A 57,671-nucleotide genomic window follows, 5' to 3' on the forward strand; every position below is an offset into this window, starting at 1 on the left:
ATGCCGCAAGAAGATATGGACAAGTTAACAGAGACAGATAAAAAAGATTTTTGGATGCAGTTAAATGAAAAACGCGCAGCAACAAAAGTAACGAAAGAAGATGAGAGTAAATTTAGGAAACAGGAAATAGAAGGGAAAGACTTAGATAAGAAAGTAGAAGAGTTGAGACGAGAAAGAATTACACAAGAAGAATTAAACGAGCTTTCGAAAGAGGATATAGAAGTACTAGCAATTAAAAGCAAAATGAATGCGGGATATAAAATGACGCCACAAATCGTCAAAAAAGATGTAAGTCAAAATGAATATGCAGTAGTGAGTGAAGGATTATCGAGCTTGCCAGGCGTAGATACGACTGTGGATTGGGAGCGCGAATATCCAAATGACAAAATACTACGTTCTGTACTTGGTAGTGTTTCTACTGAGAATGAGGGATTACCAAGGGAGCAATTAGACTATTATTTAGTGCGAGATTATAACCGAAATGATCGTATTGGTAAGAGTTACATCGAAAAACAATACGAAGATGTGTTACATGGAACGAAAGAACAGTCTAAAAATATTACGGATAAAGCTGGAAATATTATTCGGACTGAAAAAGTGACAAAAGGAAAAAGTGGAAATAATTTAATGCTAACAGTTGATATGGATTTGCAGAAAAAAGTGGAGGAAAGTCTTGAAAGGAATTTAAGGGCATTTCATTCTTCTGAACCGATGATGGATCGTGCATTCGTCGTTATGATGAATCCGAAAAATGGTCAAATTCTATCATTAGCAGGAAAGAAAATTGTAAATAAAGATGGCGGGATGCAAATAGAAGACTACGCTTTAGGAACGATGATAAGTTCTTACGAGTTAGGATCAACGGTGAAAGGAGCTACGGTATTAGCGGGATATCAAACAGAAGCGATTAAGCCATATACGCATTTTTTCGATGCACCAATGTACTTTAAAGGAAGTTCGAAGCCGAAGAAATCGTGGAAAGACTTTGGAGATATTGATGATTTAAGAGCATTGCAAGTTTCATCCAATGTCTACATGTTTAATACGGCGTTAAAGATTGCGGGGATTGATTATGTACCAAACAATCCGTTAGATATTAGGCAAGAAACATTCAATAAAATGCGCTATTACTTTAGACAATTTGGTTTAGGTGTACCAACTGGTATTGACCTTCCAAATGAATCGATTGGTCAAATGGGTAGAACCGATAATATACCTGGTTTTTTACTTGATTATGCGATTGGGCAATATGATACATATACGCCGCTGCAACTTGCGCAATATATGTCAACGATTGCAAATGGTGGTTACCGAATGAAACCACAAATTGTACAAGAAATTAGAGAGCAACCGAATAGACCAGAGGAAGTCGGGAAAGTTATGCAATCGATGGAACCAGTCGTGTTAAATCGAGTGGATATGGATCTTTCATATATAAATCATGTGAAAGAAGGGTTTAGAAGAGTTTTCCAAGAGGTAGATGGGACCGGTGCTGGAACTTTTAAAGGATTACCTTATAAACCGGCTGGGAAAACAGGGACAGCAGAAACAGTGTACGGTGGAGAAAGTGATATTGGAAGAGATGAAAACAACTATCGAAAAAAATGTTATAATTTAACTCTCGCCGGGTATGCGCCATATGATGCTGATCCGGAAGTTGCTTTTTCTGTTGTTGTGCCATGGGTAAATAATGATAAATCAGGTATTAATTCTGCAATTGGTAAAGAGGTTTTGGATGCATATTTTGATTTAAAAACGCAGAGATCGGGTGTAAGTCCAGTCCCAGTAACACAATAGCCGAGTAAGGCACAGTAAAAAATTCAAATTGTAGTATATCACTGCGCAAATGAACAGGTGCAGTGATATATTTTTGAGTTAAAAAGTGTTTTGATAAGGTGGGAATGGATATGAAAGAGGAGAATAAGAGAGGTTGGGGAAAGTACATACTATTTATATTTGTCCTAGTAGTAACGTACCAGTCTTTCACTTTATGTAAAGTGGAAGGAAAATCAATGCAGCCAACTTTACATGAAGAAGACTACGTATTTGTAAATAAAGCTGCGGTACATTTTTCTAGCTTACAGCATGGAGAAATCGTCATTATTAAGGAAGAGGATGAGTCGAAATATTATGTGAAACGTGTAATAGGGCTTCCTGGTGACATAATTAACATAACGAATGGAACTGTATACGTAAATGACAAAAAGCAAGATGAACCTTATATAAAAAAAGATTTATATAACAATACACAAGTGTTTTATAATTTTCAAAAGACAAAGATTCCACCAAATAAGTTATTTGTAATGGGAGACAATCGTGAACAAAGTAAGGATAGTCGAAATGGTTTAGGATATATTGAAGAAGATAATATAATAGGAAAAGTGGAATTTGTGTACTATCCTTTTTCGAAAATGAAAATCATAAAATAAGTGGGGATTCACAAAACCCCACTTATTAAAGTTTCACTTTAGCCCGCTATTTGCGGGCAGTAAGACTCCCACTTTAAAATTCAGCTGGGGCAAAGAAGTTAGGTGGGAGATCAACTGCCCGTAAAAGCCCGATTGGTGAAGGCTAATAATAAGTGGGGGATGGACAAAACCCCCACTTATTAAAGTTTCACTTTATCTTCTTTAAAAACCTTTTGGATTAAATGATATGAAAAACTTATGTTTAGATTCATCGATTATGAAATTGCTATTTTTAGTTAAAAACTCTTCCACAGCTTCCATTGGGCCAGGTCCCCAATCAGGAAGGAGAGGATTTCCGTTAATACTTGTATCTTCTACAATAATGTAACTGCCAGTGGTTACAATAGATTTATAAAGTAAGAGTTCTTTCGATACATGTTCTTTACTATGATCAGAATCTAAAATAACTAAAATCACATCATCAGGTTTGCGCATACTTAATATTGATTGGACGGCCTGTACAGAAACAGATGAAGCTGTTAAATACGTAATTCGATTATGGGATGGCCGATTTGGTTGCGGAGTTATATCGATAGTAAGTACGTGACCTTTTCCAATTAAATCTAACATAGAAGCTAAAAACAGTGCACTACCACCGTGAAAAGTTCCGCATTCAATAATTAAATCAGGCTTTAATTCGTATAATATTTCTTGATATAAAAAGAGATCAGAAGGAAGTTTGCAGATTGGAACCCCGAACCAGTGTGTACCATGTAACCAAACGTTGCTGTCGTAATATTGTTTTAGAAATTCGCTACTAATGTTATCGATTTTGAATTCTCCTTTCTAAAAAGGATTCTTTCATACGTAAAGAGTTTACGTATGAAAGTTGTACTATATATTATGTGGTAAGGGGTTATAAGGCGAGTGTTTTCACGTGAAAATAAGCCAAATAACACATGTGGAAAATGAATTGCTTGCAAAAGAAGATGTAAATGAAAGGAAATGATCGTATGTATAAGTACACAATTTGCTTCATTAGAAAAGGAGATAGAATACTTTTACTAAATAGAAACAAGAAGCCGACAATGGGAATGTGGAATGGTGTCGGAGGGAAAATAGAAGAGTATGAAACGCCATATGAAGGAGTCATTAGAGAAACCTTTGAGGAAACAGGAATAGAGCTTCCAAGTGTAACGTATAAAGGGAATGTTATTTTTAAAGTTAAAGACGAACCTTTGGGTAGTGAGGGAATGTATGTATTCCTAGCTGATTTACCAGATGGAGTACATATTGATACGCCAGTAAGCACTCATGAAGGTATATTAGAATGGAAGTCAATTGATTGGATATTAGATGGTGATAATAGAGGTGTAGTTAGCAATTTGCAAAGATATTTACCGACATTATTAAGTGAGGACAACAATTTAGAGCATATATTCATATATGATAATCGGAATATTATTGATTGCAAAACTACACTTTTGATAGAAGATAATACGAAAAAACGATATGAAAAATATCTCGTTTCTCAATAAGAGAAGAAACGTTAAAATACGAAGAGAAAGCCAAATTCTTTATGGGAATTTGGCTTTTTACAAGGAATGCTAATTCAAATTTTACTCTTCATAATTTGCTTTAATAATAAAGCGGTGTTGCTTCACATCGAAATATCCTTTTTGCAAGATAATCTCATGTATGCGATATAATTCCTCGTTATAGCTTTCTACTGTAAAATCAGGAATTTGCCACGGAATTGCTTGCAAGTAATAGACAACAGCACCGACATCATAAAAACGCTGAAGAGGGAATTCTTCTTTCGCTTCTAAAATAGTAAATCCATTTTGTTCTAATTCACTACATGCCGTTTCGAGTGACCAACTTGAAAATTCGCTATTCAGCGGTGTGCCAAACTGCTCATTCAGTTCCGCACAATCAAGACCACCGACTTGTTGTGTAAGAAATGTTCCATTGATGGAAAGACTTCTTTTCACTTCAGAAGCAGAATAGGATTCATGTTGATTCACAATTAAATCAAACTGACCATCTTGAAATGGTAAAGCAGTATCATCAGTCACTTCTACGACTATAACTCCTAAAGGTTCTAATTTCTTTCGTGCAATCGGGACATTCGGAGCATAGCCCTCAGTCGCATAAATAGTTGACGGGAACGGTTGTAACATAGATAAAAACTCTCCGCCACCAGTCCCCATATCTAGCATTGATTTTGCACGTTGCATAAGCTGGAAAGCAGTGCTACCGTATGACCATGATAGGGGCTCGCTATTCATACGGCCAGTTTCTGAAATGAAAGAGAAATCCCAGCCGCTAAAGTTAGTCTTTGCACTTTCTAATAGTGCTGAAAATAATGGATCACGTTTCATATTGTTGTCCTCCTATTTCGTTAATAAATGATATAGTAAGAAAAGAAAAAGGGAGGACCTCTTATTAAAGTGGAACGGTTTTATGTTTCGTGTTCGAATAGATTCATATAAATTAGCTCCTTGCGAGAATGGTTATTTATATATTCGGGAGTATCGAGTGAAAATCCTTTGGAATTATAAGGGAAGGCAGTTGTTTAATGAAAAATTGGATGAAGTTTACAGACAAAGAGAGCGATCAAATATGGGATAGGGTATATAGTGATTTTGAGTTTTCACCAAGTATTTCTATATTCCCATCATTTAAGGTGCCAAGTCCTTTTGTGACATATGATATTTCTCATTGCTTTGGAGAATCGGTAGATTTAAATGTATATGACGACCTGGAAGAAAAAGCATTACTAGTTTTTAAAGAGAATACAGTATCGGATGAATATATAATGGCACTTGATTGGCAACATGAATGTTACTGGGTAAATCCACATTTAAAGTTTGATAGAAATGAATTTGATGAGTGGACAATCCCGATTTTTCCAAATGGAGATTATTATTTCTTTATTCAGAAGGACTTTAAGTGGGGGTATTTAGGCCATCCTTGGGAGAAGAGTATAACGATATTTGGAAAAGAATTAATAGATGCTTTTGATCAACATAAACCGGAAATGTTTCATAAGATTTTAAGGCAGGGTTAATGTTTAAAAAAGAAAAAACGTTTATACTTCCAAATGAAGTATAAACGTTTTTATTATTAGCTGTTTTCATATAGATTGTTGCTTTCTTTACAAATACTTAAAAACAAAAATCTTTTGGTAAAGTGCCATTTTTTATCACCGTTCTTAATCCATGTTTCATAATCCAAGGATTAACATGATGGTTTTTATCGAGTAATTGTTGCAACCATTGAAAAACGAGTTCGTTATCTTCTTTCGTAATATCATTAATGTGATTGGCTACAGATTTTTGAACATACTTAGAAGGGTCATTCATTAATGGCTCAAGAAGCTTTAAATTATTTCTGAAGTCACCTTTCAAAGCTCCTATTTTTTTTGCCCAAGGAAGTCTTGGTCTAGTACCTTCTGAAACTAATCTCCTGATGTGGCTGTTTTCATCACGTAACCATTGCTGCAATATGTCTAAGGTTTCTTCATGGTATTTTTCAAGATAAGGACGAATGGCATATTCAGCAGTATTTCTTTTTGTTATTTCATACATTGCGTTGAATGAGGAGTCAAAATCGTTAAGCCCATATTTTTCAACGTATTTTGCGATAGGCATATACATATAACCCTTTGTAAATGTGCCGACTTCTGTTGTATTTTCTGGTCCCAATGTTTTCAGTAATATATGTATTGCTTCATTAAAATCTTTTTGTAATGCATTGTGTAATTCATCTGCTATTACTTCTATACGTTGCTTTAACTCTAAATTTTCAACTTTATATGTTACGGAATCTACAAAATTTTTTTAGAGAAATTAGGAACGTGTTTAGAAATAGAATCAGCCATTTTTTCTGCTAATTCTTCGTTAAATAAAAATTTTAACGGAACATATTTACCCATTTTTTCACCTCAGTGGTCAGTTAAAAACAATTGTTATTTTTTAATCGACAACCCATACACCAACGTCTCACTTGGAGTCGTAATACTAAAACCAGTTGTTTTATAATCAACTTTTAACGTATCACCAGTGTAGTCTTTCGTGAATGAGTCCATTTGTATAATAAGCTGTTCATCTTCATATACAACATCATCCGCATTATATGTATCCCAAATTAAATCAACATCAACAAAAATGCTGCAAGAGTTTGTCATTGTCCCTCTAATGCGAATAATCTTTTTGTCTTCACGTTCTAGTCTATGTATAGCAACTTTTGCTTCATCAGTAATACGAATGTTCATGTAATCCCAACCTTTATTTATATTTCCTCTATTATTGCAAAAACAGGAGAAATAGGGAAGGGAGAAGCATTGCATTAAAAAAACGAGCAAACAATTTTGTTTGCTCGTTTTGCTATACTCTATTTCAGTTCACATTTATCAAGTGGAATGACTTTCGTTTTCTTAGTAAATTTATAACCTAACCATAGTACTAAGAAGAGTGGTAAACCGATGTAAGAAACGAGTACACCGTTCCAGTCGATAGATGCTCCTGTAAATGCTCCGTAGTTTTGACCTAAAATAACGATAACACAAAGTGTAAATGCAAAGATTGGACCGAACGGGAACCATTTTGCTTGATATGGTAAATCTTTTAAATCTTTCCCTTGTGCAATATAAGCTTTACGGAAACGGTAATGACTAATAGCAATCCCGACCCAAGCAATAAATCCTGACATCCCAGAAGCATTTAATAACCAAATGTATACAACACCGTCACCGAATAAAGAGGCGATGAAAGCGACGCTACCAACTACTGATGTTGCGATTAATGCGTTAACAGGTACACCACGGCTATCTAATTTTCCTAAGAACTTAGGTGCTTTTCCTTGGCGAGCTAAATCCCAAAGCATACGAGTTGATGCATACATTCCAGAGTTACCAGCAGAAAGTACTGCAGTTAAAATAACAGCGTTCATAACAGAAGCAGCGAAGGCAACGCCCGCTTTTTCAAATACTAGTGTAAATGGACTTACTGTAACATCACTTGCTGCAAGGCTATCAGTCGTATAAGGAATTAATAAACCGATAACGAGAATTGCTAAAATATAGAATAATATAATGCGCCAAAAGATAGAACGAATTGCTTTCGGAATATTGCGTTCTGGATCAGCAGTTTCACCAGCAGCTACTCCTAATAATTCAGTTCCTTGGAATGAGAAACCAGCTGCCATAAATACACCGATAATTGCCATGATGCCGCCATTAAATGGTGCATCTGCAACAGTGAAGTTTTTAAAACCGACAGCTTCGCCGCCCATAATTCCAAAAATCATCATAAAACCGACAATTAAAAAGATAATAATAGTAACTACTTTAATAAGTGCGAACCAATATTCAGATTCACCAAAACCTTTAACAGATAAATAGTTTAAGAGAAAAATAATAGCTAAACAAAGACCACTCCAAATAAGAGAAGGGGTATCTGGGAACCAAAATTTCATAATTAATGTTACGGCTGCTAGTTCAGCTGCAATCGTAATCGCCCAGTTATACCAATAGTTCCATCCAAGTGCAAAACCAAGTGATGGATCAACAAATTTTGTTGCATAAGTGCTAAAAGATCCAGTAACAGGCATGTAAGCTGCGAGTTCTGCTAAGCTTGTCATTAAAAAATAAACCATAATTCCAATTGCGGCATATGCGACTAATGCACCGCCAGGACCAGCTGAATGGATAACACCACCACTGGCAAGAAATAATCCGGTACCGATTGTACCACCGAGAGAAATCATCGTAAGGTGACGAGATTTTAATCCGCGTTTTAATTCACCTTGTCCTTGTGTAGTTTGCGTTTTAGAGGTAGATTGATTTGTTGCGCTATTCATGTTCAACACTCCTTTTCTTGTAGGTTAGGAAGGAGCGGGGGAGAAAAATACAAAAAACCGCCAAAGGAATTAGGCGGAACGTTTCACAAATAACCACCCCATCATACCCTTCCGTTAAGATAGCACACCACGTTTACACGGTAATTTTGTAAACGTGACAGTTCTGTTCCTTTCGGAGACAGCCCCAGCTCATATTTCCAGAGAAGAAATATAAACTTCGGCAACTTTTCCTTTCAAACGGAGTCAGTGACATTCGCTGTGTCTCGTCCATTTTACTTTTAAAAGTCGCAACCTCTACCTCATCGGATTGATGAGGATTTATAAATTGCTATGATTTTTAATATATGGCAATTGTAATGATTTTCTGAATATATTGCAAGGGATTTTGTTAGGAAAAGTCAAAAAATATCGGTTATTGTATAGGAAACGCTTGCAAAACTCCACCCGAACCTACTTTTATGTAACAATAAGCAAAGAAAAAATTGTTATACAAATGTTTCGCAAAAAATATTGAAAAACCCTTTAAAATTAAAAGAAAATTCAGAAAATATAATTCGACATAACTATTAAAAGGGGATTATTCCTTAAATTCGTTTCAAAGAAATAAGTATAAATCCGATAAATAGAATGAATATTCTTTTTATTTCTGATAAAATTGAGGTATTGTTTAATTGAAAAGGGGATATCATTATGAAATTAGAAACGGAAAGATTATATATAGTACCGTGTACAGAAGAATGGATTCAAATTGCGAATAATCAAGGATACAATAGTGGCCCACATATTGTAGGGCATATAGAAAATGTGAAACGAGATGTGGCTTCATTACCGTGGGGACCGTGGTATGTTATTCGGAAAGAGGATGATGTTGTTCTAGGTGATATAGGATTTAAAGGGAAACCGAATGAGCAACATACGGTAGAAATTGGTTACGGATTTATTGAGAAATATTGGAATAAAGGGTATGCAACAGAAGCAGTTAGTGAATTAATGAAATGGGCTTTTCAAACAGGGGAAGTGGAAATGATTATAGCGGAGACACTCTTTGATAACTATAGCTCCATTCGTGTATTAGAGAAATTACATATGAAAAGAGTAAATAGTACTGAAACGATGGTCAATTGGAAAATAGAAAAATAAAAAATACCGCTCGAAGTAAATCGGGCGGTATTATTATTAATTATGGTAGCATTTGTTTTTGATCTTTCGGATAGCCGGCTGTCGATACGTTAGAACGATTGGAATGATTACGAACAGCAATAAAAATAGATATAATAACGACAAGACCAACTGCAACGTAAGAAAGTGAAATAATAGTTGGATCTACTTTAAATGTAGTAAGCAGTGTACGTATATTCGTAAAGATAATAAGTCCGCCAACGAGTACGCCAAGTAAATGAGAAGGAACGATGCGTACTAACCATGCGGCGATTGGTGCGGCAACAATACCGCCAAGCATGAGGGCAAATACCCAAACCCAGCTTACTTGTTCCCAGCCAAGTGAAATGAAAAAGCCAATGGTTGCAGCGAGTGAAACAGGAAATTCACTCGTATCTACAGATCCAATAACTTTTCTAGCTTCATTTCCTCTTGCAAGAAGAACAGGTGTCGTAATCGGCCCCCAACCACCGCCGCCAGTTGAATCGACGAATCCAGCGAATAAGCCAAGTGGTACAAGTTGTTTAGCAGACATACGCTTATTTGAAGAAACAATTTGTTTTTGAATGATGAATCGTAATAAAATATAAACCCCTAAAGTAAATAAAAATATGGAAATGTACGGTTTAATTACATCACCAGGTAAATTGCTTAAAAAACATGCCCCAATAAATGCGCCAATTGCTCCTGGTAATGTAAGTCTGGAAACTGTATATTTATCAACGTTTCCAAATTTGATATGAGATGCACCAGAAGCGGCGGTTGTAACGACTTCAGCTAAATGAACTGATGCGGAAGCTACAGCTGGTGCGATACCAAACATTAATAATAGTGAGGTAGATGTTACCCCGTACGCCATACCAAGTGCGCCATCAATCAATTGAGCGAAAAATCCAATAATAGCAAAGACAATTAATTTCTGCATAAATAATCCCCCTGTAATAATAAATGAAAAAGACACTTTTCCCGTATGAGAAAAGTGCCTTTGGTTTTTCCAATCAGCAATAATTAAATTTGTTTTATTATAATACACATTAATCGTATAAATCAACTGGGTTTTAAAGTTTTTTGAATTGAACGAAAGAAAAATAAAATATACAATAAAAGGATGGAGAGAAAGGGGAGAAAGACTATGTTAGCATTTGATCATCTCGTTCACGCAGTGCATTGTACACCGGAGGAAGCGGCAAAACAAATGCAGGAGCATGGATTTCATACTGCATTAGGCGGTGAGCATACGACTTGGGGTACTTGGAATAGTTTATGTTATTTTGATTTATCATATATAGAATTTTTAGCAGTTCAGCATGAAGAAAAAGCGAAAGAAGCAGAAAATCCATTAGTACAAGAAACAGTGGTGAAATTAAAAAATGGAGAAGGGATGCTACAAATCGCAATTCGAACAGATGCAATTGAAGAACTAGCAGTTAAATTTAGTAAGCACGGCTTACATACGATCGGACCATTTGAAGGGAAGCGGATGAGAAAAGATGGCCGGCTTTTAGAATGGAAAATGTTATTTGTAAAGCAAGAAGAGAATGGACCGAAATTACCATTCTTTATACAGTGGAATGAAACGGATGAAGAAAGAAGAAACGATTTACGTAAAATAGGGACGATCACTGAACATAAAAATAAAGTACAAGAAATTGAAACGATTCATTATACGGTGAAAAATGTTCGAGAAACAGTGCGGAAATGGAAAGAAGTAATGGAGCTAACTGCAAATTCAATCATACAAAATGAAGAATGGAATGCTGAGTGTCAAAGTGTATCGTTTGGTGATGTTCATGTGCAGTTTTGTGAACCAGTTGGAGAAGGGCTAGTACTAGAACGTTTGAAGCATCATGGCGAATATCCATTTGCAGTGGAGTTTAAAGGGGAAAATAAACGAGAGTATGAAGTGTTAGGTAGTTTGTTCGTATATTAATAGAGGTGAGTTTTGTGGAAGAAATGTTAAGAGAGATAGAAAGAAAACTAGAGTGGTCACGTATTGTAAAATGTACAGCTATTACAAAAGGTTTTTCACATGAAGAGAAGTATAAAATTGACCTAGAGAATCGAGAAACTTATTTTGTAAAAGTGTGTGATTCTTCTAAGTATGAACGAAAACAAGAAGAATATATGTATATGAAACAATTGGAGTTATTACATATTCCAACGCCGAAGTTAATTCATTTCATAAAACTTGAGGGATTAAATAAATGTGTTCAAGTATTTGAATGGACCCAAGGTGTAAATGGTGAAGAGAGCTTAAGCAAGCTATCGGTGGAAGAACAGTATAATGCAGGAAGAAAAGCAGGGGAAATATTAAAGAGAATTCACTCGATAGAAAGAGAAAGTGCAAGTAATAAATGGGAAATATTTAGGTGGAATAAGTATGAAAGGTACATAGAGGCATTAGCAGATTATGAGGTGAATTTTCTGGATTTGAAGCCAGTATTAACCTTTGTAGAAAATCATAAAGACTTATTGAAAAATCGGCCTATCACATTTTTACACGATGATTACCACCCAGCAAATAGTATGATTCATAATAATGAATTTATCGTTATCGATTTTAGTGGATATGATTTTGGCGATCCAATACACGATTTTTATAACGTAGCGATTTTTACTACAAGAATAAGCAAACCATTTGCGGTTGGACAAGTTCACGGTTATTGCGGAGGCGATCCGTCAATCCACTTTTGGAAACTGTATTCATTATATGCAGCGATGACATTCCCAGCGGATATCGTATGGACAAACCGAACTACACCACATTTAGTAGAGGATATGAAAGAAAGATTGAACCGAATTATAGAAGATCATAATCATTTTTCATCTTATATTCCAAAATGGTATCAATCACAACATGAGGATATAATAAACAATAAATAACGGAGGGATTCATTTGGATAAAATTGCGGTAATTTCAGATATACATGGTAATATTCCGGCATTAGAATCAGTACTGAAAGATATTAAATTAAGAGGAATTGAACGTATTATTTGTCTTGGAGATTTAGTAGGAAAAGGTCCGCATTCTAGCGAAGTAATTGAAATCGTTCGTAAAGAATGTGAAGGAACCGTAATGGGAAACTGGGATGATTTCATTACAAAACCGACTGAATTTGAAGCGTTAAAATGGCATCAAAAACAATTGTCAGAAGAACAAAATGACTATTTAAGAAGCTTACCATTTTCAATCGAGTTTTATATGAGTGGGAAACTGATTCGTATGTTCCACGCTTCACCGAGAAGTTTGTATGAAAGAATTCAACCACATGCAACAAGAGAAGAGCGTATTAGTATGTTCGAAAATAGTGAGCTCACAGAGAATATAGAAGGGGAAAGAAAACCAGATGTCGTTTGTTACGGTGACGTTCATCAGGCGTATGTGCAAAATTTTAGAGGGAAAACGTTATGTAATGCTGGTAGTGTAGGTAATCCACTTGAAATTACACAAGCTTCCTATTTAATTTTTGAAGGAACATACAATGAAAAAGAAGCAGCAAGCTTTTCCATTCAACTCGTACGTGTACCATATGATATTGAACTAGCCATCCGACTAGCTGAGGAGCTGGATATGCCAGAAATTGAAGAATACAAGCAAGAATTACGGACTGCTTTATATCGAGGTTTTAAGGGGAAATAAGGAAAATATAAATCAATAAAAATATATCTATCATAACTTAAAATATATCAACGATTTTTTTAATATATCGATTTACCAACAAATAGCGATAAATTTAAATTTACTGCAATTATATTATGTAAACAACATGCAGGAGGGAATGTCATGCTCCGAAAACAATACATGAAAGAAATTGCTAATCATATTTTAACGTTAAAATTAACCCATCCAATAAGAGTTGGAGTAAATGGTATAACAGCTTCAGGAAAAACAACATTTGCAAACGAACTGGCAGAGGAAATGAAAAATCGGGGAGTGCAAGTAATACGCACCAGCATTGACGATTTTCATAACCTGAGAGTGATTCGTTATGCACAAGGAAAAGAGTCTGCAAGAGGATATTATGAAGATGCACACGATTATACAGCTTTCAAAGAAAGGCTATTAAAACCTTTAGGACCTAACGGGAATTTACAGTATGAAACGATTTCTCATAACTTAATAACGGACATGCCTGTACATAATACGCCGCTAGTGGCGCCGCAAACTATGGTGCTAATAGTAGATGGAACATTTTTATTGAAAAAAGAAATTGAGTATCTATTTGACTATAAAATTTTCGTAGATACAGATTTTGAGATTGCGAGAAACCGTGGTGCAGAGCGCGAGACTGAGGCTTTTGGAAGTTATGAAGAAGCAGAGAAAATGTTTATAAACAGATATCATGCAGCTTGTAAGATGTATATAGATGAGCATAATCCGAAAGAATGTGCAAATGTTATATTTCAGAATAGTAATTTTGATGATCCGGTAGTTGTATTTAAATGAATTTAAAATCGCTTATATAGCAAAAAGTTCGTGAAAGGGGATGCGTCGGGTGGATAAAAAAGATAATCCGAACGATTGGCCTGTATGGGCGAATGAGTCAGTAGAGATAGTTCATGCAAATCCTGATTGGCAAGATAAAGGCCGATATGAAGAACAGCAACTTTATGAACTGCTTACTCCTCTCGGTATTAGCAAAGTAATACATATAGGCAGTACATCCATACCTGGTTTACCTGCAAAACCTATCATTGATCTAATGGCTGAAACAGACTCATTTGATAGAGTGCTCGATATTTCAGCAAAATTGGCTATATATGATTGGCATTATGTAGGCCCGGAATTAGATGAAAGACCTTGGAGAAGGTTCTTTGTGAAAGTGAAGAATAATAGGCGTGTAGCTCATCTGCATTTGATGGTTAAAGGAACTGAACGATGGGAGCAACAACTTTTATTTCGTAACCGCTTACGAGAAAATCCACAATTAGTTTATGATTATTCAAATCTGAAACAAGATTTAGCTAAAAGATATAACCAAGATAGAGAAGCATACACAAAAGCTAAAACAGAGTTTATTAAACAAGTTCTAAAATGATTTAATTTTTGATTGTAAATACGTTTGAATACAAATGAAAAAAACACTTTATTTTATAACTTAAACTTACATGAAATGCATGTAAACAAAGTGAGAAGCTTTGGTGTTCCAATGTATTTCCTTTTATTTCTCGGGAGAAATTTATATAATTGAATCAAGTTCATAGAAAGATAGGGACTAAAACTATATTAAAAGTCGACTTAATTTTATGAGGGAAATTACAGGGGATAAGGCGAAAATAAGTTGAAAAACGTAAAAAGGGGACAGGAAATATAATGACAGAAGTACTAGAACTAAAAGAAGAATTACAACAAATTCAAAATAATAATTATGCTGTGCCAGAAGACGTAGACGCATATCCATACGCACAGTGGATGTTAGATTATATCGGATCACCTGATGCTGAATTACGTGATGATTTGATTTATAGTACGCTTCACAAATGGATTACAAATGATGTATTTAGACAAAAAGAATTACGAGGATTAATGTTACAAGCAATTAGTCCTGATTATTTATTTTATAAAATTGGTGAAAAGGGAACAGATTCTGTATTTAAACGTGCGTTCTCCGTATTAATTCCGCCGCTTATTTTATCTGTTCATGAAAGAGAACCACTGTTATCTGAAGAACAGCTGTATAGTGTGGCAGAACAAGTTCTGGAATATGTCTATTTAGAAGAAGATGTAAGGGGTTACGTAGAAGGAAAAGGCTGGGCACATTCTACTGCACATGCGGCAGATGCACTAGATGCTTTAGCACGTACAATACAAAATCGTGAGTTTTCATATGCAATACTAGCTGCTGTTCGTCAGAAGGTTCGATTGAATGACTACGTATACATACACTTTGAGGATGAGAGATTAGTAACGCCAATTATGTCGTTGCGTAACCAAAATATTTTAACTGAAGAAGAGTGGAGCAATTGGCTACATAGTATAGCAATTGTTGAAGATATCCCACATCCCCAGCATGATATTTTAGTACAAAATATTAGAGCTTTCTTAAGAAGTTTATATTTCAGAGCTTTAGAGAAAGAGGGCGCTACTGCCTTTACAGATGATATATTGGAGACTTTGAAGGATTTGCGTAGGTATTAAAAATAGCGTTTGAATTGGAAATTTTAAAAGAAATCCATACTTAGAAACAAAGAGAAAATATTAATTTTGGAAAATTTATTAGAAATTTATTTTTACATTGTACCCTTTCAGTATAGGCTGAAAGGGGTGTCATATGAAAAAATTATTGAAGATAGTAAAAATTATATTTTTTGTGTGTAGTAGCATTATGTTTCTTGGAACAGGCGCTGTATTTATATATCATAACTATCAATTAAGAATGGAATCGAAATTAATAAATAATGAAGGTGAATTTATTAATTTCAATAATAAAAAAGTGAATGTTTATAATGAGGGGAGCGGGGAGGATACGTTTGTATTTATGGCCGGATCTGGAATTGCCGCTCCTGTTTATGAATTGAAAGGCTTATATAGTAAATTTTCGAAAGAAAACAAGATTTCTGTAATTGAGAGAGCTGGTTATGGATACAGTGATGTTTTTCAAGATGATAGAGATATTGATACGATACTAGAACAAACGAGAGAAGCACTTATTAGAAGTGGAAATAAACCACCATACATTTTAGTACCACACTCTCTATCGGGAATAGAGGCTATTTATTGGGCACAAAAATATCCAAGTGAAGTAAAAGGGATTATTGCGTTAGATATTGGTTTACCTAAACAGTACGTAACTCATAAAATAGGCAGGGTTGATTCATTAAAAATAAAAGGGATGAATATTTTAACGAAAATTGGTTTTCAGAGATTAGTTCCTTCTATTACTTATAATCCCGAAGTAATTCAGCAATCCTTTTTAACCGAACAGGAAAAAACTATTTATAAAGCCCTCTCATATAAACAAGCTTTTAATGATGATATGAAGCAAGAACTTTTACAAAGTTACAATAACAGTAACAAATCTAATTCTTTATCATTCCCAAAAGAAACACCAATTTTATTTATAGATGCGATTGCTAGGGAAAATAAAAACTCGAAATATACAAAGCAAAAAAACAGAGATTATGAGGAGTTTGCTAGCAAGTTATTGATAGCTGATGTGAAAAAAATTGAAGGTACACATAGTATTTATTTATACGCTCCTGATGAAATATACAAACTTGTAATGGATTTTATTAATAATAAAGTAGTGAAGAACTAAGCTATTGTTATTTTAGTGATGGAAGGTCTACATAATGAAAGAATATAACATATTAATTGTTGAAGATGATTTGATGATAGGAGATTTATTACAAAAAATTTTGCAGCGTGAGAAGTATAAAGTGTATTGGGAGAAAGAAGGAAAGAATGTTCTAGATGTAATCCATGAAATAGATTTAGTCATAATGGATGTTATGTTACCAGGTGAAGATGGTTATCAAATTACAAAGAAAATAAAAAATCTAGGATTAAATATTCCAATCATATTTTTATCAGCTCGGAATGATATTGATAGTAAACTAAAAGGTCTTACCATTGGAGAAGAATACATGATAAAACCTTTTGATCCTCGAGAATTATTGTTAAGAATTCAGAAAATGTTAGATAATCAATATGGTACTTTCACGCAAATTAAACATTTATTTATAGATGCAGAATATAAAAGGGTTTTCATTAATGGTTTGCGTGATGAAGTTGTGTTTACAGCGATTGAGCGTAAAATATTTTTCTATTTGTATGAAAATAGGGATAGAATTCTAACAAAAGAACACTTCTTTGATTACTTATGGCAACTCGAAGATAGAAATCAAAATATCATGAACGTACATATAAAGAAAATTAGGACCAAAATCGATGATAAAACAGGTAACATAATTCAGAACATATATGGAGAAGGGTATAGATTAAATACCTTTATGAAGAAATGAAATTAAAGAAGAAATATCAGTTATTACTATTCACTGCTATTATTAGCGTACCATTGTTATTATTGTCGATTAGTATCTTTGTATCAGTTATTTATAATGTTGCCTTTAAAACTAAAAACAAGAACATTCCTTTTCATGAATCCTTTGCATATCCTACTATGTTAATCATATTTTTATTATCACTATTAGTATTAGCTTTTGTATTTTCAAAATCGATTAATTCATTATTAAATAAAATTAATGTATTAAATCAAACGATTCGAGATTTAGCAAGTGATAAAAAAATCCCTAATATAATAGATGTCAAAAGCGATGATGAAATGGGGGAACTGATTAGATCAGTAAACTTGCTAATAGAAAGAACGACTTATCGAGAATTAGAACTACAACAACAGGAACAAATAAAAAAGGAACTATTAAATAAATTACGGCATGATATTAATACACCCTTAACAGCGGTTAGATTACAATTATATTATTTAGAAGGCGAATACGAAGGACAAGCACAAGTACTTGAATCAATGTATGGGCAGATACAATATATAAGTGATTTAACTAACGAATTTAATATTCAATCTACAGAGACCTTAGAAAATACTTATATTGTGAATGATGAAGTGAATATACATAATTTAATAGAAAATATGATTAAAAAATGGAGCTATTTGTATAGCATTCATAAAATTGAATTAGTATATAATCCACAAGATAAAGAGTTGATATGGAATAGTAATGAGTTATGGATTCAAAGGCTATTTGATAATATTTTTCAAAATGTCCTTAAACATTCAAAAGCTAAAAAACTCAAAATCATTATAGATGAAGATGCTGTTTCCTTTAGAGATAACGGGATGGGGTTTGATATAAATAAAAAAGGAACGGGACTTGGTTTGAAAAATATTGAAGATATATCAAAGATGTTCGATATAAAATACACTTTACAATCAAATAGTGAGGGGACTATGTTTTCATTTGAAAATACTAAAGTTTAGAGCAATTTACATAAAACCAACACCTCAGAACCATACTAATAAAATGTGTTGGAGGTGAAATTTATGGACAAAAAAGACTTTGAAAAAGTTTATAATGATTACTTACATCAAGGAGAAGAGCAAGCTCAATTTGAAGTAGACAATGAAGTCAATTCAGGAGCAGAACAAATTGTTGCCGTTCGTAAAAATGATGATGGGGATTTAATTGCTTTTAAGACAAGTAGCGGGAGAGAGTTAGATTATATTACTGCTCTTAGTGAAGCGAAATCAGGGAAGTTAGCTCATGTGGACGTATTTCATAAGTATGGTAGAGATATTATACGTAGTGAACCTGATGGAATAAAGGAAAATAACTTAGATAATTTACCTTCATTTTAAACAGGTAAACCTCAAGAAGAGAATGTTCATTTGGATATTCTCTTCTTTGTTTTGCGAAGTTTTCCTTGCAAATAGACGGTTCATTTTTAAAGTGCGATTATACTTTTAAAGAGCACTCTAAACTTCTCTTTATCTTCTGCTGTAAATGGTTTCGGTCCCTTTGTACGCTTACCGCTTTTTCGAACCATTGCACTTAAATACCGTGTTTGTAACAATTGTTCAATGTTTTCATTCGTATACTTATAGCCTTTATGGTGTAGAACGATACAGCCTTTTGCTAAAGCAAGCGAAGCAAGACCGTAATCTTGCGTTACGATTAAATCTTCTTTTTTTGCTAACTGCATAATCCGGTAATCCGCAGCATCTGCTCCGGAATCAACATAAATTGTTTCCACACCTACAGGCTGTTCCGCATTAGAATAATGAGAAAAGCTAGTAACGAGGGTAACAGGAATTTCAGCATTCGTAGCTTCATAAATAATCACATCTTTTACAGGACAAGCATCTGCATCAACGTAGATCTTCATTTTATCACTCCTAAAACTAGGTTCGAGTTGATGATAATGGTAGATTTTTCTTTTGTCAAACGAGAAAGCTTTATTTAATGTTATTTCCCACAAACCAAAATAGCCTCACGCAAACGAGAAATACCTTTTTCAATTTGATCAATATTCACTTTCCCGTAAGATAAACGAATATAACCGTCTTTAGCACCGAAAATACTACCCGGCATAAAGGCGATTTCTTGTTTTAAGCTTTGCATAATGAGTTGTTTTTCGTTTATCGGTTCGTTTAATTTTCCCCATATGTATATACCACCGATCGGGCTTGAGAAAGAGATTTTATCGTGAAGTTGCTCGTTTAGGGCACGAACGATAATGTCTCTTTTTTCTGCAAGTTGTTTTCGTAACGGTACGATATGCGACTGAAATGGTACAGTTTCGAAAAATTGTTGTATAAGCCACTGCGGGAAGATGCTCATTCCTAATTCCATTTGGTGTCGTGCATCTGATAAACGTTCTACTACTGACTGCGGGGCGACAAGCCAGCCAACTCGTAAACCTGGCGCAATCATTTTTGATAAAGAATGTACATAAATGACTGTTCCGTTTTCATCAATCGATTTTAAAGTAGGGCAAGGTTGTTTATTTTCTAACGTAAGTAAACTGGACGGGTCATCTTCAACGATCGCGATTCGTAAGTCTGCGCAAAGTGATAGCAGTTTCTTTCTACGGTTTGGATGCAGCATCGTTCCCGTAGGGTTTTGGAAATTTGGATTTAAAAAGATCATTTTAATACGATGCTTTCTATACAACTCTTGCACATCATCTGGATTAATACCATGTTCATCGACAGGTAATGGGAAAATACGAATACCTGCTGATTGGAATAGTGGTAATGAGTAACAGTGTGAAGGACTTTCGAAAGCGACTGCATCTCCTGGGTTTAATAAACATTGAACGATAAGGTGGAGTGCTTGTTGGGCACCGGATGTAATCATAATCGATTGTTCGGTCGCTTCAACTTTTAAATATTCCTTCATATATTTTACGACCGCTTGTCTTAGCGGGAGATACCCCTGGGGATGATCGTAACTTAATGACTGCGTTAACGGTTGTTCTCGCAAAATTGTTTGTAGTTGATCGTGAGGATAGAGATTACAACCGAGCTCTCCGTTTGCGAAATCTATAATGTTCTCATTTTGTTGTACTTCTGCCCGAATATGGCGAAGTAACGGTAAGTTTGGTAAAAAAGTACCACCTTCTACGAAACCTCTCCAGTTCGGCGTTAATGTTGGAGAAACGCCCCACATATGTGTACTCACACGTGTACCTTTACCAGTCGTACTTTCTACAATTCCCATAGCACGTAGTTCATTATAAGCGGTCGTTACCGTACTGCGGTTTACGTTTAACTGCGTCGCTAATTTCCGTTCTGAAGGGAGGAAGCTACCTGGAGGAAGTTCTCCGTATGTAATACGTTTTTCAATAAAGTCAACAACTTGCTGATAAATAGGGATTTTACTGTCGTTATCTAGCTTCCATTCCATACAAACGCCTCCGCATCTCTTATATACATCAAGTATAACAAATTGGCTGGGTAAAAAAACAGCCAATTGGACGGTGTTATATCCAGCCAATTTTACTATGCTAAATAGGGAAGGGGAGATTCGGATGAAACGATGGCAAATGGAGTGGCTCCTAGTATCAGTAGCATTAGTATGGGGAGCAAATTATACAATTGGAAAGTATGGCGTGGCATATATGTCATCCATTCAATTTAATAGTTTACGATTTTTAGTAGCATCACCGGTATTATTACTTATTACATTTTTAATGGAACGCTCATTACGTATTGAAAGAAAAGATTGGTTACGATTACTAGCAGTCGGTATCGTTGGAACGACAATGTATCAAACGATGTTTATGCTATCTGTAAAATATACTTCAGCAACGAACGCCTCATTATTAATTGCGATGTCACCTATATTTACAGGGATATTAGCAGTATTGCACAAACAAGAACGTTTTTCGATGAAAGTACAAATTGGTTCAATAGTAGCGTTTATTGGTGCAGCATTCGTTTTATTAACAGGGCATACGGGAGGAGCTACATACGAGTATGCGTGGCTCGGGAATGTAATTGGATTAGTCGCAGCAATTGCGTGGGGATGGTATCCCATTTTAGCGCAACCACTTATCACAAAATACTCCGCAATGAGAGTCACATCATGGTCTACTTTAATTGGAATTGTACCTCTCGTTATATACTGTTTATTCAACGTAAATACATTAACGTGGCCAGTAGATACGCCTAGCTGGGGATCACTAGCATATTCAATCGTCTTTGCGACAATCTTCGGACTTGCAATGTGGTATGTCGGTATTAGTAAAATAGGTTCAACGAAAGTAATGGTTTATATGTATCTAGTACCATTGTTCGCAGTTATCTTTGCAGCTGTAACAATTGGAGAGCAAATCAATATGATGCAACTCGTTGGCGGACTTATTATCTTTATCGGCTTATATGTTGTAAAAAAAGGTGGAATCAAAAAGCCAGCTCTCAATTTGAAAAAAGTAAGCTAACAGTAAAAAGGATCTCTTTCATATAGAAGGAGATCCTTTTTTATTTCGTAATAAAAGCGCTTGTTTAACAGCCCATTTTTGATGATCGTGAAGTAAATGTTCTATAGCAAGTGATGGAGACAGCCATTGTGAAATATGGTCTTCTTCATGAACTTCAACTTCATGTATCTTTTGTGCGATGTAAAAGAACCCGTCGTTTAAATAATATGTATCCTCTTTTTCGGCATAAAAATATCGTGCTGCATTACCGATATAACGATCAATTTCAATCGCCCAACCTAATTCCTCTAGTAATTCTCGCTGTAAACATGCTTCTTTCGTTTCCGTACCTTCCATACCGCCACCAGGTAAAAAGTAATGTTCTCCTTTTTCGATGATAGCTATTTTTGAGCAAGCATTATTAAAAATAACCGCATAGCAACTTGGCCGTAATACATACTGAACAGTAGGTTCTTTATAACCAAAAGTAAGTTTAGTCATCATAAAACACCTCAACTTTATATAAAATACATAAAAGGGATATTAAGGTAAATGCGGAATTATATAAGTATAATCTTATAGGAGTGGAGTGATAACAAAATGATAAATCGAAAATGTTCAAGGTGTAAAGAAATAACGGGTACAATACATGGTGGTAAAAAAATAAATGAAGAATTTCTGTGTGAAAATTGTCTTCAAAAAGGAATTGCGAGTGGGGAAATCGAATTATCACAAGTGGAAGAAAAACAAACTTCGTATCTTTCTATAAAAATATTAAAAATAATGAGTGTTATTTATTTAATAGTATCTATTATAACTGCTTTTTCTGCTGGAGCACTTATACAGGATCCAGGGCTTGGTGGAATATCATTTTCAATAACAGGTGCAGTTGGTGTTATGATAATTGGATCGATATTCCAGTCTGTTCTTGTATTTTCAGGTATTTGGGTATTCATTCTGTTAGTCGAAACGGTTATTAAAATATATGAAAAAATGAAGTGAGTGAGAGGGAGAAATACATGCGAGTAAGAAACATTCAAGGGGAAGATTATGTAAAGATTCATTCTGTATTAAATGATTGGTGGGGCGGAAGAGATATGGCTAGTATGTTGCCGAAGTTGTTTTTCGTTCACTTTCAAGAAACGAGTTTTATCATTGAAGAAGATGGCGAAACGTTAGGTTTCTTATGTGGATTCTTTTCACAAACATATAAAGATGAAGCATATGTTCATTTTATAGGTGTAAATCCGAAGTTTAGAAGAAGAGGAATCGCATCGACATTGTATTCTTATTTCTTTGATGCTGCTCGTGCAAATAACCGTAAAGTTGTAAAAGCAATTACGTCACCAATTAATAAAAAGCCGATACAGTTCCATCAAGAAACTGGCTTTCGAATTGAGGCTGGGGATGATGAGGTAGAGGGTGTATCGGTACATACAAATTATGATGGGAACGGCGGTAGTAGAGTGTTATTTTTAAAAAATGTGTAAAAGGAGGCTAGCTTAACGTTAGCCTTTTTGTTGTGAGGAGATAAAAATATGGAGAGTAAACAAAGTAGAAATGAGTACTTAAGACGCATTTATAAGGTGCAAGATTATATAGAATCAAACATAAATGATTCACTTTCAATTGAAGAGCTAGCGGATGTAGCAGGATTTTCAAAGTTTCATTTTCACCGGATTTTTAAGGGAATAGTAGACGAGCCATTATCACGGTATGTAAATCGCTTGAAGTTAGAAAGATCAACACATCTACTTACATACCGTTTGGATATGACAATTACACATATTGCGTATCACTTCGGATTCACAGATTCAGCAGTTTTCTCCCGGACATTTAAAAGTTATTACGGAGTAAGTCCGTCTCACTATAGAAATAACAATAGCAAGAATTGCAAAGACGTAAGCGGAACTTCTCAATACAATGAATGTAAGAAGGTTCGAGGAAATGTTGAAATTGTAACAGCGGACGATATACACGTCGCATACATAAGACATATCGGCACATATGAAGAGTTAACGCTAGTTTTTTCAAAAATGATAGAGAAATTATTTCATTACGCAGCGGAGGAAAACTATCATGTATTTGAGGATACGAAAGTATTAACCATTTACCACGATCATCATGAATTTACTGAGGACTATCATTTAAGAACAAGTCTATGTATAACAATTCCAGATGAGTCCGCAGTAGAAACGAGCGACATTGGAATAATGGTAATACCTTCAGGCAAGTATGCGGTAGGTCATTTTGAAATATTCCAAGATGAATATAAAGGAGCATGGAATTTCTTGTACGGTGAATGGTTGCCAAATAGCGGATATAAACCGAGAGATTCGTATCCTTTCGAAGTATATAGAAATGATCCAAGGCAGCACCCGGAAAATAAACATATAGTCGATATATATGTACCTATCGAACCTTTTTAATCATAGATTAAGGGGGAAGAACGATGAAAACTGCTGAAAAGTTAGATTGCATTATAAAAGAAGAATACAAAAATATTAATGGTATGTTAGTAGTGCAGAGAGGTAATGTTGTTTTTGAAAATTATTATAATGGTTACGGTCCAGATGATGCATGTCATGTAGCATCAGTAACAAAAACGATAATCTCTGCGTTAATTGGGATATGTATAGATAAAGGATATATCAAAAGTGTTAATCAAAAAGTAATAGAGTTTTTCCTGAATATAATCTTAAGGCATCTGAAGTAACAGTTCGGCATCTACTTACAATGACAGCTCCATATCCTTATGTAGACTGGCAGGAACCGTTAGAAGAACTATGTACACAAATGGACTGGGTGAAGTATACGTTAAGTAGGGCAGGAAAAGGTGGAGAAATTGGATCTTTTAAATATTCATCGGCAGGCGCACATGTACTATCAGCAATTATTACGAGTGTAACAGGGAAAAGTGCTCGTGAGTTTGCGAACGAATATCTATTCCAGCCTATCGGCATAAGAGAAATTCCAAACTACAATATGAAAGCATTTGGATTCGATGACTTATTCGGAAAAGATGTGAAAGGATGGGTTCACGATCCAAATGGTATTTCAACTGGCGGATGGGGACTTACGTTAGCTGCTAGAGATATGGCTAAGTTTGGACAGATGTATTTGAATGAAGGTATTCATAATGGAAAGGAAATTCTTTCAAAATCGTGGGTACAAGAATCAATAGCGATGAATTCAAATCAATACGGTTACTTATGGTGGTTACGAGAAGAAGATGGGGTCTTTTCATACTGTGCTATGGGTGATGGTGGGAATATGATTTGTTGTATTCCGGAGAAGGAATTGGTGGTGGTGATTGCTTCAGAGATTATACCGGAAGCGCAGGATAGATGGAGATTAATCAAAGAGTGTATATTTCCTTATTTAAAAGTTTTACAAAAGTTACAATAGGAGAAATAGTTATACTTGCTATGTTCTACATAATTGAAATAAGTGCTGTGAGAACGGAGTCGTTCAATTAAAATTAGAAAACTTCAACACCTATACGATTATAGAATAATTGAAAGGTGTTGAAGTACTTAATGAGCTAATTAAGGTACATTAAACTGAAACACTTTTTTTAATTGTTAACTATTTTTTAACTTTTCGATGTATAAGATACATAATGCAGAGCGCAATTGCTAAAAAGATAAATTTAATTAACTCCATTAGGCTGGCATCCCACTTTTTTTGCAATCCATCTGTTAAAAAAATACATTAAACATACCATGTAAAATTGCGGGTGGTAGTACAGAACGACCGTACTCTCTCGTGTACGTCAAAATTATAGATAATATAAATAATAACGATAGATAACTTAATATTCCTACAAACCATAACTCATAGTTTTTATAAAAGAGTGCTACTGGTAAATGCCATAAAGACCAAAGTGAAGCTGTAATTATTGCGGTTTGTATTAATGAATATTTTTTTCGTAAATAGTAATGAAGATTCCCGCGCCAAATAATTTCCTCTAAAAATGCAGACAAAGCTGCAATTGTAAGACCAATGAGTAGGAGAAATCCCAATTCATCGCAGTGATTAAATAAGAACTTTATATTATAAATATAAAAATAGAAATGGAGACATAGACCTAGAAGTAGTGGGAATAAAATGGAGAAAATTTGTGATTTTAATGTTGGACGTGAAATGCCAAATGTATGAAAAATTTCTTGTTTCTTATACGCTTTTTGATATAAAATAACGGCTAACAACGGAACAACCATCGTGAAACCAAAATAACTACGACCATTTTCTATGTTTAGCAAAAAGATATAAAAGAACGATGTGAGAGAATAAATGTAAAATGTTGAATGATAAACTATGTTTTTATTAATATTTATCACCTACCTAAGTACGTATAATTTGTTAATCAAATATTGGATATTTTAATTATATATGAAATGGAAATAGACAGAATGAATATTTTCATATTGTTGATTCTAGTAATAGAGAAGGGGATTAAATTATATCTCTTTTTTTTGCTAGTATAGTAAGAGATAGAAAGAGATTTCACTAGATGGAGAAAAGACGTTGTTTGAAAGGTGAGGGTATGATGACAAAGTCTAATGTTGTAGAAATCATTTCAGCTTTAGTAGCTATTATCGGTGTGTATGTACTAATAAATGCACCAGAAATGGGGAGTAAGGCAACAAGTGAATCTGTTGCAGAGCAGGGCGGTCATATGGATACAAGTACGTATTTAGCTTTATTACAAGGATACGAAAATTCTTATACAATTCTAGGCGCGACTTGTTTATTTATGGGGTTGCTCAGTTTAATTTCGATCATTTCAATTCAAGTATATAAAAGTAAATAGAGGTTGAAAAAACAATGCTCCTGCCAAATTGACAGGAGCATTGCTCGTATAAATAAGTATTTTCGTAGATGTGTACTTATCACTATGACTTAGTTGAAATATTTTTTAACCCCTCTTTATCGTCTTCATTACTGTCGAATTCGATAAAAAGTTATGTCACAAGTTGCAAATTTGGATGACGTTATATTAACTATAGAAAAAAATGAAAAATACCCGTAACTTTTTACAAGGGAAAATCGTTAAACAAAAGAAAAGGTTTTTAATCATGCGCTTGATTGAATGGGGGAAAAAGAATGAAGATTCTAATACTGGGCGGTACACGTTTTTTAGGAAGGGCTTTCGTAGAAGAGGCTTTGAATAGAGGGCATGAAGTTACATTATTTAATCGCGGAACAAATAATGAGATTTTTCCTGAAATAGAGCAGTTAATTGGTGATAGAAATGATGATGTTTCAAGTTTAGAAAATCGAAAATGGGATTTGGTCATAGATACATGTGGATTTTCTCCTCATCACATTAGGAATGTAGGAGAAGTACTTAAAGATAATATAAAGCACTATACATTCATCTCAAGCCTTTCCGTATATAAAGATTGGATTCCGTATCACATAAAAGAAGATTATATATTACAACCCGAACCATCAAGTGATCAAATAAAGGCTGTGGAGAATGGTGAAGTATCCCCTTATGAGTATTACGGTGCGCTTAAAGTATTATGTGAAAAAGAAGCAGAGAATTATTGGCCGGGGCGTGTTTTACATGTAAGAGCAGGACTTCTTTCAGGAATGTTTGATTATACAGATCGGCTTCCATACTGGATTCAGCGCGTAGCAAAGGGCAGTAATATGTTAGTTCCTGGTAGGAAAGACCGCCCAGTACAGTTCGTTGATATAAAAGATGTCGCAAGCTTTGGACTAAACATGGCAGAAAACAATAAAGTAGGTACATTTAATGTAACGGGTCCGAAAGATGAATTGACGATGGAAGAGCTATTAAATACGTGTAAAAAGGTTACAAATAGCGATGCTGCATTCGTTTGGGTTGATGAATCGTTTATGCATGAGAATAAAGTACAGCCATGGACGGAAATGCCATTGTGGCTTCCCGAAACTTTTGCATTAGAAGGTGAAACAGATCCGTGGAAAGGTGGATTCTCTATTAATATAGAGAGCGCAGTTAAAGAGGGTCTTACTTTTAGAAGGTTAGAAGATACTGTTACAGACGTGTATGAGTGGATGAGAGAAACGAAAGATAGGGAATTAAAGGCAGGTATTTCAATTGAAAGAGAAAAGGTGCTGTTAGATAAGTGGTATGAAATAAAGAGAGGTTAAATAAGAATCCTATGAAAAAAGGACTCTGTCTATTGGTTAAACAGAGTCCTAATATTAGTCTACCACTCAATCGGATCTTCCCCGTACATTTCCCATAGCTTAGGAAACATCTTTTTCAAACCTTCTTCGTCATCTTCATCCCAGTCTAACTCGATATCAACTTCCTCAAATTCTTCATTTGATAAGACATGGTATAGTGTAAAGTATGTATCATCTTCATCCCCAGTCTTCTCCAAATATACTTCTTGTCCGAAATATAGCGTAAGTTCTTCTATTTCTGGAACATCATACTCGCTCAAATTTTCTAATACAGGAATTAACCGTTCTGGATCTTCAATACACGCTTCGTATGTTTCTTTTCCTTGATATAATAACCACCCGCGGAAGTAATCAAAACTATCATCCGAACAACCGCCCATAATTATATAAGCAGCCGCCCATAAGTGAGACGTATAGGAAGCTTTTAAAATATGGTGCATATGTGTGTCAAAAGCTACAATTTCATGTACTGTACGTTTGGCGATATGAGAAGTGAGCCATTCTATTTGTTCTTCTTGGTCTTCGCCTTTCGATTTTGCACGAGCGATTATCTCCCAAAATTCTTCTTCTGTTATCGTTTTTTCTTTTATGTAATCTTCCCCTAGAATAGGGTCGGTATATCCTTTTTTTCGTTTGGAAGCGATTAGTTTGTTAGCTTCTTTTATGCATTCTTCTTCTGTTTCAAATTCTTTCGCTTTCACACTACCAGCTGTGCCAATTTTTCCGTAAAACACAACGTAGTCTCTATCTTTCACAACGATTTTCCAAAACTTATTTGATTTCTCAGTTTGCTGGATTAATAACGTTTCCATTCGTACCCCCATATTGCTTTTCTAGTATGCATTGTGATTGTAACATATGTATAAATACCTGTAATGACGAAAAGGTAAGTGTAGTTTTCGGAAAGTTCGAAAACCATTGAATGAAATAGAAAAATTTAGTAATCTTATTTGTACAGCACATAAATAATAGTTTTGTAATGATACATTGGAGGGGTTTGTTGTGGATCTTACATTTAAAGTAGAAGAAACATGTTTTAATTACCGAGTCGGAGCAATTTGTAAATATGATAATAAAATACTTATCCTTCAAGATGAAGGTGAAGAGTATTGGTACGTACCAGGCGGAAGAGTGAAAATGCTAGAAAATAGTGAAGATGCGTTAAAACGAGAGCTTGCGGAAGAACTAGGCGTACCTATTGAAGTGAAGAGATTAATATGGTCAGTAGAAAACTTCTTTACACTTTCTGAGCGAAAGTTTCATGAGATTAGTTTTTATTATGAAGTAGAATTGCATGAATTACCTGCAAATGGGGCGGATCAATATATTCTTGAAGAAGAAGGTAGAAAATATTTATTTAAGTGGGTGCCGGTAGAAGAGTTAGATGCATATAACTTACAGCCAGCGTTTATAAAAGATAAAGTAAAGGATGTATCAGTTCATACAGAACATATCGTGTTACAAAAGTAAGCGTGCTTGGAGGGAAAAACGGTGAAGGGGACTAAAAAAGAGATACATATAGATGATAAAGTCATTCGTTACACACATATCGAAAAAGGTTCTAATACAATTTGTTTTATGTTCTCAGGTTCAGGCTACAATTATGACAAGCCGTTATTTTATTATGCAACGATGCTTATGCTTGAAAATAAAATAGATGTAGTACATATTCATTATTCCTACGATGGACAATTAATGGAAAAACCAATGGAAGAAATAACGAAAGTAATGATGGATGATATTAATCCTATCATTAATGAAGTGCTAAGAAATGGACAATACAACGATTCGATGTTTTTAGGAAAATCACTCGGAACAATCCCGATTGCGAATGATTTAATGAAGAGAGAAGAATACTTACAGTCAAAAATGATATTACTTACACCTTTATTGACGTTTGATTCGATTTTTGATTCGATCTTACATAGTCGTCACGACGGGCTTTTAGTAATTGGAGATAAAGATCATCAATACAATGCAGGTCAAATTGAGCAATTAGATCAATCGAATTTAAAAATCGAGGTTGTGAAGAACGCAAATCATTCTGTAAATATTGGGGGATTTGAAACGGAAAATTCAATTGAAGCTATAGCGAAAGTAATAGAAAAACTTAAAGAAGTTGTTAGGACAAATTAATTTAAGTTTCAATACATGCAAAAAGAGGTGCAATTTGCACCTCTTTTTTATTTAATAAGCCTTCAACACATGAAGTAAATAATCTTTCCGATTTAGCGGATTAAAGTCAACACGTTTTCGAGTAGGGAAGGGAGCCGTCAGCTTTGTGAAACCAGTTGGCTTTGTTATAAAGATACCTTCTCCTTCAGTAAATGAATGGAGCATTCGTTTAAAATCCTCTATTTTTGCAACAGGTAATGATCCTGTTAAATGGTAAGAATCATTATGCAACGTAGGCTCTGCAAAAGTTGCTGGAATAGCAGCAAGCTTATACATTGCGGTACTAATTGCGTGCTCCGGTACAGTTAATTCGAACTCGTTTACTGGTTCAAATGCACATGTTTCAGCGTGCTTTAAAGCATCCATTAAAACGAGTGGTGTTAAATTTCTAAAGTCACTTGCTGTTGTAACAGGGCTTGCATAACCAGTATGTGTTAACGTGACGATAATGTCCGTAACTTCCCATCCGTACAAACCTTGTTTTAACGTTTGAAATACAGTATCTTCAATCGCTTTATGAAATGCTAAAGGCAATGATCCAAGCTCAACACCTAACTTATATGTTATGCCAGAATTCAGTTCACCACGTTCAACTTTGAAGCCGATTGTCGCGTAAAATGGATTCGTTTTTTCTCCCATTAATTCAGCAGAATTCCCAATGCCAATTGGTTTCTCAATACATACAACCCGCGTATTTGAGAAAGTAACCTGCAAATTATATTTCTCAAAAAGTGTTGTTTCAATTACTTCTTTTTGTACTTCCCCGAAAAGGCGAATATATAGTTCATTATGAATATCATCTTTCCACACTTTAATGAGCGGATCTTCTTCGCATAGCTCCATAAGTGCAGCGTATAGATCATGAATTCGCTCTTTAGGTACTGCTTCAATAGCAGCTTCCATTTGCGGTTCGGCAAAGTGAATATCTTTTATATAATCGGTCCACTCACCGATAATATCACCAATTTTGATATTCGTAAGTCCCCATACTTTGCAAAACTCTCCACTATGAACAGTAGAGGCTTGAACTGCATTTCCATTATGAAATATGCACATTTTTTTAATCTTTTCCTTATGTAGTAGAGACTCACTACGCTGAATATCAACATATTTTCTAACGTGTAAACAACCAGAAAATAGTCTTACGTAAGCAATCTTTTCGCCAGAAGATTCACGTTCAATTTTAAAAACAACACCGGATAATGTTTCATCTTGTGCCGATTTAGTAGCTGGAATTAAGGCTGAAATATTTTTAAGTAATTCAGTTACTCCTATACCTGTCATTGCTGAACCAAAAAAGATAGGAAACACATTTGCTTGCTGTATTTGCTTTTCGAGTTCTTTTCTTAATAGTGCATCCGGTATTATTTCGTTATTTACATATGACTCAAGCAATGATTCGTTAAATGGTGCTAATCGTTCCATACAATCGTCATAGGATTTATATTCAATAATCCGAGCGTCCTTTGTACCTTCGTTTTCTACAGAGTAGAAGGGGGATGCTTCATTTGAAAGAAGCTCTTTTATTTGTTTCACAACTTTTTCAGTATTTGCGCCACTACGGTCTATTTTATTAACAAATAATATAGTAGGTATGTTTAATTTCTGTAATGTCCGCATTAAAATCTTCGTTTGTGCTTGCACACCTTCAACGGCAGAGATAACTAAAATGGCACCGTCTAAAACACGGAATGATCGCTCCACTTCAGCGATAAAATCAGCATGTCCAGGTGTATCAATAACATTTACTTTTAAATCATCAATAAAGAAAGAAACGACAGATGCTTTAATCGTAATTCCGCGTTGTCTTTCTAATTCCATTGAGTCAGTTTGCGTATTGCCACTATCTACTCGGCCAACTTCTTTAATCACATTCGTTTCATAAAGAATACGCTCAGTCAAACTCGTCTTGCCAGCATCTACGTGCGCGACAATCCCTATATTTATTGTTGTCATATATAAATATCCTCATTTCATTTTCCATTTTCATTTCCTCATTTCTATTTGTGTATTGCCGCATTACAATCACTCTCCAGTCATTTGAATTATTACTATTATAATGTAATTTACATTTTTTGTAACGCGACAAAGCGCCTTAATTTGGAAAAAATAAAAATGAAAACAAAATGCTTGCATTCTAAATCGATATAGATTATATTAATTGACATATCAACTATTGATACATCAAATGTTTTTTGTATTGGATGTAAAGGAGGGGTAATTTGACAAGTTCATGCTCAAAAGAAGCAATAATTTTATATAAATTACACTTTCTAAACAAAGAAGTAAGTTCAAAATTTGAAGGGTGTACGGGTATGAGTCAGTCTAGATTAGAGCTCATACTTCAGTTATATGAAGTAGATGAAATTAGTCAAAAAGCACTTCAGCAAGAAGTGAATATTGATAATGCCGCGATTACGAGGCATTTAAAACAGTTGGAAGCAAACGGAATGATTACAAGACGTAAAAATCCAGATGATAACAGAATTACGTTAGTTTCTCTTACAGAAGAGGGACGAAATAAAATTCAAGTGTATCAAGAGGAAAAGGAGCGTTTCGCTACTTCAGCATTTAAAGGATTAAGTGAAGAAGAACGCGACAATCTTTTAACGATGTTAGACCGCATTCAAGAAAATATAAAAGAACTTTAAAAAAGGGAGAATACAACTATGACTAACTCAGTAAAAACAAATGATTTTAACGAAATTTTAACAGGACGCCGTTCAATCCGTAAGTACGATTCTTCAGTGAAAATTAGCAAAGAAGAAATGACTGAAATTCTTACAGAAGCAACACTTGCACCATCTTCAGTAAACATGCAACCATGGAGATTCCTTGTTATTGAAAGTGACGAAGCAAAAGCAACACTTGCGCCACTAGCGAAATTCAATCAATCTCAAGTAGAAACATCTTCATCGATGATTGCTGTATTTGGTGACTTAAACAACTTTGATAACGCAGAAGAAATTTACGGTACAGCAGTAGAGCGCGGACTTATGCCAGCTGAAGTAAAAGAAGATCAAATGAAAAAACTTTCAGGTTACTTCTCAATGGTTACACCAGAAGTAATGAAAGATACTGTACTAATTGACGGTGGTCTTGTAGCGATGCAATTTATGTTAGCAGCACGTGCTCACGGCTATGATACTTGCCCAATTGGTGGGTTTGAAAAAGACCAAATCGCAGAAGCTTTCGGATTAGACAAAGAGCGTCACGTACCAGTTATGTTAATTTCAATCGGAAAAGCTGCTGACAGTGGTTATCCATCAGTACGTCTTCCAATTGAAAAAGTTGCTGAGTGGAAGTAATTTTATAAAAAAACAGAAATAAGTGAGATATGAGAGGGGAAACACCATGATTATTATTCACGCAATATTTCAAGTAGATCCAGCAAAACAACAATCGTTTTTAGAAGAAATTCAGCCATTACTTCATGGTTCAAGAGAAGAAAGTGGAAATGTATCTTACGATTTATATAAAGATACTGAAAAAGAAAGTGTTTATACGATGGTAGAAGTATGGAAAGATGAAGCAGCAGTTGCGAGTCATAATACGAGTGAACACTTCACATCTTTCGTTAGTAAAGCATCACAGTTTTTAACTGCTCCGCTTGATATAAAGGTTTATAGCGGTGAACTAGTAAAATAATTAGGTAGAAAAAGATGACTTTAGCGTATGGCTGAGGTCATCTTTTTTATTTAGATAGGAATATATTTACTTCTAACGTAATGTGTTATAATTTGGAAAATGAATATTCTTAATTTTAAAAACATTTAAAGGTGGTAGTGAAATATATGAACATATTAAAGAAAATCACTAACAATATTTCAAAGGTCATTATAGGAAAAGATGAATCGATTGAACTAGCAGCTATAGCTCTTATAGCAAGAGGACATATTTTATTAGAAGATGTACCTGGGACAGGGAAAACAACATTAGCGAAAAGTTTGGCTAAAAGTGTGGACGCTAAGTTCCAAAGAATTCAATTTACAGCTGATACTTTGCCTGGAGATGTTATTGGACTCGAATATTTTGATGTGAAGGAATCGGATTTTAAAACGAGGTTAGGGCCTATTTTTGCAAATATAGTATTAGTAGATGAAATTAATCGAGCTGTGCCGAGAACGCAATCTTCGTTACTTGAAGTTATGGAAGAACGTACCGTTACGATTGCGAAACAGACACATTCATTACCAGAACCTTTTTTAGTTATTGCAACGCAAAATCCTCTTGAATCGGCGGGTACATTTCCTTTACCTGATGCTCAATTAGACCGATTTTTACTTACTATTCGACAAGGTTACCCTACGAGAGAAGCAGAAAAGGAAATGATGAATCGGTTCCAAACGAATGATCCATTAGAAACGCTACATTCTATTATTTCAAGTGAAGAAATAATAAATATACAAAAACGTGCAAGGGAAGTGTTAGTAGGGAATGATGTGCAAGATTATCTTCTTGAAATTATTGAAGCAACCCGTAAGCATGAGTTAATTGAAATTGGTGTAAGCCCGCGAGGCACATTGGCATTTATGCGGGCAATCCAAGCACGAGCAATATTAAATGAAAGAGATTACTGTACACCAGATGATATAAAACTACTAGCTGCATCCGTTTGTGCTCATCGTTTAACGTTAACGATTGAAGGGGAGATGAAAACGACAAAAGAACAAATCATGAAAGAAATTCTTCATACGATTAGTGTGCCAGTGGAGAATGTACGATGAATCAACAGCTTGTGTATACACCTTTAGCGGAGCCTTTCGTAATAGGAGTTATGTCAGTTGTAGCCGTTATTTTATGTGTATTTTCAAGTAATTTACTCATATTATCTCTCGTATTTTTGTATGTAATTTTAATAGGTACTATGCATGTATACATACGTAAAGTATCTCGTGTTGAATGGGAATACAGTCAAGGGAATTCAAACGTTTTTATAGGTGAAACGAATATGTGCAAAATAAAAATTTCAAACAAGTCGTTATTTCCTATTCTTAATATCGTATTTCGATTTAAATGTGAAAACAAGCTAACTTGGAATCATGATGAACTAAACAAAAATCATAGTACAGGTTCAAATTATTATTTGAATTTCAATATAAAAGGAGGAGAGGCAGTTTCATTTGATTTGCAAGCTGTAGCTTTAAAAAGAGGAATCGCGAAATGGGAAGAAGTTGAAATTGTTATTACTGATCCCTTTGGATTCATAACGAAACATATAACATATAAACAAGTTGATACGCCGTCCTATTTAGTTTTACCAGCCGTTCCGAAAATACAAGTTCCTGAATTACAAGAATGGTCACGCGGATTTCGAAAAGCGATGTCTTCTCCGCTATATGATGAAACGAAAGTAATGGGAGTGAAGTCTTATGAAAATGAAGATTTTCGTTCTATCCATTGGGGTGCAACAGCAAAAACAGGGACGATAACTGCGAAAAAATATGAACGAACACAATCTGATAAATACGCGATTTATCTCAATTTACAAAATAAAAGTGGCGTTTCTTTACGAAATGATATTGAAGAGCTTATTGAATTAACCGCAGGCATATGCAAACAACTGCTCATGCAAGATTGTTCATTTGAGTTATGGATTAACAGTGTGAAAGGTAACGGATTGTTACATGTAAAGAACGGGGATAATCGGAAACATTTGCAAAATGTATTAAAGATACTTGCCTCAATATCGGATCAAGATACGCCTGTATCTTCTACTTATTTTTACACAGCAGGATTTCGTCGTAAGGAATTGGATGCAGTTCCTTTAATTCTTGGTACTTCACCTAGGGAATATAGTAGAACGAATAAATGGATTGTAATTAAAGAATAAGAAAGGGCTTATGTCATGGTGAATAAAAAGCGGCATATGAAGGTGAAGTTGTGGAGTGTAAAAGCTTTAATCATACTTTTCTTTGCGGTTAGTGCGATAACGTTATCACAAGGTGTTGTGCATGTACAGGACATAGTAAAAGAGCGTTTTTTTAGTAAGACGGAGACAATATCAGAAAGAAATTATGATTTTACTAGTTTAGACGAACAGTTTGATGAACCTGAAAGAATTATAGATGAAGAAACAGGAGTTGTAGATACAAGAACAAAAATAGATAGGGAAATTCCACTTTTTGTACGAAAAAATTCATGGACTGATGTGTTTTCTGTTCTTTCAAATTCATGGATTAGTGTCGTTTTTTATGTAATTATTGCAGTGGTCATTCTATATGCTTTTTATAAATTAATGAGGAAAAAGGTAACGAAATCAGAAATAGAACAGGATAAACAATCGATAACAAAAGAAAATACGGATAGAACCGAAAAGAACAAGAAAGTGAAGCATCAGTTTGAACAGCCGTTACCTAAAGACACGATAAGGAAAACATTAGTTGAATGGGAAAGAACTTTACCATTTCACGAACAGCGAAGGCCCTATGAAACGATGCAACAATGGCTGAAAAGAATTTGTAGAACGATAGACATTATTCCAATATATGAGTCTGTTCGTTATGGTGAAAAGACGTATACGGAGTTAGATGTTAAGAAGACTATGCGGTGGATAGAGCGGGATGGAAAAGGGCGATATGAATAGTAGAATGTATTATATGAAAATAAAATGGTGGCTGAGTTAATCTGAATATGAAAGTTATATAAGTAAATAAAATTAGCTGTAAATTAATTTTATTTACTTATATTTAATTGCATGTTAATGTATACTTAATTTTTTAATATCTCTACCAATGGAAAAAGAATATACAAGCTATATGGAACTCTTTGTAGAGTATTGCTTCTTTAATTGTTCATGAGTTTATCTTTGTTTTATTAATATAGAATGAAAAAAGGATACGTTAGAGCTAAACGATTAATGGGTAGCATGTTAATAAAAAATTACATGAGTTTAGTAAAAACTTATAATTTATTTTTAAGGGTGTGAAAATATAATGAAACCGGTATTGAAAAGCATACTTATTTCCTTTGCTTTTTCTGCAGTAGGGATGTGTTGGTTGCTGTTCATGTTATTTAGAGGAGGCGGAGACTGGTTATTGTCTTGGATAGGTGTATTAATGGCATATTTATCTTTATACACTTTAATAGATTTATATTGTAAAAATACATACGAAAAAACATTAAATATAGTGCTTATAAAATCAACAGTTACTACCTTTAGTTTTGGAGTATTAGGAATCATATTTGGTATAATACACGAGCTATTAACACCATGGAGTCTCAGTTTAATGGTTTGGTATTGGCTGCTAATTCTACTTTTATTTTTAACGACCATAATATTATTAGTTATTTTAGTATTTGTAAATCGTAAAGATCAAAATTTCCCCGGGGTATATAGATTACTTATACTTCTAAATTTACTTCTTACGTTAGGACCAGTATTGTGGCCACTATTTCTTACTATTCTTGGAAATGGTATGAATGCTAGTGCAGGATGGTAAAAGTGAATAAAGATTAGTAGTTTAAAGAAGTGAATGAAATAAAAAGTTGATATAGGGTTTTAAGTATGTAAGAGAACGTGTTTTGATAAATTGAAAACACGTTCTTTTTTATTGTTAATCTTAATATGAACTCCTTAAATTTATAAGATAATTCGATTGGGAAAAAGATATGTTACTGGAACAAACATATATGTACCTTTGAAACGAACACAATTAATGAATCATCTTAAAAATAATAAAGACGAGGTGAAATGAAAATAAGGGCAGTTAAGTGGCTGTCCTTATTTTATATGCCCTTTTTATTTTCATGCATAGCTCTTTCTCAGTTTATCGTATCAAAATTTGAACGTAAGTATTTCGTAAGGAATGGATAAGAAAAAAGAGAGTTTTATCATATAGGATTAAAGTATAACTTGAATTAATCCGATATTAATAGAGAAGAGGGAGCCTTATGAAAAAATGTAATTCAATTAAGTTAGCAAGTTTAGCAATTTTATTAGCGGGTACTACTCTATTCACACCAGGTTTTACTGTGAAAGCAGAGTCTGTTCAAAATTTATCTAGTCCGTCACAATCACATGATCAAAAGAACCGAAATGGTTGGAAACAAGTAATGCAGGAAACAGTTCAGCTTGGAACCCCAGGAATATTAGCGAAGACGTCTAACAATGGAAAGATTAGTAGTTATACTGCTGGCGTCGCGGATTTAAATACAAAGAAAACAATGAAATCGGATTATCGTTTTCGGATTGGGAGTGTGACGAAGACTTTTACCGCTACGACTGTTCTTCAATTAGTAGGAGAAAATCGCGTGCAACTTGACGATCCAATTGAAAAGTGGCTACCGGGTCTCATTCAAGGAAATGGGTATGATGGCAATCAAATTACGATACGTCAACTTTTGAATCATACGAGTGGTATAGCTGAATACTTAAAGTCAAAAGACGCTGATATTATGAATTCGAAAAAAACGTATACAGCAGAAGAAATAGTGAAAATAGGACTTTCTCTACCTCCAGATTTTTCACCAGGTAAGGGATGGTTGTATTCAAACACAGGATATGTAATATTGGGAATGCTTATTGAAAAAATAACTGGAAATAGTTATGCGGAAGAAATTGAAAAGCGAATTATTGAGCCTTTGGATCTGTCAAATACGTTTTTACCAGGGAATTCACCCGTAATTCCAGGTAAGAATCATGCCCGAGGGTATATGAAAATTGATGAAACAAGTGAGTTGAAAGATATGACGTATTATAATCCGAGTTTAGCTAATTCAGCTGGAGATATGATTTCTAATGCGGACGATCTAAATAAATTCTTTTCATTTTTACTTGGTGGTAAGTTACTGAAAGAACGCGAGCTAAAAGAAATGCTTACTACAGTTCCTATAGAAGGAAAAGGTGTTGGTGATGGATATGGCCTTGGGATATATGAGACTAAACTTCCAAACGGTGTTTCAGTTTGGGGTCACGGAGGGGCAATTCCTGGATTTACAACTTTTGTTGGCGGAGTAATGGGAGGCAAACATACATTAGCTGTCAATATTAACTCTTTAGGTGCGATGGATGTTTTTACACAGTTTAATAAAATGATGCAAATTGAATTTAAGAAATAGATGAAAAGAAAGCGAATGGAATGCTGCTTTAGTTGTAAATAAAAGAGATGCTTTTTAATTTCGCAAATAAGGACAGTATTAGCATTCATGGTATGGCAGCAATCAAGTATATGTAGAACATAAATACGGATACAAGTGTAATTCAATCTTATAGTTTAGTATAAAAAAGGATGTCGGTTACAAGACATCCTTTTTATTGAGGATCAAAGAGGTATGTTTGTAAATTTCGAAAATTGTCATTTTTGTAATCATTCCATATAATAAAGGGTATAGGGGATATACAGGGGAGTTATGAATGGAGAATACTTTAGTTAGTTAATTATTTTTGTTTTAATAAATAAAAGGAAATTGATGTGGAGTGAAATACATTGGGACAAAATCAGTTTAGATGGAGTAACACACAATTACGAGAACATGTTGAAGTAATAGATGGCACAAGAAGCCCGCACATTTTATTCAAGAATGCAACATATTTAAATTCCTATATGCGCGAGTGGGTGCAAGCAAATATTTGGATCTATGATGACCGAATTATATATGTAGGAGAAAAATTACCAGAGCAAATACATGAATGTGAAGTCGTTGATTGTAATGGAAAGTATGTAGTTCCTAGTTACATAGAACCGCATGCACATCCATATCAATTATATAATCCAGAGACTTTAGCAAATTATGCGATGCAATTTGGGACAACGACTTTCATTAATGATAATTTAACTTTATTTTTCACGTTACAACGTGAAGTAGCATTTCGTTTATTAGATGAATTTGAAAAGATTCCAGCAAGTATGTATTGGTGGTGCCGTTTTGATGGACAAACTGAGCTGCAAAATGGTGAATCTTTATTTAATAGTGAAGAAATAATAGAGTGGCTAAAGCATGAAGCGGTTCTTCAAGGCGGCGAGTTAACAGCATGGCCAAAACTATTAAATGGCGATGATGAGATGTTAAATTGGGTACAGGAAACAAAGCGCTTACAGAAAAAAGTAGAAGGTCATTTTCCCGGTGCGTCTGAATCAACGTTAGCGAAGTTAAAGTTACTAGGTACTGATTGCGATCATGAAGCGATGACAGGACAGGAAGCATTAACACGCCTTATGCAAGGTTACACCGTTACTCTTAGAAACTCTTCTATCCGTCCAGATTTAGAAGTTTTACTGAAAGAATTGCTGGAATTAGGTGTCAAGCAATTTGATAGATTCATGTTCACAACAGATGGTTCACATCCGTCATTTTATGAAAACGGAATGACGAATAGGATGATAGAAATCGCGATAAAGCAAGGAATGCCAGTAATTGATGCCTATAATATGGCAAGCTATAACATTGCTCGTTATTATAATATGGAGCATTTACACGGCGCGATCGCGACAGGAAGAATTGCAAATATTAATATTTTGGAAAGTAAAGAAAATCCGATTCCAATAAGTGTAATTGCAAAGGGGAAATGGATGAAGCGTGACGGAATAAACAAAAATGCATCATTACATATAGACTGGAGTAAATTCAAAGTAACTCCATTATCATTAGACTGGTCTTTAAAGAAAGAAGATATGATTTTTTCTGAAACAACAGGTATAAAATTATTAAATGATGTTATTTCAAAACCATATGTAACTGAAATCGACTTAAACGGTGAAGAACTTTCTATTGAGCATGATGAATGTTTCCTTATGATGATTGCTCGTGATGGCACTTGGCGAGTGAATACAGTTGTGAAAGGTTTTGCGAATGGATTAGGAGGTCTTGCTAGCTCTTATTCCGGTACAGGTGACATCATTCTTATTGGAAAAAGGAAAGAAGATATGCTTACAGCTTTTCATAGAGTAAAAGAGCTAGGTGGCGGTATAGTAATAGCGGAAAGAAATGAAGTGTTACACGAAATTGCATTACCATTGCTCGGGATTATGTCTAATTTGAAAATGAGTGAATTAATACAGAAAGAGAAAAAAATGGTGGAATTACTACAAGAGCGAGGATACACCTATAATGATCCAGCATTTACGATTTTATTCTTTTCTGCGACGCACTTGCCTTTTATACGGGTAACACCTATAGGATTATATGATGTGAAAAGTAGTAAGGTACTTGCTTCGCCGATGAAACTGATAAATCAATATTAAAAGGAAAGGTCCTATAAAAAATCTATTTTATAGGACCTTACTCATTCTTAGCATAAGAATATCCTAAACCTCAAATAATATAGTATCTAAATCATTTGAGGTGATACTTAAATATGAAAAAACTATTGTATGTTTTAAGTGTATTTATTTTGTGCGTATCTATACAGCATGTGGTACATTCTCAGTCAAATGCACCAAGGTTATCTTCAGATTGTCTGGAAGAAAGTAAAATTCGTGATGAAAAGTATGTGAAAAACATTATGAATGACATTATATCTACATTTGATTTAAAGATTGATGAAAATAGTTTTTTGGAAGTTAGTAAAAGAGACCTAGAGGCTGCGCATTTGATGTATGGCGGAAGGGAAAATGATTCTTATTATAATTCGCTAACTAAAGTTTATGATAGTGGTGGATATAGGGGAGAGCCTAGATTATTTGTGAAGGCGCAAGAAGCATTTTTACTTTATAAAGAAATAGACGATACTAATGTAATGAAACGCCTAAACCTTGAAAAAGGGGAATGGATTGTTACCGAAACGAAAAAGAAGCAAGGGAAAATCGTGGAATACAGACCATTACAATGTGAAAAAGATTATCTGAAAAAGAGAAATGAATACCATAATATAAAATGATGTAACGAAAATCTTGAATGGGAAAGTTTTCGTAAATAAATGTAAATTAATCGGTAGAAATCACTAGTAAGTTCGCCATAAAAAAACGTCATTTTCATCATTGAAAATGACGTTTTTTATTATTAAAGCCTTTGCATCGCACTCTCAATCCTCTTTGCTAAATCAGCTGACACTTCATGGAAATACCCTAAAACTACCTTTCTTATATCATTGGAGATAACTTTCAAATCACTAGCTAAGTTTTCGGCAAGATGTTCTTTTTCGATTTGTGATAACTTCGCATAATATTCACCAGGCTGCCCAAAGTCGTCTTTCTTAGTTATAGAAGCTCTTTCAAGTTTTCCTTCAACGTATCTTCCGTCACCGCTAGTTGCTTGATTAGCAGGTGTCCAATCTTGCTGTTGGTTGATCGCTATTTTACGAAATTCAGGTCCAATTCTTCTTCTTTGAGAATCACTATAAATGTTAGCACGACCTTGTAGCATTTTATCATCTGATAGTTCTGCACCGTCTAGTAAATTAGAAGGGGAGAAAGCGACTTTTTCTACTTGTTCTTTATAGTTTTCAGGATTTTTATTTAATACCATTTTGCCTACTGGTATAAGAGGATACTCCTTTTCATCCCATACTTTTGTATCATCTAAAGGGTCATAAGAAAGGTGTGTTTCATCTTTAGGATCCATGAGCTGGACATATAAACCATATTCCACTGCTTTACCAGCCTCAATTGTATCGTATAAATCTTTCCCGCTATAATCAGGATTTTCGGCGGCCAGTTTATTTGCTTCCTCACTAGTAATGAATTGTACACCTTCAAATGGATACCAATGATACTTTACATACTTTCGATAACCTTGAGCATTTCTCCAAACATATGTATTTACACTATGTCCTGGGATGTGGCGAAGACTTTTTGCCGTACCAGCATCAGAGTATAAACGGACAACAAAGTGAATGGATTCGGGTGCTCTAGCAACAAAATCCCAAAATCTATCAGGGTCTATTAAGTTATTTTTAGGTGAAGGCAATAACGCATTAATAGTTTCAGGGAAACGCATCGGATCACGAACAGAAAAGACAGGAAGGTGATTACATAAAAGATCAAATACGCCTTCTTTTGTATAAAATTTTGTAGCAAAACCCCGTACATTTCTAGAAGTATCAGGTGTTCCTTTCGTACTAACAGCTAATGAAAATCGAACCATAACAGGAACTTTCTCATTTGAATTTTGTAAAAAGCTTAGTTTTGTATGTTCAGACATCGGATATATCGTTTGAAAATAACCGAATGCACCAAATCCTTTTGCATGAACAGGTCTTTCTAAAATTTTTTCGTGAATAAATTCTTGTAACGCCTCGTGCAGTACATTATCTTGTTTTAAAATAGGTCCACGTGAACCAACTGTTTGAGAGTGAAGTATAGCTTGTTCATTACGTTCTCCATTTTCATTAAAGCCTTTCCCTAGTAAAGATTGTCCCTGTTTATCATAGTTTTCAGACATCGATATAGCCTCCAAATCTTTTTTTTCCATTGTTACTAAATATGATTTTATAGCCTTGATTATGTATGACACGCAAAGTTCAAAATAGTAACAGACCGCTAGATGAAAAAAACGTGTATGTAGTGGACCTGTTGAAATAGAAGAAATTATGGAAAAATGAATATCGGGAAGAAAATTACTATTAAAATTACAATCTTAAAAATGAATTTATACATGACTTTATAGAGAATGAACATAAATAAACAGGGAAAATAACTAGGAGGAATTTAAAATGTCGGATTGGTTTCAATTAGATAAAGAATATATGATGCCTACGTATTGTCGTACGAAGGTTGCAATAGAAAGAGGAGAAGGGTGCAAGCTTTATGATGTGGATGGTAAAGAGTATGTAGATTTATTTTCTGGTGTCGGAGTGAACGTATTAGGGTATAATCACCCGAAAATCGTGCAAACGACAATGGAACAAGTTACGAAATCTCTGCATCTCCCATTTCATTTTTTAAACCCAGTTGCGATTGAGTATGCAAAGAAATTAGTTGATTGCTCTTTAAAAAATGGAAAAGTCTTTTTTACAAACTCTGGTACGGAAGCGACAGAAACAACGTTGAAATTAATTGATAAATATAGAGCGAATACGCATGAGGAACGTGAAGGAATCGTAGTGCTGAAGAATAGCTTCCACGGACGTACGTTAGGGGCACTTCATTTTACGAGACAAGAAAGTGTATATCAAAATTTCCCTAAAACATCGATTCCAGTATATGAAGTAGAGCGCGAGAATATAGAGCAATTAGAAGAAACAATTGTTAAAGAAAATCCAATTGCGATTATGCTAGAGCCTGTATTAGGTAGCGGGGGGATATACCCTTTATCGGGTGAATATTTACATGGTGTTCAAAACTTATGTGATAAATATAATGTCATTCTTATCGTTGATGAAGTTCAAAGTGGTATGGGGAGAACTGGTAAACTATTTGCTTATCAAAATTTCAATATTACACCGGATATTATTCAAATTGGTAAGGGAGCAGGAGGCGGGATACCGCTTGGCGGAATTATTGTAGGTGAAAAGTTATGTGATGTATTTGCACCAGGAGATCACGGCACAACGTTTGCTCATTCTTCAATGGGAACGGCTTTAGGGTTAACGGTTTTAAATACATTGATTGACGATGGTTTAATGCAAGAAGCGTATGAAACATCACACTATCTAAATGATAAATTGCAAGAAATTCAGAAAGAAAATTCTTATTATATTCAGGAAGTACGTCATGCTGGAATGATGTTTGGAATTAGTTTGAATGATAAGAATGAAAATGTTAAGAAATTACAGGTGGAGCTAATGGAGAAAGGAATGTTAGTTGATGTTACACAAGGGAACATCATCCGTTTACTTCCTCCATATATAATTACTAAAGAAGAAATTGATGCATTTATTTATGAGTTTATCTCCTGTATTCATAGCTTATCAGCTATAGCGAGTGTTTAAAAAACTTTATAAAAAAGTACCTTATTTTTAATTCAAATAAGAAGAAAATAGGGGTGAAAAAAATAAATTTACGTATTAAAATAAAAAGCTGAAAAAGGTACTCGTATAGCGCCTTCTTCAGCTTTTTAAAATAGTAAATTACTTAACATAGGAAGCATCTCATTGGACAAATAATTAATTATGTGAAACAATAATAACAGATAAGGAGACGTTGCTTTTCCTTAAGTGCTTCGTATTGAATTTATTCTAGTAAGAGAAGGTGTGCTTAAAGAAGTTAAATTAAATAAGGGGCTGTTTTACTATATGCAACAAAATAATGATTTGAATTTTGAACCTCAAGACGTTAATATTGTCAATTCTAAACAAGCGAAAAAAGCAGTTATTGCTACTGGCATTGGGAATGCAATGGAGTGGTTTGACTTTGGATTATACGCGTATTTAGCGGTAATATTAAGTCAATTATTCTTCTCAGGTGTGGATAATAGTGGTTTGCAACTTGTACTAACATTTGGTACATTTGCGGCGGCCTTTCTCGTTCGACCAATCGGAGGTATTTTCTTTGGTAGAATAGGAGATAAATACGGCCGAAAGATTGTTTTAAGTACAACTATTATTTTAATGGCACTTTCTACATTATTCATCGCATTACTACCAACCTATGAACAAATTGGTGTATGGGCACCAATACTACTTTTAATTGCTCGAATGATTCAAGGCTTCTCTACAGGCGGCGAATATTCAGGAGCAATGGTTTATATCGCAGAATCTTCTCCAGATAAAAAGCGTGGTATACTCGGTAGTGGTCTTGAAATTGGAACACTCTCAGGTTACATTGCTGCCTCGGTAATTGTTACCATTTTGACGTTATTATTAACAGATGAGCAAATGCTCAGCTGGGGATGGCGTATTCCTTTCTTAATTGCTGCACCAATTGGTTTGGTCGGTTTATATTTACGACGTCATTTAGATGAATCTCCAATCTTTCAAGAGATGGAAAAAGCACAAGAGGAATCTGAAGACAACGAACAATTTTCATTTATGGATATATTAAAATATCACAAAAAAGACTTCTTATTAAGCACAGTAATTGTTGCCTTCTTTAACATTACAAACTATATGATCCTTTCGTATATTCCTTCTTATTTAACACAAGTACTAAAAGTCAAAGAAACAACGGGCTTATTAATTATTTCAATTACGATGGCACTTATGATTCCACTGGCACTTTATTTCGGTAAATTAAGTGATAAAGTAGGTAATAAACGAGTAGTACAAATTGGCTTACTTGGTTTAGCATTATGTTCAATTCCAGCATTTTTATTAATTGGTAACGGACATATTGTAGCCATGTTTGCGGGTATTTTCATTTTAGGTTTCTTCCTTAGTGTATATGAAGGAACATTGCCTTCGTTATTACCAGCACTCTTTTTCACCGATGTACGTTATCGTGCGCTTTCTATCTCCTTTAATATTTCTGTATCTATATTCGGTGGTACAACACCGCTCGTATGTTCATACTTAGTTCATGCTACTGGTAATCCACTGGCACCAGCATTTTATTTAACAGGTGTAAGTGTAATTGGATTAATTGTGTTTAGTGTACTGTTTGTCACAACCTCAGGACGTGCACTAAAAGGTTCTTATCCTACTGTAGAATCGAAAAAAGAAGCACATCAAATTGCTAAAGAGGATCCTGAAGAAACACTTTGGTGGCATGAAGAATCTTTAGAAATTGAAGCAGGAAAAAAAGCATAATTTGTGAAAAGCAACGTGGACTTTTACACAAAAAGACTCCTAGTTTAATAGGAGTCTTTTTGTATACATCATTTTCTCTTCTTCTTCAAACTCTTCTGATACGCATAAAGCTTATGAACCTCTTCCTTAAATTCATGCAGAAGTACAGTGTTTTCACCATTTGAATAACGCACTGCATTATACGCGTCTATAATAATATGACTCTGAATATTTACCTCTTCTTCATCATTAATTCTCTCTAGCCAAGCTTCAACAGTTTCTCCTCGTTCTCGGTTTAAAGGAGGAGATAGCTTACTCTCGAGTTTGAAAATTTCTTTTCGAATTTCGTTATGTGGTGGTTTATTTCGTTTGAAGCGTTTTTGGTTAATGCCTTCTTTATCAGTAATGATTGTAGATTCAAAGACAGGCATATTTGGTAAACTTAAATGTTTTCGTTTTTTTACTATTTTCCAAACGACGTAAATAGCGATGGCTGTACAGACCAATATTGTAATGCTATTTATGAGAGTTGGATCAAAAGGACGCTGCCCCAGTTCCTCTTTAATTTGAGGATCTTTTAAATTTCCTTTATTCGACCAAAAGTCGTCTGTATCTTTTAATGCAGCTGCCGAGAACAATGGATTTAAAGCATAACCAAATCCTAAGGCAACTACTTGTATGATATAAGAAAAAAGAAGCCGAATATAAGGAAATACCGGAATAAGTAAAGCGCTAATTATTCCAATCGTAATAATAGAAGTGAAACGTAATAGCTGTTGATTACGATTGGAACCTGTTAACCAAAATGTAATCATAATGTGTAAAGTTAATAGTAACAATTTCCACAATGGCGGAAAGGGAGCATAAAATATAGCTGAAACGACAAACCATATAATACCGCCTAACGATTTTTGTACTGGATATCCCGGTCCAACAGAGTGTACGATAAAGAAAAACAGTGGTAATAATATTGTGCCTAAAATAGAGAAAGGTAGAAATAAAGAACAACCGATTATTTGAATAACTAACAGTAGTACAAAACCTGTTGTTTTTTTCTTCATAAATTTATGAATAAGAAATATTCCTACATAACCGGTCACTAAAAATATAGCAATACCAACTAGTTCGTCCCTTTCTGTTAATAACGAAAGGAGGAGGAGCAGAATAAAGTCATTAACGTGATAGAGCCAAGTTTTCAAGCTTTTCCACCATCCCTTCATTATTAATGAGGAACGTAGGCTGAGATAGAAGAGGGAGCTCCTTTTTCTGCAAACCAATGTATATCATTGTAGATGAGCGTACCCTTTTTCTCGTTACATAATGAAGAAATCCTTGTTTCGGAAGTAGCGTACTATCATCTGAAATACGTGCTAATTCTTCTAACGCTTTGGCGTAATGTGTTTGTCCTTCGTTTAATGGTAAAAGCAAAGGGCCACCTTCTGCTAAAACGCTAATAAATAACTCAAACGGAATTTGATGCTTCGTTGCGTATTGGCAAATGTATGTTGTAAAAGAAATAAGGTCTTCTACATTCTCTTTCCAACCAAACCCACGATCAGCAGCTAAAGAAAGACAAATTGTCCAACTATAATTTTTTACAGGTTCATATTGCTTCGCTTGTAACGCCTGCATTTTAGCAGATGCTTTCCAATGAATAGAGCGGAAAGATTCACGTTCATATCGTTTAACACCGATAATGGATGTTTCATCATTGTAAAAAGAGAAATTCGTTCGATACGAACCTGTTAATAGTTGCTGAAGTTCTTGTAAACCGGCTACCTCTTTAGGAGAAGGGTACACAATAATTTCAGTCTTTAACTTATCGAAAACAGGTAAATGTACAGTTAAAAGATGAAAAGGATCTTTTAAAACACATTCAAATTGTTCAATTTGAAAGACACCACGCTTCGTTGCGGTTAATGTTAAATCCCATTTTTGTGCCGAATGAGCAGGTTGTGAAAATGGGAAAGAAAATAACGTTTTTGATATTTGTTCAATCCCTTGATCTTTATGCGGTATAAGGGAAGAATCTAAATGAAAATAACAAACACCATTAACGAGTGGTATATTTGCCCCATTTTTTAAATGAATAAAAAACTGTCCAGATTCATCAGGGAAAAGCCGAGTTGTTTGTTTCTCGTTTATTACTTGAAACTTTTTCTCTATGTAAGCGACATATTTATAAATAAAAATCGCAAATAAATAGTAGAAGAAAAAGAGAAACATAATAATTCGTTGCGGCAGAAAAAACGTAAATAGTATAGCGCCTGGCACAGTTAATTGAATAATATGGAGCTGAAAAAATAAAGGTACAGTTACAACGCGCTGTCCATTCATGCTTGTTCAATCTCCACAGGTACGTCTACTTCTTTTAAAATCCTTTGCATTAATTCATTTTTTGTCGTACGTAAAGCTCCTTCCATTGACAAGACGATACGGTGATTCCAAACAGAAGGAACTAAAAATTGTATATCTTCAGGCGTGCAATATTCTCTCCCGCGTAAAAAGGCTAATGCTTGAACGGCACGTACTAAAGCTAATGTAGCACGCGGGCTTACACCGTTAGCAATGTAATCATGATTTCTTGTAGCGTGAGCAAGCTTAATAATGTAATGTTCTAACGGTTCTGATACGAAAATTTCTTTCACTTGTTTCTGTGCTTCTAAAATGTCTTCTAAAGAAATGACAGATGTGACGCTTTCTAACGGTGCATTGTTACGAAAACGGCGCATCATTTTTAATTCATCTTCAGGAGACGGATAACCAATTGAAATCGTCATTAAAAAGCGATCAAGTTGTGCATCTGGAAGAGGGAAAGTTCCTTGTGATTCAATCGGGTTTTGCGTCGCAATAACAAAGAACGGTTTCGGAAGAGGAGTAGACTGCTTTTCAAGCGTTACTTGTCGTTCTTCCATCGCTTCTAACAAACTAGATTGTGTTCTCGGCATCGCACGGTTAATTTCATCCGCAAGTAATATGTTTGTCACGACTGGTCCAAGTCTTAACTCGAATTCACTAGTTTTTGGATTGAAATATTCAATACCTGTTACATCACTCGGAAGTACATCAGGGGTAAATTGAACGCGAGAAAAATTACCACCAATGCTTTTAGAAATTGTTTTTGCTAGTAATGTTTTTCCAGTACCAGGTACGTCTTCAAGCAGTACATGTCCATCAGCAAGCAGTGAAACGAGGAGGAAATCAATTACATTTTCCTTACCGACAAAAACAGATCCTATGTTTTCTTTTAATTTATTTATCATATGTATCATTCCTTTCAAAATAAAAGCGGATATTTCTATATTTTAACAAATTATTCAGAAAATTGATATGATTTTTTAATCTGAAGAAATGGATATTTAATTTTAAAATTCCACTTGCATATTTTGGAATATGATTATACAATATCGTTATACGATGTATCGCGAGTCGATATATCATGAAGCGATGTATCGGAGGTAGTTATAATGAATGCGAAAGCGCAAAAATACATTCCATTAACTGAGGCGACATATTACATATTGTTGTCACTTGTAAAGCCAATGCATGGTTATGGAATTATGCAAATGGTAGAAGAGATGACAAATGGGGAAGTAAAGCTCGGTCCTGGTACTTTATATGGGAATACTACGAAGTTATTAAAAGAGAAATTGATTGTTGAAGTTGCCTCTACAGACAGAAAGAAGTGCTATGAGTTAACACCGTTTGGGAGAGAAGTGTTAGAGCTAGAGTATAACAGACTGCAGAGATCTGTAAGGAATGGAAACAGTATATTAGGGGAGTGAATGGAAGATGGAGACAAAAAGGGTATTTAAATTTTACGCGGGATGGAGTTTAGAAAAGAAGAAGCGTTTTTAAGAAAAATGCATCAAAAAGGTTGGGCATTACAAAAATATAATATAATGTATACGTTTAAGAAAACTGAGCCGAAAGATGTAATATATAAAGCAGATTTTAGATTGGATTATAAAGATTCAAAAGAAAAACAAAAAGAGTATTTCGAAATATACGAAATTTCCGGTTGGAAACGCGTAATGAGTTTTACAGGATGGAATTATTTTTGTAAGGAAGTAGAAGAGGTAAATGAATTGCCTGATATATATTCAGACAAGGAAACGAGGATACAAAAACTTACTGAGTTGTTACAGTTCATTGCAATTATGTTTGCAATGTTAATTCCAACGCTGTACTTATGTTTTTTTGGAGTATCAGAATCTGGATTATATAAAGGTATGATAGGATTTTTTGTTTGTATATATTTATATATATTTATTAATTTATTTTGGAAAATTAAAAAGTTAAAAAAGGAAATATTGTAACAAATCGTGAAATTTTTAAGAAGATGATTTCGTATTAGATTTATGGGAATCATCTTCTTTTGTTATGTAAAAAATTCTTTTTGTTCATTCTTTTTTATATAATAAAAACTATGTAATTAAGGCATAGAGCTAACGATAATAAAGATAACACCTGTAACAACACCTAAAAAAGTCATAAATGATGAAGAAACGATTAATAATAATGAACTACTGATTAATACTATTTTATTAGAGTTTTGATGTTTAAAGTGGTAATAAAGTAAAAAGCCGCAAACAGTAGAAACAATCCATATAGCTAGACCGTAAGGAGTTGTTATCTTCTTCCAATCAAAAATCCAAAAGTAGAGTATGATCATGTGGCAAACTAATAGTAGTAATGCGGATGGAATCATTAATCTGTTATTAAATATCATTTATTTCACCTCTCTTATGTAAAGATTACCAGAAGAGTATGGAGTTTAAAATATAATAAGGAAGAAATACGTTTTGTACTACCTCATTAAAAGGAAAAATCCCTTAAAGAAAAATCTATTTCTATAAGGGATAGTAATGATTTTATGAGAAAGACTGATTTTGCGCAGGTTTAATAAATTGTTCTGGATTTTCAACAAGCCCGCATACAGCACATTGGACGCGGTAAGTAGGTCCTTGATAAGCCATATGAAAAGCGTTCATCGTTTCATTTGTGTATTCTTCTTCTACTTGACCAGTTTGTGGATTTAATTTTACTGGTTTTACTTGTTGCTCAAGAATATTAAAGCGAGTTCGGTTCGTTTTACAACTTGGACAAAGCATTGGTTCCATATGTATACACCTCCATTTGTAGCATTTCTTAAGCGGTATGATTTTATGCAAGTAAAAAAACTTTCTCAATATAAATAGGTGTTTATTATATTTAAAATTCAGAAAAAATAAAATATAATAAATGTAAGAACTGGTTATGTCCAAACCAAATCTCCTGTTTTATGCCAATAAGCTGTGGGGCCGAGAAATCGGCCTCATTTTTTTGTGCTCATCTCTATAAGGTACAAGGTTTTTAAAAACATTTGTCGAATTTTTAGAGGTGAAGGTAAAGGTAAAGGGGGAATAAGTATGAACTTAAAAATGAAATACATTATTTTATATGTTGAAAAGTTTGAACAATGTCTTCAGTTTTATAAAGAAATTTTAAGATTACCAATAAGAGCAGAGCACGGTACATATATCGAATTTGAAACAGGAGCAACAATTTTAGCGATGAATACGCGAGAGGATGTTAAGGAGTTAACGGGACTACCTCTTACAGAAGGTGTACTACAATCTTCTCATTTTGAGTTAGGGTTTGTTGTAGAGGATGTAAAGGGAACGATTGAGAAATTAAAAGAACAAGGGGTTAAAGTTCTAGTTGAGCCAATCGTAAAACCGTGGGGACAAACAATTGCTTACATTGCCGATCCAGACGGTAATTATATTGAAATTTGTAGTTCATTAGAATAGAAGGAGAAAAAGAGGATGGGGTTTCCAAAATTAGAAACAGAACGTTTACTATTAAGAGAACTTACACTATTAGATGCAGAAGCGATGTTCCATTATTTTTCAAAAGAATCCGTTATTCGTTATTTCGGAATGGACTCTTTCGAAAATATTGAGCAAGCGAAAACGACTATTCAAACGTTTAGAAAGCGTAATGAAGAGGGAAGCGTATTTCGCTGGGGAATAGAGAAGAAAGGCACGGATCAATTAATTGGTACGTGTGGGTTTCATTTAATTAACAAGCATCATAAACGAGCTGAAATTGGTTATGAGCTAGATGATACATATTGGGGACAAGGATACGCAACCGAAGCACTGCAAGCAATGCTAGCTTACGGATTTGAAACGTTGCATTTTATAAGAATTGCAGCTGTCGTATATATAGAAAATGAAGCTTCCCGTAATTTATTAAAAAAATCCGGATTTCAAGAAGAAGGATTACTTCGAAAATATATGATTCAAAATGATGTTGCTCATGACACGGTCGTTTATTCATTATTAAAAGAAGATTGGCAAAAGTAATGAGCACAAATGAGATAATGAAGGTTATTAAGGACCATAAAGATGAGCGATTTATATTAGGTATAGACGGACTAAGTCGTTCGGGTAAAACAACGTTGGTTAAAAAATTAGAAGAAAATATGAAACGAAATGGAATCCCGTTTCATATTTTTCATATTGATGATCACATAACCGAGCGTAACAAGCGATATAATACTGGATTTGCAGAGTGGTATGAGTATTACAACTTTCAATGGGATATCGATTGCTTGCTGCGAAACCTTTTTCAAAAGTTACAAAGCGCTATTGAATTAGAATTACCTTTTTATCATGATGGAACAGACTCATGTGAAATGAAAGAAATACAGCTTCCTTTAGTAGGTGTAATAATTGTAGAAGGAGTTTTTCTGCAGCGAAAAGAATGGAGAGATTTTTTTCATTATATGGTGTATTTGGATTGTTCAAGAGAGACAAGGTTTCTACGTGAAAGTCCAGAAACGCAGAAGAATCTTTCAAAGTTTCAAAGTAGGTATTGGAAAGCTGAGGAGTATTATTGGGAAGCGGAATCTCCGAGGGATAGGGCGGATTTAGTAATTACAAAATGAAGCTAAGTATAAAGAAGTGCATGGAAAATTTGATAGCAAGATGAAAACCGCATTATCAGAGGGGAAAATGAAAGATCTTACGCCTGTAATGTTAAGCGATAATAAAGTTGTTTAAAAAATAATAAAATCCTTTGAAAAATAATAAAGTTCTTTAATTCTTATAGAACTAACCATGCAGGTTAGCTCTATAAAAAAATTTCAATTTATTACAAAGGGTAGAAAAGCATAATTTTTCAAAGGCAAAGCAAGAATGGGTATATTATGGAATGGTAGACAATAAGTTAACTGTCATCTATGTTGCCATGAAAGAGTTTAAATGGCATGAACTACAATTTGTAGGGCAGTTTATGAGTTCACAACAAAGAGAACGCTATAATATCATATTAAAATAAAAGAGGGGTAGAACATGCCATTCCATATAGGTAGTGCAAGAGCAGGTTTTACTAAGGTAAGTGGTACTAGGGGTAGGTGCATTCTATAAGTATTTAGGATATAGAGAAAACGGTAAAGATGTAATGGAACGACACGAAGCTTATGTTGAGGATATTCATGTAGAAACTGTAACGAAATACGGTAAAGTATACTGGAATACGATTGATAGTGAACTAGAATATGCAAAAAAAAAGATTAGTGAACTAGGATATACAGAAAAGGAAACTCTTAGAGATGTATTAATTAGGGCAGATAGATGTTTGAGAGACTATGGTTACGCTATAAAATAGTAGACTTTAGGAGAAATAAATCTATTTAAAGGGGTACCAAGGATGGGGAAATTCAAGAAAGACCAAAAGTAGTTGCACTTACATTTGAGGGGTTAACGCCATGTACCATTGTAAGAGTTGGTTGGATTTTTATTACGGTACAGGTAGAGGAAACAAAACATCTGTATTCGATTACAAAAGGTAAGATAGTTCCATTAGAAGAAGACAAATACTACTTATTAGAAGAGTGTATAAATGAAGAAGGTAACTTTGAAATAGGCGATGTGTTTGGTATTATTGATTCATCGAACTTAGAAAGTGTAAAGAAAGAATTTGCTAACAACGGTGAATTCGAGAAGAAAGATGGACAATATTATACAAGACTTAAAACAGGTAGTGAGTTACTGAAACAATACTTCAACTAATATTTCACAAAGGAGTATGCAATATGATTGAGATGAAACAGGTAAAAGTAGGGAGAGACCAAAAGGAGTCTCTTTTTGTTTTAAATGGTGAAGGTGACATTATATTAAGTACAGAGAAAAGGTCCATCTTAAACAGTTGGTGTAATCTATTAGGGATAGAGATACCGACTAATGTAAAAATAACAGAAGTAGACAATGTACATATAACTACATATCAAGTAGAGAAGACTGTCATGTGTAAGGAATTTATAGATAAGAAAGAAGTACCTTTAGGGGTATCTCCTTGTCTAACCTTTGTACCTATGAAAGACTGTGATGAATACATGGAAGTAATTGCTTACGTACATATTGACGAGAAAGTCACAACAATCTATATACCGCATGAAACTTCAAATGTATTTGTAGAGTTGTATACAGGAGAAGTAGACACTAGTGTAAAGTTACCATTTTTAAATTATAATTTCTAATTTCTAATTTCTAATAGGATGGTAGGAACATGATTCCAAATATAGAACTAGGTATCAAAACGGTAAAGGGCCAAGACTTTAAATTAGGTGATATATTAAGTGCAGATGGGTTAATAGACACAGTTGTAGTAATAGACGAAGAAGGTAACTTACATACACAAGTAAATAGTGAACCATCAATGGCATTCGAGTTAGAAGGTTTTATCATAGTAGAGTGAAAATGACCTAATTTTGATATTTACGGACATATTTCAAGTGGGAAAATATGCTCAACTCACCCTATCAATAATTACAATGGGATTATCTGCTTACATTTGCTTGAACAAAAAGATGAAATGAGGCTTTCGATAAAAGTGAATAATCTTATTTATGTTAGGTATATAGACTAATAAAAAAATTTTATATTTTATTATTGGGAGGACGAAATAATGGATTTGGTAAACAAATTTTTAAACGGCTTGAGAGCAGCATTATCAACAGATGATCTCGAGGCACTAAATAAAGCGTACAGTGCTACAAAAGATGATATTGATACATTAAGGTCAGAATATCCAAATTGTCCAGAATCACTAATCTCTTTACTTGAAAATATTGATGGTACATATTGGCGGAAATATGGAGAAAACAAAGTTGCGGTATGTATTTTAGGCTCAGATGTTGAAGAGTATCCATATTATTTGCTTTCTACACAGCAGATGCTCGAAAGTTCAAAAGAAGAAGAAGACGTCTCTTATCTTTTAGAATACCAAGATGACGAGGATACTGTTGATTCTAAGATAAATCCAAAAGGACTTCTCCCTGGCACTTATATTCATTTTTCAGACTGTATGAACAATGGTGGAACATCAAGACTCTATATTGATTTTAACCCTTCTGATGAAGGTGTATGTGGTCAAATAATTCGTTTTTTGCACGACCCTGATGAATATGAAGTGATTGCAAACAGCTTTGATGAGTATTTACAGGATCTTATTGATGGTGATTTTAATTTTCTAGAAGAAGAATCTCAATAATTTGTGAAGAATTACACTTCAACTAATGGGAGCTTTAGTTGAACAAGATTTAAACAAATTTATTATTTATATTTGTCTACAAACTCATTTAAAAGGTTAGAAATTAAACAACTTTAAAGAGCCTTACTACAATATGATTTGTAGCGAGGCTCTTATATTTTTAAATCAGAATTAAATAACATTATTATCACTTTACATGTAATTGAAAAAGCTGGTATATTCGAAAAGATTGAAAAAAAGTCGATTGAAGAAAAAGATGGTTTATATACTGTTGTTCTTGTAGCAAAATATAGTAAAGAACAACGTACCTTTATCATAACTTATAACGCTAAAGAAGAAATAGCAGGTTTATATATTAAATAAAAAACAGATACAGTGGAAGTTTCCACTGTATCTGTTTTTTTGTTTTAACTAAATTATGGTTATTCGCGCTAATATGAACACATAGCTATATAAAAGGGGTGGGTATTATGAAAACCGAAATAGTTCCCAAAAAGAAGTACAGTATAATAAGCTATATATCTTTACTCATCGGAATTATGTGTTTTTTATTCGTTTTTATAACTCCGACGAGAATAGCGAATGCGGGAAATATAGTTGGAGATTATGTAACGATTGCTCTTACAGGTGTAGGTATTATACTTTCAATAATCACAATGACGAAAAAAACAGAGAAAAAGGGGATAGCTATTATTTCATTAGTACTGTCCTCATCATTTTTTATATTTTGGATCATCGCAATTATTTTAGTTTTGACGGGTCAAGTTAGCTTCGCGCCGTAATGAGCAATAAAAAGAGTCCTTCATTAATAGAAGGACTCTTTTTATTCGGTATCTTCAGGTTGATATTCTAAAATATCCCCAGGTTGGCATTCTAATGCTTTACAAATAGCATCTAAAGTTGTAATTCTAATTGCTTTTGCTTTTCCATTTTTTAATATAGAAAGGTTAGCCATTGTAATTCCAACCTTCTCCGAAAGCTCTGTTACACTCATTTTTCTTTTAGCTAACATTACATCAATATTAATTATTATTGCCATGTTATTCACCTCAGACCGTTAAATCATTTTCTGATTTTATATCTATCGCATCTTTTAAAAGTCTTTGGAGAACGGCAGCAAAGACTGCGATAACCATTGAAGCAAAGATTAGGAGCATGCCAAGTATAATAATACCAGGTGCGTCATCTCTCTCTGCTACAAGATAGAAGAGTGGCATACCTACCACATATAAAATACTGATTGTTACTGCGCAGTTTTTTATCTTTTTTAAAGCCCTAACAGATAATTTCGAGAAAGCGTTACCCTTGTCAATGAAGCTTACAAGTTTAAAGGCTTGATATAGAGCAAAATAAAAAGGTATCACGGTTGCATATAGATTGATTAAAACAAGAT

General features: G+C 34.2%; 62 protein-coding genes, 8 pseudogenes and 1 riboswitch (2 of these 71 cut by a window edge). Of the genes and pseudogenes, 50 read left to right on the forward strand and 20 right to left on the reverse strand.

What is annotated here, in order from left to right; genetic code table 11:
- Together JFU54_RS16255 and lepB are read left to right on the forward strand one after the other, a co-directional pair.
- Positions 1-1,797, forward strand: partial view of a peptidoglycan D,D-transpeptidase FtsI family protein gene (locus tag JFU54_RS16255; protein ID WP_172796639.1) — the 3' portion only. It extends 360 nt beyond the left edge of the window; only the last 1,797 of its 2,157 coding nucleotides appear in the window; the start codon falls outside the window, past its left edge; its stop codon occupies positions 1,795-1,797.
- A 110-nt stretch (positions 1,798-1,907) separates the two neighbouring features.
- Positions 1,908-2,429 (forward strand): signal peptidase I, encoded by a 522-nt coding sequence (gene lepB / locus JFU54_RS16260; RefSeq protein ID WP_201052458.1) that lies wholly within the window; start codon positions 1,908-1,910, stop codon positions 2,427-2,429.
- A gap of 187 nt (positions 2,430-2,616) precedes the next feature.
- On the opposite strand, the pseudogene JFU54_RS16265 reads toward lepB, so the two are convergent.
- Positions 2,617-3,239: pseudogene (locus tag JFU54_RS16265) on the reverse strand (cephalosporin hydroxylase family protein).
- Positions 3,240-3,421: 182 nt separating this feature from the next.
- On the opposite strand from JFU54_RS16265, the gene JFU54_RS16270 reads away from it, so the two are divergent.
- Positions 3,422-3,946: an NUDIX hydrolase gene (locus JFU54_RS16270; RefSeq protein ID WP_201065642.1), complete on the forward strand. Its 525-nt coding sequence runs from the start codon at positions 3,422-3,424 to the stop codon at positions 3,944-3,946.
- An 81-nt stretch (positions 3,947-4,027) separates the two neighbouring features.
- Here the strand turns inward: JFU54_RS16270 and JFU54_RS16275 are convergent, their stop codons facing one another.
- Entirely contained in the window at positions 4,028-4,792 is a 765-nt protein-coding gene (locus JFU54_RS16275; RefSeq protein WP_088039677.1) for a class I SAM-dependent methyltransferase, read from the reverse strand.
- 197 nt (positions 4,793-4,989) lie between these two features.
- Here JFU54_RS16275 and JFU54_RS16280 point away from each other — a divergent pair, with 197 nt between their 5' ends.
- Positions 4,990-5,481: a DUF2716 domain-containing protein gene (locus JFU54_RS16280; protein ID WP_193653747.1), complete on the forward strand. Its 492-nt coding sequence runs from the start codon at positions 4,990-4,992 to the stop codon at positions 5,479-5,481.
- Positions 5,482-5,578: 97 nt separating this feature from the next.
- Here the strand turns inward: JFU54_RS16280 and JFU54_RS16285 are convergent.
- From JFU54_RS16285 to JFU54_RS16295, 3 genes and pseudogenes are all read right to left on the reverse strand, one after another.
- Positions 5,579-6,348: pseudogene (locus tag JFU54_RS16285) on the reverse strand (DNA alkylation repair protein).
- A 33-nt stretch (positions 6,349-6,381) separates the two neighbouring features.
- The gene (locus JFU54_RS16290; protein ID WP_063218291.1) at positions 6,382-6,687 is read right to left on the reverse strand and encodes an iron-sulfur cluster biosynthesis family protein; all 306 of its coding nucleotides are present in this window, start codon (positions 6,685-6,687) and stop codon (positions 6,382-6,384) included.
- Between the two features lie 119 nt (positions 6,688-6,806).
- The gene (locus JFU54_RS16295; protein ID WP_002066056.1) at positions 6,807-8,273 is read right to left on the reverse strand and encodes an amino acid permease; all 1,467 of its coding nucleotides are present in this window, start codon (positions 8,271-8,273) and stop codon (positions 6,807-6,809) included.
- Between the two features lie 112 nt (positions 8,274-8,385).
- Positions 8,386-8,578: riboswitch (Lysine riboswitch) on the reverse strand.
- 385 nt (positions 8,579-8,963) lie between these two features.
- Here JFU54_RS16295 and JFU54_RS16300 point away from each other — a divergent pair.
- Entirely contained in the window at positions 8,964-9,413 is a 450-nt protein-coding gene (locus JFU54_RS16300) for a GNAT family N-acetyltransferase (RefSeq protein WP_201065387.1), read from the forward strand.
- A 40-nt stretch (positions 9,414-9,453) separates the two neighbouring features.
- Here the strand turns inward: JFU54_RS16300 and JFU54_RS16305 are convergent, their stop codons facing one another.
- Entirely contained in the window at positions 9,454-10,356 is a 903-nt protein-coding gene (locus tag JFU54_RS16305; RefSeq protein ID WP_002127976.1) for a sulfite exporter TauE/SafE family protein, read from the reverse strand.
- A 207-nt stretch (positions 10,357-10,563) separates the two neighbouring features.
- Here JFU54_RS16305 and JFU54_RS16310 point away from each other — a divergent pair, with 207 nt between their 5' ends.
- From JFU54_RS16310 to JFU54_RS16355, 10 genes are all read left to right on the forward strand, one after another.
- Positions 10,564-11,361 (forward strand): VOC family protein, encoded by a 798-nt coding sequence (locus JFU54_RS16310; protein WP_002032964.1) that lies wholly within the window; start codon positions 10,564-10,566, stop codon positions 11,359-11,361.
- A 14-nt stretch (positions 11,362-11,375) separates the two neighbouring features.
- Complete coding sequence (locus tag JFU54_RS16315) at positions 11,376-12,314, forward strand: aminoglycoside phosphotransferase family protein (protein ID WP_201065390.1); 939 nt, start codon at positions 11,376-11,378, stop codon at positions 12,312-12,314.
- Positions 12,315-12,327: 13 nt separating this feature from the next.
- Positions 12,328-13,071 carry a metallophosphoesterase family protein gene (locus JFU54_RS16320; protein WP_201065393.1) on the forward strand — a complete coding sequence of 248 codons (744 nt, stop codon included), beginning with the start codon at positions 12,328-12,330 and terminating at the stop codon, positions 13,069-13,071.
- Between the two features lie 144 nt (positions 13,072-13,215).
- Positions 13,216-13,878 (forward strand): AAA family ATPase, encoded by a 663-nt coding sequence (locus JFU54_RS16325; RefSeq protein ID WP_201065396.1) that lies wholly within the window; start codon positions 13,216-13,218, stop codon positions 13,876-13,878.
- Positions 13,879-13,927: 49 nt separating this feature from the next.
- Positions 13,928-14,470 carry a GrpB family protein gene (locus JFU54_RS16330; RefSeq protein ID WP_201065399.1) on the forward strand — a complete coding sequence of 181 codons (543 nt, stop codon included), beginning with the start codon at positions 13,928-13,930 and terminating at the stop codon, positions 14,468-14,470.
- A 275-nt stretch (positions 14,471-14,745) separates the two neighbouring features.
- Positions 14,746-15,570, forward strand: a complete 825-nt coding sequence (locus tag JFU54_RS16335) for a DUF2785 domain-containing protein (RefSeq protein WP_002168101.1) — start codon at positions 14,746-14,748, stop codon at positions 15,568-15,570.
- Between the two features lie 133 nt (positions 15,571-15,703).
- Positions 15,704-16,690: an alpha/beta fold hydrolase gene (locus JFU54_RS16340; RefSeq protein WP_201065401.1), complete on the forward strand. Its 987-nt coding sequence runs from the start codon at positions 15,704-15,706 to the stop codon at positions 16,688-16,690.
- Positions 16,691-16,724: 34 nt separating this feature from the next.
- Positions 16,725-17,396 (forward strand): response regulator transcription factor, encoded by a 672-nt coding sequence (locus tag JFU54_RS16345; protein ID WP_002032977.1) that lies wholly within the window; start codon positions 16,725-16,727, stop codon positions 17,394-17,396.
- Positions 17,393-18,388 carry a sensor histidine kinase gene (locus JFU54_RS16350; protein WP_078184911.1) on the forward strand — a complete coding sequence of 332 codons (996 nt, stop codon included), beginning with the start codon at positions 17,393-17,395 and terminating at the stop codon, positions 18,386-18,388. Before JFU54_RS16345 ends, JFU54_RS16350 begins: the two co-directional genes overlap by 4 nt.
- Before the next feature lie 63 nt (positions 18,389-18,451).
- On the forward strand, positions 18,452-18,766 hold the full coding sequence (locus tag JFU54_RS16355) for a DUF3892 domain-containing protein (RefSeq protein ID WP_033715815.1): 315 nt from the start codon (positions 18,452-18,454) through the stop codon (positions 18,764-18,766).
- An 86-nt stretch (positions 18,767-18,852) separates the two neighbouring features.
- Here JFU54_RS16355 and JFU54_RS16360 read toward each other — a convergent pair whose 3' ends face one another.
- On the reverse strand, positions 18,853-19,293 hold the full coding sequence (locus JFU54_RS16360) for a YaiI/YqxD family protein (protein ID WP_201065404.1): 441 nt from the start codon (positions 19,291-19,293) through the stop codon (positions 18,853-18,855).
- Positions 19,294-19,373: 80 nt separating this feature from the next.
- Entirely contained in the window at positions 19,374-20,816 is a 1,443-nt protein-coding gene (gene pdxR, locus JFU54_RS16365; RefSeq protein ID WP_201065406.1) for a MocR-like pyridoxine biosynthesis transcription factor PdxR, read from the reverse strand.
- Between the two features lie 124 nt (positions 20,817-20,940).
- On the opposite strand from pdxR, the gene JFU54_RS16370 reads away from it, so the two are divergent.
- The gene (locus JFU54_RS16370) at positions 20,941-21,852 is read left to right on the forward strand and encodes a DMT family transporter (RefSeq protein ID WP_002168110.1); all 912 of its coding nucleotides are present in this window, start codon (positions 20,941-20,943) and stop codon (positions 21,850-21,852) included.
- Between the two features lie 18 nt (positions 21,853-21,870).
- On the opposite strand, the gene JFU54_RS16375 is transcribed toward JFU54_RS16370, so the two are convergent.
- Entirely contained in the window at positions 21,871-22,335 is a 465-nt protein-coding gene (locus JFU54_RS16375; protein ID WP_201065408.1) for an NUDIX hydrolase, read from the reverse strand.
- Between the two features lie 96 nt (positions 22,336-22,431).
- Between JFU54_RS16375 and JFU54_RS16380 the strand changes: the two genes are divergently transcribed.
- The 4 genes and pseudogenes from JFU54_RS16380 to JFU54_RS16395 all read left to right on the forward strand — a co-directional run bounded on the left by JFU54_RS16380 (position 22,432) and on the right by JFU54_RS16395 (position 25,239).
- Positions 22,432-22,833 (forward strand): DUF3980 domain-containing protein, encoded by a 402-nt coding sequence (locus JFU54_RS16380; RefSeq protein WP_201065410.1) that lies wholly within the window; start codon positions 22,432-22,434, stop codon positions 22,831-22,833.
- 17 nt (positions 22,834-22,850) lie between these two features.
- A complete protein-coding gene (locus JFU54_RS16385; RefSeq protein ID WP_201065412.1) occupies positions 22,851-23,321 on the forward strand; it encodes a GNAT family N-acetyltransferase in 471 nt (156 codons plus the stop codon).
- Positions 23,322-23,369: 48 nt separating this feature from the next.
- The gene (locus tag JFU54_RS16390) at positions 23,370-24,260 is read left to right on the forward strand and encodes an AraC family transcriptional regulator (protein ID WP_063218306.1); all 891 of its coding nucleotides are present in this window, start codon (positions 23,370-23,372) and stop codon (positions 24,258-24,260) included.
- A 23-nt stretch (positions 24,261-24,283) separates the two neighbouring features.
- Positions 24,284-25,239: pseudogene (locus JFU54_RS16395) on the forward strand (serine hydrolase domain-containing protein).
- A 180-nt stretch (positions 25,240-25,419) separates the two neighbouring features.
- Here JFU54_RS16395 and JFU54_RS16400 read toward each other — a convergent pair.
- Positions 25,420-26,174: pseudogene (locus JFU54_RS16400) on the reverse strand (CPBP family intramembrane glutamic endopeptidase).
- Between the two features lie 173 nt (positions 26,175-26,347).
- Between JFU54_RS16400 and JFU54_RS16405 the strand changes: the two are divergent.
- Both JFU54_RS16405 and JFU54_RS16410 read left to right on the forward strand, forming a co-directional pair.
- Entirely contained in the window at positions 26,348-26,647 is a 300-nt protein-coding gene (locus tag JFU54_RS16405) for a hypothetical protein (protein WP_201065415.1), read from the forward strand.
- 293 nt (positions 26,648-26,940) lie between these two features.
- Entirely contained in the window at positions 26,941-27,978 is a 1,038-nt protein-coding gene (locus JFU54_RS16410) for an SDR family oxidoreductase (protein WP_201065417.1), read from the forward strand.
- A gap of 59 nt (positions 27,979-28,037) precedes the next feature.
- Here the strand turns inward: JFU54_RS16410 and JFU54_RS16415 are convergent, their stop codons facing one another.
- Entirely contained in the window at positions 28,038-28,829 is a 792-nt protein-coding gene (locus JFU54_RS16415) for a DUF4240 domain-containing protein (RefSeq protein WP_201065420.1), read from the reverse strand.
- Between the two features lie 190 nt (positions 28,830-29,019).
- Here JFU54_RS16415 and JFU54_RS16420 point away from each other — a divergent pair, with 190 nt between their 5' ends.
- Together JFU54_RS16420 and JFU54_RS16425 are read left to right on the forward strand one after the other, a co-directional pair.
- Complete coding sequence (locus JFU54_RS16420; protein ID WP_088009398.1) at positions 29,020-29,487, forward strand: NUDIX hydrolase; 468 nt, start codon at positions 29,020-29,022, stop codon at positions 29,485-29,487.
- A 21-nt stretch (positions 29,488-29,508) separates the two neighbouring features.
- Positions 29,509-30,153, forward strand: a complete 645-nt coding sequence (locus JFU54_RS16425; RefSeq protein WP_201065423.1) for an alpha/beta hydrolase — start codon at positions 29,509-29,511, stop codon at positions 30,151-30,153.
- A gap of 51 nt (positions 30,154-30,204) precedes the next feature.
- On the opposite strand, the gene JFU54_RS16430 is transcribed toward JFU54_RS16425, so the two are convergent.
- Positions 30,205-32,148, reverse strand: coding sequence for an elongation factor G (locus JFU54_RS16430; protein WP_201065426.1), 1,944 nt, complete (start codon positions 32,146-32,148; stop codon positions 30,205-30,207).
- Positions 32,149-32,414: 266 nt separating this feature from the next.
- Between JFU54_RS16430 and JFU54_RS16435 the strand changes: the two genes are divergently transcribed.
- The 10 genes from JFU54_RS16435 (at position 32,415) to JFU54_RS16480 (ending at position 42,010) form a co-directional block, all read left to right on the forward strand.
- Positions 32,415-32,843 carry a MarR family winged helix-turn-helix transcriptional regulator gene (locus JFU54_RS16435; RefSeq protein ID WP_000204168.1) on the forward strand — a complete coding sequence of 143 codons (429 nt, stop codon included), beginning with the start codon at positions 32,415-32,417 and terminating at the stop codon, positions 32,841-32,843.
- A gap of 18 nt (positions 32,844-32,861) precedes the next feature.
- Positions 32,862-33,500 (forward strand): nitroreductase family protein, encoded by a 639-nt coding sequence (locus JFU54_RS16440; protein WP_201065429.1) that lies wholly within the window; start codon positions 32,862-32,864, stop codon positions 33,498-33,500.
- A 46-nt stretch (positions 33,501-33,546) separates the two neighbouring features.
- Positions 33,547-33,840 (forward strand): putative quinol monooxygenase, encoded by a 294-nt coding sequence (locus JFU54_RS16445; RefSeq protein ID WP_000583822.1) that lies wholly within the window; start codon positions 33,547-33,549, stop codon positions 33,838-33,840.
- A gap of 146 nt (positions 33,841-33,986) precedes the next feature.
- Positions 33,987-34,919 (forward strand): AAA family ATPase, encoded by a 933-nt coding sequence (locus JFU54_RS16450; protein WP_001023371.1) that lies wholly within the window; start codon positions 33,987-33,989, stop codon positions 34,917-34,919.
- Complete coding sequence (locus JFU54_RS16455) at positions 34,916-36,025, forward strand: DUF58 domain-containing protein (RefSeq protein ID WP_002190028.1); 1,110 nt, start codon at positions 34,916-34,918, stop codon at positions 36,023-36,025. Before JFU54_RS16450 ends, JFU54_RS16455 begins: the two co-directional genes overlap by 4 nt.
- 15 nt (positions 36,026-36,040) lie before the next feature.
- On the forward strand, positions 36,041-36,778 hold the full coding sequence (locus tag JFU54_RS16460; RefSeq protein WP_002032907.1) for a hypothetical protein: 738 nt from the start codon (positions 36,041-36,043) through the stop codon (positions 36,776-36,778).
- A 349-nt stretch (positions 36,779-37,127) separates the two neighbouring features.
- On the forward strand, positions 37,128-37,634 hold the full coding sequence (locus JFU54_RS16465) for a DUF3902 family protein (RefSeq protein WP_016091668.1): 507 nt from the start codon (positions 37,128-37,130) through the stop codon (positions 37,632-37,634).
- Positions 37,635-38,085: 451 nt separating this feature from the next.
- The gene (locus JFU54_RS16470) at positions 38,086-39,252 is read left to right on the forward strand and encodes a serine hydrolase domain-containing protein (protein WP_201065431.1); all 1,167 of its coding nucleotides are present in this window, start codon (positions 38,086-38,088) and stop codon (positions 39,250-39,252) included.
- A 368-nt stretch (positions 39,253-39,620) separates the two neighbouring features.
- Positions 39,621-41,375, forward strand: a complete 1,755-nt coding sequence (locus JFU54_RS16475; protein ID WP_201065433.1) for an adenine deaminase C-terminal domain-containing protein — start codon at positions 39,621-39,623, stop codon at positions 41,373-41,375.
- 113 nt (positions 41,376-41,488) lie between these two features.
- On the forward strand, positions 41,489-42,010 hold the full coding sequence (locus JFU54_RS16480; RefSeq protein ID WP_002165535.1) for a hypothetical protein: 522 nt from the start codon (positions 41,489-41,491) through the stop codon (positions 42,008-42,010).
- 122 nt (positions 42,011-42,132) lie between these two features.
- Here JFU54_RS16480 and JFU54_RS16485 read toward each other — a convergent pair whose 3' ends face one another.
- Complete coding sequence (locus tag JFU54_RS16485; protein WP_201065435.1) at positions 42,133-43,512, reverse strand: catalase; 1,380 nt, start codon at positions 43,510-43,512, stop codon at positions 42,133-42,135.
- A 271-nt stretch (positions 43,513-43,783) separates the two neighbouring features.
- Between JFU54_RS16485 and JFU54_RS16490 the strand changes: the two genes are divergently transcribed.
- Together JFU54_RS16490 and JFU54_RS16495 are read left to right on the forward strand one after the other, a co-directional pair.
- A complete protein-coding gene (locus JFU54_RS16490) occupies positions 43,784-45,001 on the forward strand; it encodes an aspartate aminotransferase family protein (protein WP_002190021.1) in 1,218 nt (405 codons plus the stop codon).
- Between the two features lie 303 nt (positions 45,002-45,304).
- Positions 45,305-46,756: an MFS transporter gene (locus JFU54_RS16495; protein ID WP_012261183.1), complete on the forward strand. Its 1,452-nt coding sequence runs from the start codon at positions 45,305-45,307 to the stop codon at positions 46,754-46,756.
- A gap of 68 nt (positions 46,757-46,824) precedes the next feature.
- On the opposite strand, the gene JFU54_RS16500 is transcribed toward JFU54_RS16495, so the two are convergent.
- The 3 genes from JFU54_RS16500 to JFU54_RS16510 are packed head-to-tail and all read right to left on the reverse strand — an operon-like array spanning position 46,825 to position 49,998.
- Positions 46,825-47,934, reverse strand: coding sequence for a DUF4018 domain-containing protein (locus tag JFU54_RS16500; RefSeq protein WP_201065437.1), 1,110 nt, complete (start codon positions 47,932-47,934; stop codon positions 46,825-46,827).
- The gene (locus JFU54_RS16505) at positions 47,909-49,072 is read right to left on the reverse strand and encodes a DUF58 domain-containing protein (protein WP_201065439.1); all 1,164 of its coding nucleotides are present in this window, start codon (positions 49,070-49,072) and stop codon (positions 47,909-47,911) included. The genes JFU54_RS16500 and JFU54_RS16505 overlap by 26 nt, the downstream gene beginning before the upstream one ends.
- Positions 49,069-49,998: an AAA family ATPase gene (locus JFU54_RS16510; RefSeq protein WP_201065441.1), complete on the reverse strand. Its 930-nt coding sequence runs from the start codon at positions 49,996-49,998 to the stop codon at positions 49,069-49,071. The genes JFU54_RS16505 and JFU54_RS16510 overlap by 4 nt, the downstream gene beginning before the upstream one ends.
- Before the next feature lie 204 nt (positions 49,999-50,202).
- On the opposite strand from JFU54_RS16510, the gene JFU54_RS16515 reads away from it, so the two are divergent.
- Both JFU54_RS16515 and JFU54_RS16520 read left to right on the forward strand, forming a co-directional pair.
- On the forward strand, positions 50,203-50,520 hold the full coding sequence (locus JFU54_RS16515; protein WP_000991891.1) for a PadR family transcriptional regulator: 318 nt from the start codon (positions 50,203-50,205) through the stop codon (positions 50,518-50,520).
- A 7-nt stretch (positions 50,521-50,527) separates the two neighbouring features.
- Positions 50,528-51,054, forward strand: a pseudogene (locus JFU54_RS16520) (DUF2812 domain-containing protein).
- 116 nt (positions 51,055-51,170) lie between these two features.
- On the opposite strand, the gene JFU54_RS16525 reads toward JFU54_RS16520, so the two are convergent.
- Together JFU54_RS16525 and JFU54_RS16530 are read right to left on the reverse strand one after the other, a co-directional pair.
- Positions 51,171-51,467, reverse strand: a complete 297-nt coding sequence (locus JFU54_RS16525; protein WP_201065447.1) for a hypothetical protein — start codon at positions 51,465-51,467, stop codon at positions 51,171-51,173.
- Between the two features lie 142 nt (positions 51,468-51,609).
- Complete coding sequence (locus JFU54_RS16530; RefSeq protein ID WP_000433610.1) at positions 51,610-51,858, reverse strand: hypothetical protein; 249 nt, start codon at positions 51,856-51,858, stop codon at positions 51,610-51,612.
- 288 nt (positions 51,859-52,146) lie between these two features.
- Here JFU54_RS16530 and JFU54_RS16535 point away from each other — a divergent pair, with 288 nt between their 5' ends.
- From JFU54_RS16535 to JFU54_RS16580, 12 genes and pseudogenes are all read left to right on the forward strand, one after another.
- Positions 52,147-52,530, forward strand: coding sequence for a VOC family protein (locus JFU54_RS16535; protein WP_002013534.1), 384 nt, complete (start codon positions 52,147-52,149; stop codon positions 52,528-52,530).
- A gap of 15 nt (positions 52,531-52,545) precedes the next feature.
- The gene (locus tag JFU54_RS16540) at positions 52,546-53,088 is read left to right on the forward strand and encodes a GNAT family N-acetyltransferase (protein ID WP_002032891.1); all 543 of its coding nucleotides are present in this window, start codon (positions 52,546-52,548) and stop codon (positions 53,086-53,088) included.
- Positions 53,088-53,672 (forward strand): kinase, encoded by a 585-nt coding sequence (locus JFU54_RS16545; protein ID WP_061688462.1) that lies wholly within the window; start codon positions 53,088-53,090, stop codon positions 53,670-53,672. The genes JFU54_RS16540 and JFU54_RS16545 overlap by 1 nt, the downstream gene beginning before the upstream one ends.
- Positions 53,662-53,763: pseudogene (locus tag JFU54_RS30475) on the forward strand (DUF3887 domain-containing protein); the annotation flags it as partial. The gene JFU54_RS16545 and the pseudogene JFU54_RS30475, both read left to right, overlap by 11 nt.
- 175 nt (positions 53,764-53,938) lie before the next feature.
- A complete protein-coding gene (locus JFU54_RS30085; RefSeq protein ID WP_002032886.1) occupies positions 53,939-54,064 on the forward strand; it encodes a hypothetical protein in 126 nt (41 codons plus the stop codon).
- Between the two features lie 60 nt (positions 54,065-54,124).
- A complete protein-coding gene (locus JFU54_RS16550) occupies positions 54,125-54,394 on the forward strand; it encodes a hypothetical protein (protein WP_242245832.1) in 270 nt (89 codons plus the stop codon).
- A gap of 42 nt (positions 54,395-54,436) precedes the next feature.
- A pseudogene (locus JFU54_RS30220) lies at positions 54,437-54,798 on the forward strand (hypothetical protein).
- A 23-nt stretch (positions 54,799-54,821) separates the two neighbouring features.
- Positions 54,822-55,265: a hypothetical protein gene (locus JFU54_RS16560; protein ID WP_002032882.1), complete on the forward strand. Its 444-nt coding sequence runs from the start codon at positions 54,822-54,824 to the stop codon at positions 55,263-55,265.
- A gap of 29 nt (positions 55,266-55,294) precedes the next feature.
- Positions 55,295-55,483 (forward strand): hypothetical protein, encoded by a 189-nt coding sequence (locus JFU54_RS16565; protein WP_201065449.1) that lies wholly within the window; start codon positions 55,295-55,297, stop codon positions 55,481-55,483.
- A 210-nt stretch (positions 55,484-55,693) separates the two neighbouring features.
- Positions 55,694-56,278, forward strand: coding sequence for an SMI1/KNR4 family protein (locus JFU54_RS16570; RefSeq protein ID WP_201052408.1), 585 nt, complete (start codon positions 55,694-55,696; stop codon positions 56,276-56,278).
- A gap of 198 nt (positions 56,279-56,476) precedes the next feature.
- Positions 56,477-56,641, forward strand: a pseudogene (locus tag JFU54_RS16575) (DUF3887 domain-containing protein); the annotation flags it as partial.
- A gap of 107 nt (positions 56,642-56,748) precedes the next feature.
- Positions 56,749-57,060 (forward strand): hypothetical protein, encoded by a 312-nt coding sequence (locus tag JFU54_RS16580; protein ID WP_002190010.1) that lies wholly within the window; start codon positions 56,749-56,751, stop codon positions 57,058-57,060.
- Between the two features lie 41 nt (positions 57,061-57,101).
- Here the strand turns inward: JFU54_RS16580 and JFU54_RS16585 are convergent, their stop codons facing one another.
- Entirely contained in the window at positions 57,102-57,317 is a 216-nt protein-coding gene (locus JFU54_RS16585; RefSeq protein WP_000974615.1) for a helix-turn-helix domain-containing protein, read from the reverse strand.
- 10 nt (positions 57,318-57,327) lie between these two features.
- A protein-coding gene (locus tag JFU54_RS16590) for a DUF2975 domain-containing protein (protein ID WP_002032872.1) crosses the window boundary here: on the reverse strand, positions 57,328-57,671 show its 3' portion. The gene runs 139 nt beyond the window's last position; the window shows 344 of its 483 coding nt (coding positions 140-483); the start codon falls outside the window, past its right edge; its stop codon occupies positions 57,328-57,330.

This window comes from Bacillus sp. TH19, assembly GCF_016651075.1.
Taxonomy (GTDB): domain Bacteria; phylum Bacillota; class Bacilli; order Bacillales; family Bacillaceae_G; genus Bacillus_A; species Bacillus_A mycoides.

Coding starts and splice junctions, on each gene's coding strand:
- lepB (WP_201052458.1), top strand. CDS start 1,908: ATGAAAGAGGAGAATAAGAGAGGTTGGGGAAAGTACATACTATTTATA.
- JFU54_RS16270 (WP_201065642.1), top strand. CDS start 3,422: ATGTATAAGTACACAATTTGCTTCATTAGAAAAGGAGATAGAATACTT.
- JFU54_RS16275 (WP_088039677.1), bottom strand. CDS start 4,792: ATGAAACGTGATCCATTATTTTCAGCACTATTAGAAAGTGCAAAGACT.
- JFU54_RS16280 (WP_193653747.1), top strand. CDS start 4,990: ATGAAAAATTGGATGAAGTTTACAGACAAAGAGAGCGATCAAATATGG.
- JFU54_RS16290 (WP_063218291.1), bottom strand. CDS start 6,687: ATGAACATTCGTATTACTGATGAAGCAAAAGTTGCTATACATAGACTA.
- JFU54_RS16295 (WP_002066056.1), bottom strand. CDS start 8,273: ATGAATAGCGCAACAAATCAATCTACCTCTAAAACGCAAACTACACAA.
- JFU54_RS16300 (WP_201065387.1), top strand. CDS start 8,964: ATGAAATTAGAAACGGAAAGATTATATATAGTACCGTGTACAGAAGAA.
- JFU54_RS16305 (WP_002127976.1), bottom strand. CDS start 10,356: ATGCAGAAATTAATTGTCTTTGCTATTATTGGATTTTTCGCTCAATTG.
- JFU54_RS16310 (WP_002032964.1), top strand. CDS start 10,564: ATGTTAGCATTTGATCATCTCGTTCACGCAGTGCATTGTACACCGGAG.
- JFU54_RS16325 (WP_201065396.1), top strand. CDS start 13,216: ATGCTCCGAAAACAATACATGAAAGAAATTGCTAATCATATTTTAACG.
- JFU54_RS16335 (WP_002168101.1), top strand. CDS start 14,746: ATGACAGAAGTACTAGAACTAAAAGAAGAATTACAACAAATTCAAAAT.
- JFU54_RS16340 (WP_201065401.1), top strand. CDS start 15,704: ATGAAAAAATTATTGAAGATAGTAAAAATTATATTTTTTGTGTGTAGT.
- JFU54_RS16345 (WP_002032977.1), top strand. CDS start 16,725: ATGAAAGAATATAACATATTAATTGTTGAAGATGATTTGATGATAGGA.
- JFU54_RS16350 (WP_078184911.1), top strand. CDS start 17,393: ATGAAATTAAAGAAGAAATATCAGTTATTACTATTCACTGCTATTATT.
- JFU54_RS16355 (WP_033715815.1), top strand. CDS start 18,452: ATGGACAAAAAAGACTTTGAAAAAGTTTATAATGATTACTTACATCAA.
- JFU54_RS16360 (WP_201065404.1), bottom strand. CDS start 19,293: ATGAAGATCTACGTTGATGCAGATGCTTGTCCTGTAAAAGATGTGATT.
- pdxR (WP_201065406.1), bottom strand. CDS start 20,816: ATGGAATGGAAGCTAGATAACGACAGTAAAATCCCTATTTATCAGCAA.
- JFU54_RS16370 (WP_002168110.1), top strand. CDS start 20,941: ATGAAACGATGGCAAATGGAGTGGCTCCTAGTATCAGTAGCATTAGTA.
- JFU54_RS16375 (WP_201065408.1), bottom strand. CDS start 22,335: ATGATGACTAAACTTACTTTTGGTTATAAAGAACCTACTGTTCAGTAT.
- JFU54_RS16380 (WP_201065410.1), top strand. CDS start 22,432: ATGATAAATCGAAAATGTTCAAGGTGTAAAGAAATAACGGGTACAATA.
- JFU54_RS16385 (WP_201065412.1), top strand. CDS start 22,851: ATGCGAGTAAGAAACATTCAAGGGGAAGATTATGTAAAGATTCATTCT.
- JFU54_RS16390 (WP_063218306.1), top strand. CDS start 23,370: ATGGAGAGTAAACAAAGTAGAAATGAGTACTTAAGACGCATTTATAAG.
- JFU54_RS16405 (WP_201065415.1), top strand. CDS start 26,348: ATGGAGAAAAGACGTTGTTTGAAAGGTGAGGGTATGATGACAAAGTCT.
- JFU54_RS16410 (WP_201065417.1), top strand. CDS start 26,941: ATGAAGATTCTAATACTGGGCGGTACACGTTTTTTAGGAAGGGCTTTC.
- JFU54_RS16415 (WP_201065420.1), bottom strand. CDS start 28,829: ATGGAAACGTTATTAATCCAGCAAACTGAGAAATCAAATAAGTTTTGG.
- JFU54_RS16430 (WP_201065426.1), bottom strand. CDS start 32,148: ATGACAACAATAAATATAGGGATTGTCGCGCACGTAGATGCTGGCAAG.
- JFU54_RS16440 (WP_201065429.1), top strand. CDS start 32,862: ATGACTAACTCAGTAAAAACAAATGATTTTAACGAAATTTTAACAGGA.
- JFU54_RS16445 (WP_000583822.1), top strand. CDS start 33,547: ATGATTATTATTCACGCAATATTTCAAGTAGATCCAGCAAAACAACAA.
- JFU54_RS16450 (WP_001023371.1), top strand. CDS start 33,987: ATGAACATATTAAAGAAAATCACTAACAATATTTCAAAGGTCATTATA.
- JFU54_RS16455 (WP_002190028.1), top strand. CDS start 34,916: ATGAATCAACAGCTTGTGTATACACCTTTAGCGGAGCCTTTCGTAATA.
- JFU54_RS16460 (WP_002032907.1), top strand. CDS start 36,041: ATGGTGAATAAAAAGCGGCATATGAAGGTGAAGTTGTGGAGTGTAAAA.
- JFU54_RS16465 (WP_016091668.1), top strand. CDS start 37,128: ATGAAACCGGTATTGAAAAGCATACTTATTTCCTTTGCTTTTTCTGCA.
- JFU54_RS16470 (WP_201065431.1), top strand. CDS start 38,086: ATGAAAAAATGTAATTCAATTAAGTTAGCAAGTTTAGCAATTTTATTA.
- JFU54_RS16480 (WP_002165535.1), top strand. CDS start 41,489: ATGAAAAAACTATTGTATGTTTTAAGTGTATTTATTTTGTGCGTATCT.
- JFU54_RS16485 (WP_201065435.1), bottom strand. CDS start 43,512: ATGTCTGAAAACTATGATAAACAGGGACAATCTTTACTAGGGAAAGGC.
- JFU54_RS16490 (WP_002190021.1), top strand. CDS start 43,784: ATGTCGGATTGGTTTCAATTAGATAAAGAATATATGATGCCTACGTAT.
- JFU54_RS16495 (WP_012261183.1), top strand. CDS start 45,305: ATGCAACAAAATAATGATTTGAATTTTGAACCTCAAGACGTTAATATT.
- JFU54_RS16505 (WP_201065439.1), bottom strand. CDS start 49,072: ATGAATGGACAGCGCGTTGTAACTGTACCTTTATTTTTTCAGCTCCAT.
- JFU54_RS16510 (WP_201065441.1), bottom strand. CDS start 49,998: ATGATAAATAAATTAAAAGAAAACATAGGATCTGTTTTTGTCGGTAAG.
- JFU54_RS16515 (WP_000991891.1), top strand. CDS start 50,203: ATGAATGCGAAAGCGCAAAAATACATTCCATTAACTGAGGCGACATAT.
- JFU54_RS16525 (WP_201065447.1), bottom strand. CDS start 51,467: ATGATATTTAATAACAGATTAATGATTCCATCCGCATTACTACTATTA.
- JFU54_RS16530 (WP_000433610.1), bottom strand. CDS start 51,858: ATGGAACCAATGCTTTGTCCAAGTTGTAAAACGAACCGAACTCGCTTT.
- JFU54_RS16535 (WP_002013534.1), top strand. CDS start 52,147: ATGAACTTAAAAATGAAATACATTATTTTATATGTTGAAAAGTTTGAA.
- JFU54_RS16540 (WP_002032891.1), top strand. CDS start 52,546: ATGGGGTTTCCAAAATTAGAAACAGAACGTTTACTATTAAGAGAACTT.
- JFU54_RS16545 (WP_061688462.1), top strand. CDS start 53,088: ATGAGCACAAATGAGATAATGAAGGTTATTAAGGACCATAAAGATGAG.
- JFU54_RS30085 (WP_002032886.1), top strand. CDS start 53,939: ATGGTAGACAATAAGTTAACTGTCATCTATGTTGCCATGAAAGAGTTT.
- JFU54_RS16560 (WP_002032882.1), top strand. CDS start 54,822: ATGATTGAGATGAAACAGGTAAAAGTAGGGAGAGACCAAAAGGAGTCT.
- JFU54_RS16565 (WP_201065449.1), top strand. CDS start 55,295: ATGATTCCAAATATAGAACTAGGTATCAAAACGGTAAAGGGCCAAGAC.
- JFU54_RS16570 (WP_201052408.1), top strand. CDS start 55,694: ATGGATTTGGTAAACAAATTTTTAAACGGCTTGAGAGCAGCATTATCA.
- JFU54_RS16580 (WP_002190010.1), top strand. CDS start 56,749: ATGAAAACCGAAATAGTTCCCAAAAAGAAGTACAGTATAATAAGCTAT.
- JFU54_RS16585 (WP_000974615.1), bottom strand. CDS start 57,317: ATGGCAATAATAATTAATATTGATGTAATGTTAGCTAAAAGAAAAATG.